This window comes from Idiomarina sp. Sol25 (assembly GCF_033052775.1).
Classification (GTDB): Bacteria; Pseudomonadota; Gammaproteobacteria; order Enterobacterales; family Alteromonadaceae; genus Idiomarina.
In genome coordinates this window covers 1-57,671 of the sequence record NZ_JAUPEW010000010.1, presented here as the reverse complement: position 1 = coordinate 57,671, position 57,671 = coordinate 1, and the positions used below count along the sequence as shown (strand labels likewise).

At 47.1% G+C, this 57,671-nt stretch carries 47 protein-coding genes and 1 other RNA gene (1 of these 48 running past the window's edge); 12 read left to right on the top strand and 36 right to left on the bottom strand.

Annotated elements, in window-relative coordinates; genetic code table 11:
* The 5 genes from Q5L94_RS12195 to Q5L94_RS12175 form a co-directional block, all read right to left on the bottom strand.
* A protein-coding gene (locus Q5L94_RS12195; RefSeq protein WP_317498662.1) for a tyrosine-type recombinase/integrase crosses the window boundary here: on the bottom strand, positions 1–1,082 show its 5' portion. The gene continues 16 nt to the left of window position 1, outside the view; only the first 1,082 of its 1,098 coding nucleotides appear in the window; the start codon lies at positions 1,080–1,082; the stop codon falls past the left edge of the window.
* 11 nt (positions 1,083–1,093) lie between these two features.
* Positions 1,094–1,276 carry an excisionase family protein gene (locus Q5L94_RS12190; protein WP_224797276.1) on the bottom strand — a complete coding sequence of 61 codons (183 nt, stop codon included), beginning with the start codon at positions 1,274–1,276 and terminating at the stop codon, positions 1,094–1,096.
* 3 nt (positions 1,277–1,279) lie between these two features.
* Positions 1,280–1,621, bottom strand: coding sequence for a hypothetical protein (locus Q5L94_RS12185; RefSeq protein ID WP_317498661.1), 342 nt, complete (start codon positions 1,619–1,621; stop codon positions 1,280–1,282).
* An 81-nt stretch (positions 1,622–1,702) separates the two neighbouring features.
* Positions 1,703–1,954 (bottom strand): hypothetical protein, encoded by a 252-nt coding sequence (locus tag Q5L94_RS12180; RefSeq protein WP_317498660.1) that lies wholly within the window; start codon positions 1,952–1,954, stop codon positions 1,703–1,705.
* A gap of 22 nt (positions 1,955–1,976) precedes the next feature.
* The gene (locus tag Q5L94_RS12175) at positions 1,977–3,374 is read right to left on the bottom strand and encodes a replication endonuclease (RefSeq protein WP_317498659.1); all 1,398 of its coding nucleotides are present in this window, start codon (positions 3,372–3,374) and stop codon (positions 1,977–1,979) included.
* Positions 3,375–4,051: 677 nt separating this feature from the next.
* On the opposite strand from Q5L94_RS12175, the gene Q5L94_RS12170 reads away from it, so the two are divergent.
* Positions 4,052–4,348 (top strand): hypothetical protein, encoded by a 297-nt coding sequence (locus Q5L94_RS12170; RefSeq protein WP_317498658.1) that lies wholly within the window; start codon positions 4,052–4,054, stop codon positions 4,346–4,348.
* A 309-nt stretch (positions 4,349–4,657) separates the two neighbouring features.
* On the opposite strand, the gene Q5L94_RS12165 is transcribed toward Q5L94_RS12170, so the two are convergent.
* The 10 genes from Q5L94_RS12165 to Q5L94_RS12120 all read right to left on the bottom strand — a co-directional run bounded on the left by Q5L94_RS12165 (position 4,658) and on the right by Q5L94_RS12120 (position 13,409).
* Positions 4,658–5,065 carry a hypothetical protein gene (locus Q5L94_RS12165; RefSeq protein WP_317498657.1) on the bottom strand — a complete coding sequence of 136 codons (408 nt, stop codon included), beginning with the start codon at positions 5,063–5,065 and terminating at the stop codon, positions 4,658–4,660.
* Entirely contained in the window at positions 5,052–6,563 is a 1,512-nt protein-coding gene (locus Q5L94_RS12160; protein WP_317498656.1) for a YfjI family protein, read from the bottom strand. Before Q5L94_RS12160 ends, Q5L94_RS12165 begins: the two co-directional genes overlap by 14 nt.
* Positions 6,560–7,465 carry a toprim domain-containing protein gene (locus Q5L94_RS12155; RefSeq protein WP_317498655.1) on the bottom strand — a complete coding sequence of 302 codons (906 nt, stop codon included), beginning with the start codon at positions 7,463–7,465 and terminating at the stop codon, positions 6,560–6,562. The genes Q5L94_RS12160 and Q5L94_RS12155 overlap by 4 nt, the downstream gene beginning before the upstream one ends.
* Positions 7,455–7,826, bottom strand: coding sequence for a hypothetical protein (locus Q5L94_RS12150; protein WP_317498654.1), 372 nt, complete (start codon positions 7,824–7,826; stop codon positions 7,455–7,457). Before Q5L94_RS12150 ends, Q5L94_RS12155 begins: the two co-directional genes overlap by 11 nt.
* A 96-nt stretch (positions 7,827–7,922) precedes the next feature.
* Positions 7,923–8,132: a helix-turn-helix transcriptional regulator gene (locus Q5L94_RS12145; RefSeq protein ID WP_317498653.1), complete on the bottom strand. Its 210-nt coding sequence runs from the start codon at positions 8,130–8,132 to the stop codon at positions 7,923–7,925.
* A 356-nt stretch (positions 8,133–8,488) separates the two neighbouring features.
* Positions 8,489–9,730, bottom strand: coding sequence for an integrase domain-containing protein (locus tag Q5L94_RS12140; protein ID WP_317498652.1), 1,242 nt, complete (start codon positions 9,728–9,730; stop codon positions 8,489–8,491).
* Positions 9,731–9,926: 196 nt separating this feature from the next.
* Positions 9,927–10,285, bottom strand: a transfer-messenger RNA (tmRNA) gene (ssrA, locus tag Q5L94_RS12135).
* A gap of 101 nt (positions 10,286–10,386) precedes the next feature.
* Positions 10,387–11,040, bottom strand: a complete 654-nt coding sequence (gene elbB, locus Q5L94_RS12130) for an isoprenoid biosynthesis glyoxalase ElbB (protein ID WP_317498651.1) — start codon at positions 11,038–11,040, stop codon at positions 10,387–10,389.
* 35 nt (positions 11,041–11,075) lie between these two features.
* Positions 11,076–12,194 carry an NADH:flavin oxidoreductase gene (locus tag Q5L94_RS12125; protein WP_317498650.1) on the bottom strand — a complete coding sequence of 373 codons (1,119 nt, stop codon included), beginning with the start codon at positions 12,192–12,194 and terminating at the stop codon, positions 11,076–11,078.
* A gap of 72 nt (positions 12,195–12,266) precedes the next feature.
* Positions 12,267–13,409: a peptidase C39 family protein gene (locus tag Q5L94_RS12120; RefSeq protein WP_317498649.1), complete on the bottom strand. Its 1,143-nt coding sequence runs from the start codon at positions 13,407–13,409 to the stop codon at positions 12,267–12,269.
* Positions 13,410–13,531: 122 nt separating this feature from the next.
* Between Q5L94_RS12120 and Q5L94_RS12115 the strand changes: the two genes are divergently transcribed.
* From Q5L94_RS12115 to purN, 5 genes are all read left to right on the top strand, one after another.
* Entirely contained in the window at positions 13,532–14,983 is a 1,452-nt protein-coding gene (locus Q5L94_RS12115) for a TrkH family potassium uptake protein (protein ID WP_317498648.1), read from the top strand.
* Between the two features lie 16 nt (positions 14,984–14,999).
* Positions 15,000–16,031: a DUF4118 domain-containing protein gene (locus tag Q5L94_RS12110; protein ID WP_317498647.1), complete on the top strand. Its 1,032-nt coding sequence runs from the start codon at positions 15,000–15,002 to the stop codon at positions 16,029–16,031.
* Positions 16,028–16,741 (top strand): response regulator transcription factor, encoded by a 714-nt coding sequence (locus Q5L94_RS12105; protein ID WP_317498646.1) that lies wholly within the window; start codon positions 16,028–16,030, stop codon positions 16,739–16,741. Before Q5L94_RS12110 ends, Q5L94_RS12105 begins: the two co-directional genes overlap by 4 nt.
* 84 nt (positions 16,742–16,825) lie before the next feature.
* Positions 16,826–17,881 carry a phosphoribosylformylglycinamidine cyclo-ligase gene (gene purM, locus Q5L94_RS12100; protein ID WP_317498645.1) on the top strand — a complete coding sequence of 352 codons (1,056 nt, stop codon included), beginning with the start codon at positions 16,826–16,828 and terminating at the stop codon, positions 17,879–17,881.
* Positions 17,881–18,519, top strand: coding sequence for a phosphoribosylglycinamide formyltransferase (gene purN / locus Q5L94_RS12095; RefSeq protein ID WP_317498644.1), 639 nt, complete (start codon positions 17,881–17,883; stop codon positions 18,517–18,519). Before purM ends, purN begins: the two co-directional genes overlap by 1 nt.
* 18 nt (positions 18,520–18,537) lie before the next feature.
* Here the strand turns inward: purN and Q5L94_RS12090 are convergent, their stop codons facing one another.
* Positions 18,538–19,305 (bottom strand): DUF3108 domain-containing protein, encoded by a 768-nt coding sequence (locus Q5L94_RS12090; RefSeq protein ID WP_317498643.1) that lies wholly within the window; start codon positions 19,303–19,305, stop codon positions 18,538–18,540.
* Positions 19,306–19,446: 141 nt separating this feature from the next.
* Here Q5L94_RS12090 and fadE point away from each other — a divergent pair, with 141 nt between their 5' ends.
* Positions 19,447–21,900: an acyl-CoA dehydrogenase FadE gene (gene fadE / locus Q5L94_RS12085; RefSeq protein WP_317498642.1), complete on the top strand. Its 2,454-nt coding sequence runs from the start codon at positions 19,447–19,449 to the stop codon at positions 21,898–21,900.
* Positions 21,901–22,003: 103 nt separating this feature from the next.
* Positions 22,004–23,572: an AbgT family transporter gene (locus Q5L94_RS12080; RefSeq protein WP_317498641.1), complete on the top strand. Its 1,569-nt coding sequence runs from the start codon at positions 22,004–22,006 to the stop codon at positions 23,570–23,572.
* A gap of 5 nt (positions 23,573–23,577) precedes the next feature.
* Here the strand turns inward: Q5L94_RS12080 and Q5L94_RS12075 are convergent, their stop codons facing one another.
* The 4 genes from Q5L94_RS12075 to rnhB form a co-directional block, all read right to left on the bottom strand.
* Positions 23,578–24,780, bottom strand: coding sequence for a multidrug effflux MFS transporter (locus tag Q5L94_RS12075; protein ID WP_317498640.1), 1,203 nt, complete (start codon positions 24,778–24,780; stop codon positions 23,578–23,580).
* Positions 24,780–26,585, bottom strand: a complete 1,806-nt coding sequence (locus tag Q5L94_RS12070) for a bifunctional metallophosphatase/5'-nucleotidase (protein WP_317498639.1) — start codon at positions 26,583–26,585, stop codon at positions 24,780–24,782. The genes Q5L94_RS12075 and Q5L94_RS12070 overlap by 1 nt, the downstream gene beginning before the upstream one ends.
* A gap of 12 nt (positions 26,586–26,597) precedes the next feature.
* Positions 26,598–27,533, bottom strand: coding sequence for an isopenicillin N synthase family dioxygenase (locus Q5L94_RS12065; RefSeq protein ID WP_317498638.1), 936 nt, complete (start codon positions 27,531–27,533; stop codon positions 26,598–26,600).
* A 66-nt stretch (positions 27,534–27,599) separates the two neighbouring features.
* Positions 27,600–28,199: a ribonuclease HII gene (gene rnhB / locus Q5L94_RS12060; RefSeq protein WP_317498686.1), complete on the bottom strand. Its 600-nt coding sequence runs from the start codon at positions 28,197–28,199 to the stop codon at positions 27,600–27,602.
* Positions 28,200–28,265: 66 nt separating this feature from the next.
* Here rnhB and Q5L94_RS12055 point away from each other — a divergent pair, with 66 nt between their 5' ends.
* Positions 28,266–29,837 (top strand): AbgT family transporter, encoded by a 1,572-nt coding sequence (locus Q5L94_RS12055; RefSeq protein ID WP_317498637.1) that lies wholly within the window; start codon positions 28,266–28,268, stop codon positions 29,835–29,837.
* A gap of 39 nt (positions 29,838–29,876) precedes the next feature.
* Here the strand turns inward: Q5L94_RS12055 and Q5L94_RS12050 are convergent, their stop codons facing one another.
* Both Q5L94_RS12050 and Q5L94_RS12045 read right to left on the bottom strand, forming a co-directional pair.
* Positions 29,877–31,172 carry a PAS domain-containing methyl-accepting chemotaxis protein gene (locus Q5L94_RS12050; protein WP_317498636.1) on the bottom strand — a complete coding sequence of 432 codons (1,296 nt, stop codon included), beginning with the start codon at positions 31,170–31,172 and terminating at the stop codon, positions 29,877–29,879.
* A gap of 149 nt (positions 31,173–31,321) precedes the next feature.
* Positions 31,322–31,735 (bottom strand): VOC family protein, encoded by a 414-nt coding sequence (locus tag Q5L94_RS12045; RefSeq protein ID WP_317498635.1) that lies wholly within the window; start codon positions 31,733–31,735, stop codon positions 31,322–31,324.
* Between the two features lie 70 nt (positions 31,736–31,805).
* On the opposite strand from Q5L94_RS12045, the gene Q5L94_RS12040 reads away from it, so the two are divergent.
* Together Q5L94_RS12040 and Q5L94_RS12035 are read left to right on the top strand one after the other, a co-directional pair.
* Positions 31,806–32,219 carry a DUF3293 domain-containing protein gene (locus Q5L94_RS12040; RefSeq protein WP_317498634.1) on the top strand — a complete coding sequence of 138 codons (414 nt, stop codon included), beginning with the start codon at positions 31,806–31,808 and terminating at the stop codon, positions 32,217–32,219.
* Between the two features lie 27 nt (positions 32,220–32,246).
* Positions 32,247–33,140 carry a DMT family transporter gene (locus Q5L94_RS12035; RefSeq protein WP_317498685.1) on the top strand — a complete coding sequence of 298 codons (894 nt, stop codon included), beginning with the start codon at positions 32,247–32,249 and terminating at the stop codon, positions 33,138–33,140.
* On the opposite strand, the gene Q5L94_RS12030 is transcribed toward Q5L94_RS12035, so the two are convergent.
* The 9 genes from Q5L94_RS12030 to Q5L94_RS11990 all read right to left on the bottom strand — a co-directional run bounded on the left by Q5L94_RS12030 (position 33,130) and on the right by Q5L94_RS11990 (position 46,898).
* Positions 33,130–34,185: an endonuclease/exonuclease/phosphatase family protein gene (locus Q5L94_RS12030; protein ID WP_317498633.1), complete on the bottom strand. Its 1,056-nt coding sequence runs from the start codon at positions 34,183–34,185 to the stop codon at positions 33,130–33,132. The two genes, Q5L94_RS12035 and Q5L94_RS12030, sit on opposite strands and share 11 nt — an antisense overlap.
* A 415-nt stretch (positions 34,186–34,600) precedes the next feature.
* Positions 34,601–36,178: a dihydrolipoyllysine-residue acetyltransferase gene (locus tag Q5L94_RS12025; RefSeq protein WP_317498632.1), complete on the bottom strand. Its 1,578-nt coding sequence runs from the start codon at positions 36,176–36,178 to the stop codon at positions 34,601–34,603.
* Between the two features lie 12 nt (positions 36,179–36,190).
* The gene (locus Q5L94_RS12020) at positions 36,191–37,168 is read right to left on the bottom strand and encodes an alpha-ketoacid dehydrogenase subunit beta (protein WP_317498631.1); all 978 of its coding nucleotides are present in this window, start codon (positions 37,166–37,168) and stop codon (positions 36,191–36,193) included.
* Positions 37,168–38,355: a thiamine pyrophosphate-dependent dehydrogenase E1 component subunit alpha gene (locus tag Q5L94_RS12015; RefSeq protein ID WP_317498630.1), complete on the bottom strand. Its 1,188-nt coding sequence runs from the start codon at positions 38,353–38,355 to the stop codon at positions 37,168–37,170. Before Q5L94_RS12015 ends, Q5L94_RS12020 begins: the two co-directional genes overlap by 1 nt.
* 157 nt (positions 38,356–38,512) lie before the next feature.
* A complete protein-coding gene (astE, locus tag Q5L94_RS12010) occupies positions 38,513–39,544 on the bottom strand; it encodes a succinylglutamate desuccinylase (RefSeq protein ID WP_317498629.1) in 1,032 nt (343 codons plus the stop codon).
* 12 nt (positions 39,545–39,556) lie between these two features.
* A complete protein-coding gene (locus Q5L94_RS12005) occupies positions 39,557–40,267 on the bottom strand; it encodes a DUF599 domain-containing protein (protein WP_317498628.1) in 711 nt (236 codons plus the stop codon).
* A gap of 131 nt (positions 40,268–40,398) precedes the next feature.
* On the bottom strand, positions 40,399–43,575 hold the full coding sequence (locus Q5L94_RS12000) for an efflux RND transporter permease subunit (protein WP_317498627.1): 3,177 nt from the start codon (positions 43,573–43,575) through the stop codon (positions 40,399–40,401).
* Positions 43,576–43,580: 5 nt separating this feature from the next.
* Positions 43,581–44,810 carry an efflux RND transporter periplasmic adaptor subunit gene (locus Q5L94_RS11995; RefSeq protein ID WP_317498626.1) on the bottom strand — a complete coding sequence of 410 codons (1,230 nt, stop codon included), beginning with the start codon at positions 44,808–44,810 and terminating at the stop codon, positions 43,581–43,583.
* A gap of 120 nt (positions 44,811–44,930) precedes the next feature.
* Positions 44,931–46,898, bottom strand: a complete 1,968-nt coding sequence (locus tag Q5L94_RS11990; RefSeq protein ID WP_317498625.1) for a cation:proton antiporter — start codon at positions 46,896–46,898, stop codon at positions 44,931–44,933.
* Between the two features lie 167 nt (positions 46,899–47,065).
* Between Q5L94_RS11990 and Q5L94_RS11985 the strand changes: the two genes are divergently transcribed.
* Positions 47,066–47,971 carry a GGDEF domain-containing protein gene (locus Q5L94_RS11985; RefSeq protein WP_317498624.1) on the top strand — a complete coding sequence of 302 codons (906 nt, stop codon included), beginning with the start codon at positions 47,066–47,068 and terminating at the stop codon, positions 47,969–47,971.
* Here Q5L94_RS11985 and tilS read toward each other — a convergent pair.
* The 5 genes from tilS to Q5L94_RS11960 form a co-directional block, all read right to left on the bottom strand.
* Positions 47,937–49,283 carry a tRNA lysidine(34) synthetase TilS gene (gene tilS, locus Q5L94_RS11980; protein WP_317498623.1) on the bottom strand — a complete coding sequence of 449 codons (1,347 nt, stop codon included), beginning with the start codon at positions 49,281–49,283 and terminating at the stop codon, positions 47,937–47,939. The genes Q5L94_RS11985 and tilS overlap by 35 nt on opposite strands.
* Positions 49,284–49,289: 6 nt before the next feature.
* Positions 49,290–50,246, bottom strand: coding sequence for an acetyl-CoA carboxylase carboxyl transferase subunit alpha (accA, locus tag Q5L94_RS11975; RefSeq protein ID WP_317498622.1), 957 nt, complete (start codon positions 50,244–50,246; stop codon positions 49,290–49,292).
* 15 nt (positions 50,247–50,261) lie between these two features.
* Complete coding sequence (gene dnaE / locus Q5L94_RS11970) at positions 50,262–53,738, bottom strand: DNA polymerase III subunit alpha (RefSeq protein WP_317498621.1); 3,477 nt, start codon at positions 53,736–53,738, stop codon at positions 50,262–50,264.
* Positions 53,739–53,816: 78 nt separating this feature from the next.
* Positions 53,817–55,112 (bottom strand): NAD(P)/FAD-dependent oxidoreductase, encoded by a 1,296-nt coding sequence (locus tag Q5L94_RS11965; RefSeq protein WP_317498620.1) that lies wholly within the window; start codon positions 55,110–55,112, stop codon positions 53,817–53,819.
* Between the two features lie 100 nt (positions 55,113–55,212).
* Positions 55,213–57,390, bottom strand: coding sequence for a M3 family metallopeptidase (locus Q5L94_RS11960; RefSeq protein ID WP_317498619.1), 2,178 nt, complete (start codon positions 57,388–57,390; stop codon positions 55,213–55,215).
* Positions 57,391–57,671: the final 281 nt, after the last annotated feature.

The window sequence follows — 57,671 nt, the reverse complement described above, 5'->3', positions numbered from 1 at the left end:
CCATAGTGCTTATTGAGCATTTCTAAATTTTTATGGCCTAGTTGTTTGGCAACCCAAATTGCTGGCCTCGACTCAAGTGACAGCATAGTGGAAGCATATGTATGCCTGCAAGAGTATGGCTTTAAATATCTCACGCCTGACATTCTAACAGCTTTAACCCAAAATCTTTCTCTAGGTACCCCTTCATCTTTCCAACGCTTTAAAGTTCTAGGATCAAGGAATACATATTCTTCATCACCATCAGGTAAACTACTCTTTTCGGCTTTAATCCTGATTAAGACTTCTAAAGCATTAGGGTGAAGTTCGTGAGTTCGTCTGCTACCAACGGTTTTCGTTCCTGTAACTTTACCTTTTACTATAGATTCGCAAATAAAAATGGTATTACGATTTAAGTCTACATTCTTCCACCTTAATCCAATTTGTTCACCAGTACGCAAACCCGTCCAAAATGCAAACTCATAAAAATCTCTAGCGTACCCCTCAGGTAAGCTAGCTAAGATTTTTTCCCGCTCATCTGACGTAAACGGTTCAACCTCCTTTGCTTCATGTTTTAGTCTTCTGACCCGCTTCATCGGGTTCTGGTCGATAATGTCATCGAAAACGAGGAAGTCGAATCCCTGACTCAACAGCGAATGAACCTCGTTAATAGTTTTAGCACTAACCGTTGCTGTTCGTTGCCACTCTCTAAAGCGTGATGGTGTGAAATCATCAACAATAATCTTTCCAAAGTTTGGAATAACATGGTTATCCATCCGGCCACGATTGGCTTTTTCGGTGCTGAATGCCCAGTTTTTGTAACTTTGCTCATACCAACGAGTCATCATCTCCTCTATAGTCATGTGAGCGGCTTTGTTATCACTAAAGTGAAACGCTTGTTTGGACTCTGGAAACTCTTTGAAATAGTCAAACTCACCAAATTGAATGAGCATTTTTACACGCTCTAACTTTTGATGAATTTTTTTAAGGTTCTCTATAGAAGGTGCCACACGCACCGTTTCGCGGCAGCGCTGATGCCGATAGAGAAACTCCATGCGCACCGCATTTTTGCCAGCATAAATCCCTGTATACTGTGTAGCTTTCATAATTCAACACCTTAACCGTTATTTTCTACCCAACGGTCATACGCTTCCAAATTGACGAAGTAGCGACCGTTCACCTTTTTATATTCACGAGAAAGCATCCAACGCCCCCGTTGAATAAGCGCATAGACTGATTTTTTCGTGAAGCCTGTTAATTCACAGAAATGACCCAATAAAATCCAGCGGGGCTGTGTCATGGTTTATTCCTCCCCGTTGTCGATTTCGGCTTTACGATCGACTTTCTGGCGACCCATAACGACATCCCAATATTTACCTATTGTCTGAGCAACCCGAAAACCAATGTTTCGTTTACTTAGTTCAGTGCTTTCAGGGCAAATATCTTCGTACTTCAGGCCAATGGCTTTTTCATACTTCTTCATGGTGTTCGCGCTATGCACCATACGCAAAACGCGCCAACCATATTTTTGACCAACGACAATGGCACCGATTGCAGTTTCAATGGTGCTGATATGACCCCGATAATTCTCGATAGAATCAGTCAGAACTTGGTTTTGTTCGTCAGTTAGAAACTTAAACGTCATATTTAACCTCACATTTTGTTTAACTTGAGATTAACTATATAACCTGAAGTTAAACTCTGTCAAACCTGAGATTAAACTTTTTTACTCTGGAATACGCTCCTCTACGTAATTCAAACCCAGTTCTGAACGTGTAAATTGACGTAACTCGTTGTGAAACTTAACAATAACCTCAACTTCGTCATTCATGCAGAGAACGCCGACAATCAAACCAATATCTTCAAATCGTGGCTTTTTTATTCCCGAGCGATGAATGGCCATGTTCAAAAGTGATACGGCTTCGTCTATCTCAAATTCTTTGGTTTTATCTTTATCTACTATCAATTTTTGTTTCATGTTTTATGTTCCGTACAGTTATTTACACAAGTCCAAGACCACCGGTTCCAATGCACCCCGCCCTTGCGGGCGGGGATACATCGGACTGCGGCGGTGACGCAACGATAGTCCAGAGCTGAGTTCGGGTTTTTCTCACTTTTCCCGCGACCTCTAAGCCCTTAACCACTTTGCTTTTGGCTTCACCATAACGATTTTGGTTTTCAGGTTGACCTGGCTGGATAATTTCACCCGTTGAGCGTTCAAAAGATTCTGATTGCTCGTAGTAAGGCTTTATTGTTTGAGTACGATTGGATACACCAACACCGCCAACAGCTTCACAATAGGTTGCCCAGTCGGAAGCATCCGCAGCTTGTCTGGCTGGCTCTATATCTGAATCGAACGTGTTATCACGTAATCGGCGTAGCTCTCGATAGACAGTGACACTAGCACCACCAAACTGTTGAAACTGTCTAATGTTGTGTGCGCTTGCCCAAGCTCGGGCGCAGTCGGCGGCAATTCTGCTCACACGCCTGCATCCCTCGCTCTTTCCTTCTATCCCTGTCATGTTCTTGGCTAAATACTTAGCCAGATAGGCTGCTGAAGAACCGCGGCTGCGATCAATATCAATAAAATCAACACGGCGCTCTTTTGCTCCCTTCTCATTTGGGGAGTCCTGCAATCCATAATGACGAATGATCCGCTTAATCTCAGAGGTATGCTGAGAGTTACAATGAAGCATTAAATGCCAATGAGGTGTTCCATCATGGTGCGGCTCGACAACTCGCATTCCATAAATCGCAATGTCATCACGTTTTAATTTAGCGCGTATTCTGCGCCAAACGGTGTTGAGGTATCTCTGACACTCTCGAACTGATTGACCACGGTAGTTTTTATTCAACTGACCAGAGCGAGAATGCGTAGCGTGCATATAAGCAGGACAAGTTAACGTCACCATCATGGAGGAATGTCCATGACGTTCAGCGAGTTCATCAAAACCTTTTACGCGCGTTATCCACTCATAGAACAGGATCTTCTTATTCGATATATTGTGCTCAGAAATCTCTTTTAAGGATATGCGCTCCCCGTCCAGACTCTGAATGAAATGACGTTCTAGAAACTCAGCGGTTTTTAACTCTGATTCCTTAAAACGCTTATGAGTGAGGTCACCGCAGTATTTAGCTCTGCGACTTGATACTAGACCGATACAACGCTCTAACTCCGCTAATAATTCTTTGCTGCGCTTTCTTATCTGGCCTTTCCAAAAACGAGGATCACGAATTCTTGGTAACAGTTCTGTTTCATTGTAGTGCACGAGATCGAAACCATATTGTTTCAATTTCGTATACGAGGTTGGAACGGTAGTGAAACGAAACTGTTGCGAAAGTGTATCCGCTAAACCGCTGTGGTCGTTCTCATCGAGTAAATCATAGCCTTCAATCATCGAGAGGTTTTTAACGGATTGAAGAAATTTTTCTGCGGCTAATGTATCGAAATACTCAAAATCTCGGAGTACTCGGTTCAGTAATTGGGTACCGTTAAAGGTTGCCTGATTGCCATTAGCTTTGAAAAAGTTGGCGCCCCGTTGGCAAAAGTTGGCTTCTGGTTGGCAAAATTGAGGGTATTTCTGAGTACTTGAGAGTAATTGACGAACAGAGTCGGTTAAGCTGGAGAGCTTGCCATACGTGGGAAAGAAAGAAACGGCGCGGTGTGCGCCGTTCTCGGAATTGGTGGAGCTGGCGGGAGCTGAACAAAAGATAATACTCTTTTAAAATCAAGCAATTGCGAACTCTACTTCTTATTAATTAACACTGTGTTACTTAGCGTGTTGCTTTTGGCAGGCGCGTAGCTCTTTCCTAACGTGCCGAATAACACCCTTAAAAAACCTGAAATTGAACCCTTAGTGTAATCTTAGGGTTCTTTTGCTCTAACCTCTTTTTACGGGGTCTGAAAAAACCCTTTTTTACAGTCGGGAAATTTTATTCTTGTACCTATCTTGTATTTTACCGCGCGCGTAAGGTGTCCGAAAACACCCTTTTAAAAGGCATTCAAACAAGGTGTGTTTAGATTTCGTGTGATTTGTGATTACATAATCTTTTCGTTAATTTTGGAAAAACTACTTTGAAGCAAATTTACAAAATAACTTACCCTACAGGCAAAATTTACATTGGCAAAGACAGTGTGGGAAGCCACCGCTATTTTGGCAGCCCAGACATGCATGTGGTAAATAAAGATTTTGAGCGCTTACCACCAAATGAGAGAAAAGATTACACGGTTCGTAAACAAATACTCTGGGAATCCGAGAACTGTTCTGAATCCGAGTTATCAGCGAAAGAAGTTGAGTACATAAAAGAGCACTGCTCTAACGACCCAAACATTGGTTACAACCGCTGGCCAAGGTTTAATGGCAAGAAATAAGGAGCTAACCAGCTACTGAATTTTTTTAGTTTTAATTTCGCAGTTTACCCCGTGCAGGCCTGAGTAGCCCATCCGTTGCAAAAACCTCAACAGCCGTTGCGGTGTCCAATCGTTACCCCATGTTGTTTTTATCTTCTGAGTATTGAGCACGGCGACTGCTCGCTTGTAGCTTGGCGGGCTATGTCGGCGTGAACTGCTAACGATTAATTTAACCGCTCTCAGAGCGTCATCACGGCGTTTTAATTGCTCATCCCTTGTCATGGATTCACCTCAGAATAAGGCGCTCAGCATCAGCCTTGCGCCATGTGCTTATTTGGTCGCTTTCAGTAGCCAGCTATTAGCAGTGAAGCGAGCTTTTCCGTCTTTTCTTTGCTCTAACGATTCAGCATCATGAGTAGCTTTGAAGCGCTCGGCATATTCAGCGGCCAGCCTAAACCTTTCAGCTTTGCTTTGGATACGTCGGAGCTTTCCTTTTATCCATTCACGATCACCAAAACGCCAGCAGTTTGAGCCTCCATCATAGAAATAGGCTGGCATCCCTTCGCTGGTAACTAAGCCGTTCGCTAGGTCATCATTAGCGGCACGCTCAGGCTGTCGGATGCGTCGATTTGTCGGAGATGCTGATTCATTGCCTGCTGATAATGTCGGAACGGTGTCGGAAATTGTCGGACAACCTTTCTCTTGCTTGATTTTCCGAGCGATCTTAAGCCCCATCATTTGCGGCCTCCAGTGCGCGGCGATTTAACCGCCATGCTTCGCGCGTCTTTTCACCATTCAAAAGCGTGTCACTCGGCAACGGTACAAGCCAACCGTTTTCCTCTAGCAATCGCAAGGTCTCCCGCGCGTGTTGTGCGCTCTTAACCTTGCGTGTTCCCTTATTTACTTGGTTTACCGTGATCACGCCTAAGTCCTTGGCAATAATCCACTGAATAACCTCCTGAGCGGTTACATATTCAGCGCCAGCGTTACCTTGTTTGGTTAGTCGGATTGCCTCGGTTAAATACCAGTCACCCAAAAGAATAGCGCGGCTCATGGTCTCCCCAGTAACCCGTTCGGCGTGGTGGTCGTCGATAATCGTAAGCACCCCAGCAATACGTGCTATTTGCTCGGCTACCTTCGCGGCAGTTGCTTTAATTTCTGAGTAGTCGCCCGACGGAGCAAGCGCCAGCTCAATCTCGTTGTAAGCATCCACCCAGAGCGCTTTAGCTTCGCCCGTAACTTGCAGATCGTGCGGCTCTAATGTTCCGTCTGTGTCTTTGGGCTGTTCAGCCTCCAGTAATCGCGTCATAAGCTGCTGGTAGCGTTTAACTGCTTTGTTGGTGGTTAGGTCGATCTCTTGGTACTTGCGCCGCCCTGCGAGGCTTTCAGGGGCAGCCATGAGAAAGCGAGCTAAAAAACCTTGACCAGATAACAAGCCATCAGAGAGAACCCGCTGAGCAATGACAGGCTGAACCATTAAGTGAATGCTCAGGCGCGGGTTTTTGATGCTCATGCTTTCACCTTCGCCAGCACGTAATCGGTGAATGTCTTTTCCATCCCAAAACGTTGAAAGCCCAGCAATGCTTTTCTGCGCGTTGTCTTTATTCATGGCATGACCGCCGAAAAACGTACCTCCTTCATCACTGAATAGACCTTGCGAGCTTTGGCCGCCTGAAAAGCTCTTTTGCAGTCCCTCTAGTGTTGGTTCTTGGCATATCAAAGTTGGTGCAAGCGGCGGCTCAGGTGGCGCGCCCAGCTCCATGAGTGCTTTTGCGATTTCTTCTCGCCCTTCCTTCCGTTTGGTTTTCAAAACCTCTTGGCGCGCTGTGTTGAAAGCCTCCCGCTCATTCAAATAGTAATCGTAACTTTCCTTGTAACTCTCGAATAATTCGCGCTGGCGTCTGGCGTGGGGTTGAGTTGCGACGCTATCCGTTCCGCTCTTTCGGTCGCCGCTCTCACTAATTGTCAGACAAAACAAATTCAGCGGATAGGTACGTCCGTCGATGATGACGTTTGCGAATGGTTGCGCTACCAATGCAGCGGCAGCCAATACGCTTTGACCAGCCATTGCTGGCGCTACCTGAACCCCATCCGCGATAGCATGAGCAGCATCACCCAAAACAGAACCCAGAGCTTGCAACGGGTAAGGCTCAGGATTCAATTTCTCAGGCATTAATGGTTGTGGCATTGGATCGTTAAATTCGCTTGGTGATTTAATAACGGCTGGCTGATTCATGCGGCCACCTCCATAAAAATTTTAGAAATAACCTGAAATCCTTTTTGCTGAGCCAGATCGTTAAAATCCGTTCCCTCGTTGGTGTCAAATTGCGGAATGACAACAAAAGCACCAGCATCACGCGCGGCGGCCTCGGCTTTTTGAATACCCACGTTACCAATGCTGGTAAAGCGGTCATTGTCGGCAGCTATGATGATTTGAGCGGCTGGCGCTCTCATCCGTAGCGACGTTGTAACCGCCTTTAGGTTGTTAGCGTTAAACGCTACCAGAACAGGTAAACCCGTTGCCTCATGAATGCTTGCGCCAGTAGCAAAACCCTCGCATACAATCCAAGTTTTTGAACCTGCCAACCCAGAGCCTCCTAACGGGCAGAATGAGCCGCTTATTTTTCCACCCTTGCGGAATATCTTACCGCCGTTCGGGTTGATGAATTGAAGGCTGGTAATGGTCATATTGAAGTCAACCAAAGGGATCACTAATGAATCATCCCAGCAACGGGCAATATGTGGCTGAATGCGTTTAACCGTTAAATAGGGATGCAGGTCGGCGTTTGGTAGTGCTCCCCATATTTGCGCGCATTTTTCGGCCACCTCGCGCTGTTCCCGCTCTTTTCTCAAGCGGGCTTGGCGTTGGGCTTGCTCGATAAGCTGTCGCGTTTCAGGGGCAATCTGAGAGCCTCCACCTTCGACAACGGTATGACTTGCGCCCGCCTTCCAAGATCCAAAAACGTGAACCGTCGGCGCTCCCGTATTGTAATAACTCACCAGCCAACCGTTTTTCGTTCCGCGCTTGTCGCTTGCTACTTGATAGCGTTGCAGATCACCACTATTGAGGACTTCCAAAGGCTCAGCGGGAACTAATCCCGCCGCCTCCATTTCTTGCAGTAATTGGTTATTCATCATTGGCCGATTCCATGTGTTTATGAATAGTGCGGCGTAAGTCTTTGCGGATCGGCTTTTGCAATGCGACGTGAACAGGCTCTAAGTACCAGCGCCAGCTCTCACTTGGTTGGCCTGCTCGGTATTTGCTTATCACCCATCCCATCCGAATAAGACGCGGGTTAAGCCCCTGCGTTACATTGTGGTGATTGTTCGATTTACAACCGAATTTATCGCCTATTTCATGCGTCAAAATGCCTTGATGCTCCCATAACAGCATTAAAATTCGGCACTCTTTCGGTGTTCGGGCTACTCTCATGAGCTGAGAAAGCGGGTAGTCAATCGAAACTTTACAAGTATCTAGGTTTGGTTTAATGTTACTCATGATCTTGCTCCTCGATGTGGGTCAGGATTAAAAGGAGAGCTTGAAAAGCCAGTATTAGTGTTCCCGCACTAGCTGGCTTTTTTCTTGTCTGAATGTTCATGCGGCTTCCTCCTTCGCCTTGTCGATTTGCTCCCGAATGAAAGCCTGAATCTGTGTGCGTACCCAGAACACGGAACGCCCACCCATCGTAATAGATTTGGGAAACTTGTTTTCTTTCATAAGCCGATAGATTGAAGCTCGGCTGTAAGGTACAGCCTCCATCACCTCATTTAATCGCATCAGCTCATTTTCAGGTTGGTTTTGCATAATTTTCACCTTCTTGTAAGTAATTCAGGACACCGAAAATCTCGATGTATGGATAGCCTACCTAACTGGTCAGACCAGATCAAACTTAAAACATGATAAAATTAGCGGTTATGATACCGAGAGATAGTGTAAAAGATTTTATAAAACAGAGGCTTTAACCTTGAATCCCCGTACGCTCTGGTTTACAAGCTAAACGGGCGTTTGAATTATCTAGTAAAGATTATTTTTTAGATTGCTTATTTGTTTTTAATCTATTTTTGCGATTGAAAATCTTTTCCGACCCTCGTCCGACAAATTCCCGACACAAAAAAGCCCGCAAAAATGCAGGCTTCCGACGTTCCCACACTTCCGACAAGTTAGACCGCTTTTAAATTGCGCTTACCTTTGCCGATAACAAGCGTTCCCTGAGCAGCCTGTTCAATAAAATCACTCCACCATTGCATCATCGGGCGGCGGCGTTTTAAGTATTTGGCATGATTGTAGGCGGCTCTCACTGAATCTTTATCTCGGTGCGCCAGTGCTACCTCGATAACGTCAGGATCAAAGCCTTGTTCATTTAAAGTCGTGCTGGCGATAGAGCGCAATCCATGAGCAACAAGGCGGTTTTTGTAGCCCATGCGTTTCAACGCCATGTTTGCGGTCTGCTCATTGGTTGGCTTCAGCCGATTTCTGTCACCTGTAAAAATGAACTCTCCCGCGCCGCTGATTGGCTTCATTTCATCCAACAAAGAAAGCGCCTGCTCAGTGAGCGGTATGCTGTGATCATTTCGCATTTTCATGCGACTAGCTGGTATTACCCAGAGATGGTTTTCAAAGTCGATTTCATCCCAGCGAGCGCCCGCCGCTTCGCTTGGTCGTGTCATGGTGTGAAGTTGGAACTCAATTAAACAGCGAGTAGTGAATTTAATGCTGGCGCGTTGAAGCGTTTGCATCAGCTCAGGCAATTCATCAGGCTTTAAGGCGGGTTGGTTTTTAACGGTAGGCGCGTCGAATGCTTTGGCGATACCTTGTAGCGGGTTATGGTGAATAACGCCTGTATTTGTTGCCCAGATCATAATTTCGTTAATGCGTTGGCAGAGTCGGCGCAATGTTTCCAATGAACCTTTCGCTTCGATAGGTCGTAAAGCGTCGATTACTTGCGGCGCGGTCAGGTTGGCAATCGGGAACTTACCCAGCTTAGGGAAAACGTGATTCCTTAGTGAGCGCTCTATGTCGTCGGCATAGTCGTCCGTTACCTTTTTGCGCTTCTTAGTCATCCAATCCAAAGTAATGGTTTCAAAGGTCGCTTCATGCAGCTTCTTGTTTGCTTCCTGCTGCTGGCGCCCATGCTCTTGTGGATCGATGTTATTACCTAGCAGGCTGGCAAACTCGCGGCGACGCTCTCTCGCTTGACTCAATCCAGTTGCAGGATAATCACCAATCTTTAAGTTAGCTCGCTTTTTGGTGTATGGCCGATAGTAATTAAACAGCCAGATTTTAGCCCCTGACGGCTTAACCCTTAAATAAAGACCGCCACCATCAGCAAGGTTAAACTCCTTTTCTTTTGGCTTGGCGTGTTCAACCTGCTTTGCATTGAGTAGCTCTTTTCCTCGCGCCATTTCTATTGCTCCTTACCTGATTTAGTAACACGGAACTTAGTAACACGGTTACTGTGTTACCAGTTATGTTACTAAAAAAATAAGAAATAGCGAGCCTGAATAAGACCTTAAAGTAAGGTGTTAGAACATAAGTTGTTGATTTAACTGATTAATAGACACAAAAAAAGACGCCCTGAGGCGTCTTGATTTAATAATGTGGTGGAGCTGGCGGGAGTTGAACCCGCGTCCGCAATACCTACATCCTCGGTCCTACATGCTTAGTCAGTCATTTAGTTAATCAGTGTGACGCCGACTGACAGGCTTCACAACTGACGAGTCCGATTGGTTTTAACGCTTCAGCTCCGGACAAAGCATCCACGCGAGTCTACATTAGGTTGAGCCATCCTGGTCCGGTCTCGCAGACAAAGCGCCGGGGGATGGGCTTAGCGGGTTATTAAGCCGCTAGAGCGTAGTTGTCGTCGTTTGCAACTATTAGGTTGAGGCTTTTTACGAGGCCTGCCTCACCTCGGCATGCACCTTGGGTTTCGTGTATCCCGTCGAATCCAGATCAGCCCCAAAGCTATTACTTACGTAACTTGTGTACTATAACTCAGACACCGCTTAAGTGCTATAAGTTCCGCACCTAAGCGGTTATTTATTAGGCTTTCAGTCAGGTATCAGGCTGCCATATACAAAACTTTTTCAACCAGCTTGCTAATGCCCTCTTCGGCATCCGGCAGGTTTTCAGCCAGCATATAGGCGGGTGTGGTCACTAACTGGTGCTTATCATCAACAACAATGTCGCGAACACCACAGTTCACGTGCTCGCCACCCATTTTATTAATGGCGCTGGCAACTTCGCCGTCATTACCAATAGTCACTTTTACACCCTTGCCGTATATGTGCGGCAACAAGACAGGTGAAATACACATATAGCCCGCAGGTTTCTTCGCTTCAATAAAGGCTTTACCAACCTTCAACACTTGGTCATTTACCGTCATATCAGCACCTTTAACGGCAAAGTCGCAGAAGTTTTTGGCAACACCAAAGCCGCCTGGCAATATCAACGCGTCAAATTCTGCTGAATCTAAATCAGTTAAAGGTTTGACCTCACCGCGGGTAATACGTGCTGCTTCTTCCAGAACATTGCGCTTATCACCGCTTTCCTCACCCTTAAGATGGTTAATGGTGTGCATTTGCTCAATGTCCGGCGCAAAGCACTCGTAGCTGGCACCCTGCTTTGCTATGTGCAATAGGGTTAATACAGCTTCGTTCACTTCCGCTCCGTCAAAAACACCGGAGCCGGATAAAATAACTGCTACTTTTTTCATAGTCGAAACCTCCTGTCCGCTACTTAAAATTCGCTTTAATCCAGTTTAATGTGCGCGTCGTTTTCATCGCGCCACTTCCACTCATTCTCAAGTGTAGCGGTTGGTTGTAGCATGGCAAAATCTAACTGACGTATTGGCTCGGAAGACTTAATACGAATTGGAAAGTCCGGATTCGCTAATGACGTTTTAGCCATAGCAAGCAAAGCGTTAGGATAATGCCCCGCTACATGCTCATAGTTTTTCTCACTAATACCACCGTTTACAATTAACGGTATATCCGAAAACTCCTGCACAATGTCGCCCAATGACTTATTACTTCCACCTTTAAATGGCTTACGCATTACGTCCGTATCTGTTGTGTGAATGTAATCCACACCGGCTTTATCCATCGCCTTCACCACTTTTATCATGGCATCTTCGCCTTCCGGCCACTGATAATCAGAGTCCGTTACGGTAATTTGGCTTAAACGTACACCTACAATGAAATCATCGCCAGCGGCGGATTTCGCGGCCTTAACCACTAACTCCAGAAAGTGCATGCGTTTTGCCATGTCTCCGCCCCACTGGTCAGGACGCTGGTTAAAATAATCGCTCAAGAATTCATTCAGCAAGTACCCGTTAGCCGCGTGCAGCTCAATCCCGTCAAAACCAGCCTCTTTAGCCCGGTTCACGGCACCAACAAAACCATTCATAACGGCATCAAAATCCGTTTCATCCATGGCTTTCACTTCAGGCCAGCCGTCGGTTTTGCCATACAAGTCCAACGGTTCACCTTTAGGCTTTACTTCGCTGGGGGCGATTGGCGTGTCAGTGTATTCATTGTGTTGACACTGAGCGCCAGCATGCATCAACTGCATAATGAACTTGCAGTCATGTTTGTGTACTCGTTCGACAATTTCTTTCCAGGCATCGGTTTGTGGTGCGTCAGTAATACCCGGTTGATTTTCATACCCCTGGCTTGCCTGCTGATCTGTGTATACGCCTTCGCTGATGATCATGCTCCAGCCACCTTTCGCGAAACGCTCGTAATACTCGCCCATTAACTCCGTTGGCTTGCCTTTCTTGTCGGCACTGGTTCGTGTCATGGGAGCCACAACAAAACGGTTTTCAAGCTTGTGGCCTTTTAATTCAAAATCATCAAATGCTGAACTCATACGGAATTCCTTTTTCATCCAATACTGTTATATGACTTTGAGCATAATTACGCAGAATTCAAGGGGAATTGATCACTTTGTTGTTAAATCAGCTGAAAGTACGACCGCTGCTTTTTGCTTACGACCGCCGTAGCCAAAGGCTTTGCTGAAGGTACTTATAGGCACGGGTAAATATTGACGTTCCGTAGGAGATTCCCAGGGCAAGGTGTCGTAATCGGGGTCGTTTATATAAATGAAGTCGTCGTCTGCTGCGCAAATTAAGACCCAATGCGGTGCCCGAATACCATCAAACTGATAAGTAGAAATAAGCACCATAACCAGACAGCCCTGGCTTAAATCTTCTTTTATTAAGGTTACGTCGTAGTCGCGCACAACAATGGGAACACCATGTTTTTCCAGGTAAGTCATATCGGCCTGCTGTATGCGTTGCATTACTGTCTTTTTCTGCTCCTGACGAACCGAATCCACAAATAATGGCTGGTCGGTATTTACTTCCACCCGAACTTTCAGGCCACGCTGAAACGCCGCCCGCGCCAGCCCATGAGGGCCACAGCCGCCGTGCCCGGAGGTCATATAAATAGTCGTCGCCTGACGCCAAATTTCCAGCTCTTCGGCTTGCGGGTCGCTACTGGGCCGGCCGAAATAGTCCATAGCCATCAGCAGGCTAGCCGGACCGCAGGTAAATTCCGTCGACTGGGTCAACATAGGAACGTATTCTTCGGTTGCTCCCACGCCCGCATCTTCGCCCATTTCGTAACGAGGCAACAGTTTTTGCAGAACCAGAGCATCTGTCGATTGCGATGCAGAAGGCGGGAAATAGGCTTCACGGAGCTCTATTGCACGGAAGCCTTCGCTGTTCATCAGCTGTTGCCCTACGGTATTAGAGGTTGCTACCTCGGTACGTAAAAACAAAGAATGCCGCTCATCGGCAAGGTCTTCTGCAGCTTGCAACAAACGGCGACCATAGCCATTACTACGATGCTCTTTTTCGACAACCAACGCATAGAGCCGAGCCAGGTTCGTATTATTTCGGTAAAGAACAACGGTATACCCAATGACCTTTTCGTTCAGCAGTAACACCTGAAAATCGGCGCTAGGCGACTCAATAAACCGCCGAAAGCTACGCTTACTGATAGCATCTTCGGGGAAAGTGGCAGCTTCTAGCGCCGCTGCCGCGTCTAAATGCTCATTACGTGCCGGTTGAATACTGGCCATAAAATAAAACCCCTTAATTTTACGCAGATTTTACGCCTAAAGACGCTTTCGGTATAGAGATTTTACGCCCCGCGGAATTAACCTTAGCGATAGAAAAAGTCGGTTCTTCGGACGAGGTAACAGTGAATTTAAAAGCAACGTTGCGCCTATTAACCTGGCCTATGATCTGGATTGCCTCAATTCAGTGTTTTTTTGGTTTGCTCTCTGTTTTTGTCTTTAGGGACAAGACTTTTACCGATTTTATTTACCCCTCTTTATTGTGCCTTATTTTGGCGTTTTTTCTTTTTATCCGCACTAATCGCGGTGAGCAAAAGAAAATCTTTTTCCGCGAAGCCCTGGCATTCGCTTCTTTTACCTGGATTTTAATGGGCGTTCTGGGGGCATTACCTATTATGTCCGTTACCGGGGTCAGCTTCACCGACGCGGTATTTGAATCGGTCAGTGCTATGACCACCACCGGTGCAACCATTCTCACCGGCCTCGATGAAATGCCCAAGAGCTTTTTACTGTATCGACAGTTTCTGCAATGGATGGGCGGCCTCGGTATCGTTATTTTTGTGGTTGCCATTCTTCCCATGCTGAACGTGGGTGGAATGCGCCTGCTTAAAGCGGAAACTCCGGGCCCTATTAAAAACGAAAAGCTAGCGCCACGGGTTGCCAGCACCAGCCGTTACCTTTGGTTAGTTTATCTTTGCCTGACAGTAGGCTGTGCCAGCAGTTACTGGTTGGCAGGAATGTCTCCTTTCGACGCCATAGCTCATAGTCTGACGACCGTATCAACCGGCGGTTTTTCGCCCTACGACGCCAGTATGGGGCACTTTCAGCAACCCATTATTTTGGTGGTGGCCGATGTGTTTATGATTCTGGGGGCTATCAGTTTTGCCCTGCACCATAAACTGTTTACAGCCAGAGCCATAAGTGGCTATTGGCAGGACGAAGAGACTCGCTGGTTCTTAATTGCGCTGGCGGTTTTCAGCGTTATTCTTACTGTTCTGGCATTTAACGCTCAAACTCATCATTCTTTCTGGGAGTCGCTGAATCAGGCAATTTTTCATGTCGTTTCCTTTATGACCAGTACCGGTTACGGTGCCGATGATCTTTCCGCGTGGCCTGCGGCCACCGCTGGCTTTTTAGTGGCAGCCAGTTACCTGGGCGGCTGTGCCGGCTCTACGGCCGGAGGCAATAAATTTATTCGTAATGTCATTACCTTACGCATTCTGAAACATCAAATGCTGCAGGCAATACATCCGCGTGCCATTATGAAAGTGGTGTATCAGGGAAAAGCAGTGACTAACGACGTCATCCAGGCGGTAATGAGCTTTATGCTAATGGTCGCTATTAGCTCAATGGTGCTTACTCTCGTGCTGATGCTGACTGGGCTGGACTTTTTCTCTGCATTTACCGCCGTTTCGGCGTGTTTGAACGTACTTGGCCCCGGCTTTGGCGAAGTTTCCAGTAACTTTATTCCGGTATCGGATACCGGAACCTGGGTACTGACATTAGCAATGATTTTAGGACGCCTTGAATACTTTACTTTGCTAACATTGTTACTTCCTCAATTCTGGCGGGACTAGCACATGAGATTAGAACATGAGTAAACAGCCCTGGTTAGGTTACTTGACCTCCGTCGTCATCACCGGCACGGCGGCCGGTCTTGCTTACCTGCTCGATCACTGGTTACTGCCAACCTCGGGTACGGTACTCATTCTTCAACTGGCGGTGTTGCTTATTGCGTTTTTAACCAATTTTCGCGCGGCACTACTTGCCGTTGTTCTGGCCCTGCTGTTGTTTAATTTTTTATTCACAGAGCCCCGCTATTCACTGCACATGACCGACATAGACGAAATGGTTACTGCGGTCGTATTTATTGCTGTGGCTGTTATTACCAGCCACTTAGCTACCTCGTTCAGAAACCAGAAAGAAAGCTTACGCCAGGCTCAGCTGCGCTCAAATATTTTACTGTCTGTCTCACACGACCTGAGAACCCCGCTTGCCAGCGTCATTGGTAATTTAAGCACCTTGCAGGCGTATCAGGAGCGCTTGCCAGAACAGGAGCGCGCTGAGCTTCTGCAGGGCGCTCTGGATGAGAGTGACCGCCTGCATCGTTATATCGAAAATCTGTTACAGGCCACCCGGCTTCAGCACGGCGAAATTCGTCTGACCCATGCAGTACAGGATATTCGCCCGGTTATCAGTAAAACTCTTTCGCGCTTTGCTTCACAAGAACGGTTACTGGTTAACGATTATTTACAACACGCTATGGTTGAGGTTCAGTCCTCGTTACTGGAACAGGCGTTATTTAATGTCATTGATAACGCCTTGCGCTTCTCCGGCGACACAGCTCCCGTCACTTTAACTCTGTCAGAGACCGACAAGTTCGTTATCATCGACATACAAGACCAGGGTCCGGGCATAGAAACCGGTAAGCGTTCGCTTGTATTTAATGTTTTTTATTCGTCGCGCGAGAAAGACTCTGGCACTGGCGGAACCGGTCTGGGGCTGTCCGTTGCTAAAGGAATAATCGACATTCATAACGGCCACATTGGTATTGAAGAAAGCTCTGATGGCTGCCTTGTCCGGATTCAACTACCACACGCCAACATCACAGAGGAAGTCTCATGAATGCACAAGCCCGCGCCGGCGGTCCTCGCATTTTAGTCATTGATGACGAACCACAGATACGACGCTTTATGCGCGCCTCGCTTACCGCCGAAGGTTACACCTACCTGGAAGCAGCGACAGCCGAGCAAGGAATAAAGCAGATTACCAGCCAGAACCCGCATTTGGTTATTCTTGATTTAGGCCTGCCTGACGCTGACGGCTATCAGGTAATGCGCCAATTACGCGAATGGAGCCAGGTGCCGGTACTGGTACTGACCGCACGTGACGACGAGCTACAGAAAGTGAAACTACTGGAAGGCGGTGCCAACGACTATCTGACCAAACCCTTTGGTATTCGTGAGCTTATGGCGCGTATTCATGTTTTATTGCGCGACCTCTCCAATCAACACCCCACAGCCGAAGCTCAGCTTCGTTTTGGTGAGTTACTCATTGACCGCGAGCAACACAAAGTGTTTCTGCAAAACGAGATCGTTAACTTGTCCCGTAAAGAATACGCTTTACTGGATTTCTTAGTCAGCCACCCGCAAAAACTCGTGACCCAGCAACAGTTGCTGGAGAAAATTTGGGGCCGAACGCACCAGGAAGACACCCACTATTTGCGTATTTTTGTCAGCCAGGTGCGTAAGAAGCTCAAAGATGACCCAGCACAGCCAAAGTATATAGAAACAGAACCCGGTGTTGGTTACCGGTTTATCGCAGAGAAATCCTGACACAATAAGGAGGCGCTTAAGCTACCTTTTATGGCTTAAATCGTGTTAAACTTGCGCGCAAATTTTGCCAGTCGGGATTATTCTGTGAGCGATAAAAAACCTTCTTTAAGTTATAAAGACGCGGGCGTCGACATTGACGCTGGTAATGCATTGGTTGAGCGTATTAAAGGCGTTACTAAGCGCACGCACCGGCCTGAAGTCATGGGTAACATTGGTGGGTTTGGTGCTCTGTGTGAAATTCCGGCGGGTTATAAGCAACCGGTTTTGGTATCAGGCACCGACGGTGTGGGGACCAAGCTGCGTTTAGCCATAGATCTGAAACGCCACCGCGGCGTCGGTATCGACTTGGTTGCTATGTGTGTCAACGACCTTATTGTGCAGGGTGCTGAGCCGCTGTTTTTCCTCGACTATTATGCAACCGGCAAGCTGGACGTTGACGTAGCAGCCGATGTAGTTGCCGGTATCGGCGACGGCTGTGAACAGTCGGGTTGTGCGCTTATTGGTGGCGAAACGGCAGAAATGCCGGGCATGTACGAAGGCGGCGATTATGACTTAGCCGGTTTCTGTACCGGTGTGGTGGAAAAATCTGAAATTATAGACGGCACCAAGGTTGCCGACGGCGACGCGTTAATAGCGCTGGCCTCCAGCGGCCCTCATTCAAATGGTTACTCGCTTATTCGCAAAATTATTGAAGTGAGCGGTGCTGATCTAGAATCTCATTTACAAGGCAAAACACTGGCTGATCACCTATTAGAGCCTACCCGCATTTACGTTAAGTCGGTTCTTGAGCTGATTAAACACGTACCGGTACACGCGTTGTCACACATTACCGGCGGCGGCTTCTGGGAAAATATTCCACGAGTTTTACCGAAAGGCAGCAAAGCCGTTATTGACGGCAACAGCTGGGACTGGCCGGTTATTTTTGACTGGTTAAAAGAAAACGGCAATGTCAGCATGAAAGAAATGTACCGCACCTTTAACTGTGGTGTGGGTATGGTTATTGCGGTACCCAACGAGAAAGCAGATAAAGCCATTCAAATTCTGACAGACGCCGGTGAAGACGCCTGGAAAATTGGCCGTATTGCCAACGCGGCTGAAGGTGAAGAGCAAGTCGACATTCTGGCCGACGAGACTCACTAATGAAGCGTATTGTTGTACTAATTTCAGGCACCGGTAGTAATATGCAGGCCATTCAACAGGCCTGCGAAGATGAAAAACTAGCCGGTGAAGTGGTTGCGGTTATTTCCAATAAAGCCTCGGCTAAAGGCTTAGAGAAAGCCGCGGCTAAAGGCATTGATACCGAGGTATTGAGTCATAAAGAGTTTGACTCTCGCGAGGCTTATGACGCCGAACTGAAGTCGCTGATTGACAGTTACCAGCCCGATTTAGTTGTTCTGGCCGGCTTTATGCGCATTCTGACAGGTGGTTTTACACGCCATTATGAAGGCCGCATGTTCAATATTCACCCTTCCCTTCTGCCTAAATATAAAGGTGTGAATACGCACCAGCGGGCTTTGGACGCAGGCGATACCGAACACGGCGTGAGTGTGCATTTTGTGACAGAAGAACTCGACGGTGGCCCGGTGGTATTGCAGGCCAAAGTACCTATTTTTGACGGCGACACAGTGGAAGAAGTTCAGGCTCGCGTGCACGAGCAGGAACACCGCATTTATCCGCTGGTGGTTAACTGGTTTTGCCAGGATAGACTTAAACTGGAAGGCGGCCGCGTTACACTAGACGGCGAAGTCCTGGGCGCTCAAGGCTACGCCGCCGAGTAATCTGCCATTAATGCCGGTTTACATAGACAAGCTTTTCAGTGACATGGTGGCCTGCTCGTCACCTTCTTTGAATTGCTGCATTTTAGCCATGACGTAGTTTAGCTCCGGCGCGAACCAGAAAAAGGTCTGGCGCCGGTTATTATCCCTTATACGCCCTACTTTTATTGCTTCAACCTCACCATAAGGCAACGACAATTTTTCTGTTGTCAGCACCTCAAAACGATATTCGTCTTGGTGACCTTTTTCATCAACCACCCGGTACTTAAAGGTTTCAGCGCCACTGGCCAAATCTACACGCAATTGTTCGGTCACATTGGCTTCATCAAATAACGCGTCTTCCCAGTTCACATCCAGCATACGCCCGGTATCCACATTACGAACCTTTTTCTCATTCGCTTTGAATTCACCATGAAAGGACTTATCCGATCCGGTGCCGGTTCTCATGTAAATAAACTCACGAGGCTCCAGCCGGCTATTCTCTTCATCCACAATAAATACCGAACGAGCTTCACGGGTATCCGACAAAATAAACCAGGAAATGTCCGACTTTGTACGCAATTGCCATTCGTCCTCAGGCGACACTTCAAGGTAACGATAACCTTCACCATATTCGCTGTCCCCACGCGTTATCACATAGTCAGCCTGATACGGCTTCATTGACTGTTCGATGGGTTGCTCGATGGATTGTTCGGCGTTCTGCTGACTATCTGCAACAGCAGTACTCATTGCCAAACCACTTAATAATGCGCTGGATATCAGCCAACTGACAGTCCTTTTCACTTTCACTTCTCCCCTTCTGTTTACTACTGGACGTTTATATTGACAACAAAATTCAAACGCCCGTTCAATTTTTCCTTGAAAATATACTCCGGTTGATCTAACTTGCACAGTATCACTGGTCAGACCTCCAAATCGGAGTATTACATTATGAGTATTGCACTTTGGATTGTCGCTACTGTTATAGTCGCGGCTGCATTAATCTACAAACGAGCCAGCCTGGCTATGTTCAGCGCCGGTCTTGTCATTATGTTCGCTATTGGTAGCGCAATCGACATTGTCGGTCCGGTACTTTGGGCTATTCTGGCAATTGTTCTGGTTCCGCTTAATATAGCACCAATTCGTTTAAACCTGCTGACTAAGCCTATTCTTAGCGCATATCGCAAAGTAATGCCAGAAATGTCTGACACCGAGCGCGATGCACTGGAAGCCGGTACGGTCTGGTGGGACGGCGATTTATTCAGTGGTGACCCTGACTGGTCAAAACTTCATAAGGTACCAAAAGCCGAGTTAACGGCTGAAGAAAAAGCCTTTTTAGAAGGCCCATGTGAAGAAGTCTGCAAAATGCTGGACGACTGGGAAGTAACCCACGAACTAACAGACATGCCTGAGCACGTCTGGCAGTATCTGAAAGACGAAAAATTCTTCGCCATGATCATTAAGAAAGAATACGGTGGTCTGGAGTTTTCTGCCTACGCCCAGTCTCGTGTTCTGCAGAAACTTGCCGGTGTCAGTACCGTGCTGGCCTCAACCGTCGGTGTACCTAACTCATTAGGCCCGGGCGAATTATTGCAGCATTATGGTACGAAAGATCAGCAGGATCATTACCTGCCACGCTTAGCCAGCGGTGACGAAATTCCCTGCTTTGCTTTGACCAGCCCTGAAGCCGGTTCCGACGCAGGTGCCATTCCTGACTCAGGTGTGGTGTGTAAAGGTGAATGGAACGGCGAAGAAATTGTCGGTATCAAACTGAATTTCAATAAGCGCTACATTACCTTAGCGCCAGTAGCTACCGTATTAGGTCTGGCATTTAAAATGTACGACCCTGACAACCTTATTGGTGAAGAAGAAGAGCTGGGAATTACCTGTGCCCTTATTCCTCGCGATACCAAAGGTGTTGAAATTGGTCGCCGTCACTTTCCGCTGAACGTTCCGTTCCAAAACGGCCCTATCCGCGGTAACGACGTATTCGTTCCATTAGACTTCATTATTGGTGGTCAGAAAAATGCCGGTAAAGGCTGGCGTATGCTGGTTGAATGCCTGTCAGTTGGCCGTTCAATCACTCTGCCGTCAAACAGTGCTGGTGGCATTAAGCAAATGGCCCTGGCAACTGGTGCTTACTCACGTATCCGCCGCCAGTTCAAATTGCCTATAGGTAAAATGGAAGGTGTTGAAGAGCCAATGGCTCGCATAGCCGGTAACGCTTACCTGATGGACGCGGTGACGATGTTATCGACCAAAGGTATTGATTTAGGCGAGAAACCTGGTGTTATTGGTGCTATTGCGAAATACCACATGACTGAAAAGCTACGTGCTTGCATGGACGACGCTATGGACGTCCACGGTGGTAAAGGTATCTGTTTAGGTCCGAATAACTACCTTGGCCGTGGTTACCAGGGGGTTCCGGTTGCCATTACAGTAGAGGGTGCCAACATTCTTACCCGCACTATGATGATTTACGGCCAGGGCGCTATTCGTTGCCACCCATTTGTTCTGAAAGAAATGGAAGCCTCGGCTGAAAAAGGCCCGGATGCATTGAAGAAATTTGATAAAGCCGTGTTTGGCCATATTGGCTTTGCCATCAGTAACTTTGTTCGTTCACTGTTCTATGGTTTTGGTGGTCACCGCCTGAGCTCTGTTCCGGCTAGCGACGAAACTCGTAAATACTACCAGCAGATGAACCGCTTTAGTGCCAACATGGCGTTATTGTCAGACATTGCGATGGGTAAACTGGGTGGTAGCCTTAAACGTAAAGAGCGCGTTTCTGCACGCTTAGGTGATATGCTCAGCTACCTATACATCGGTTCTTGTGTGTTGAAACGTTATCATGACCAGGGTCGCATTAAAGAAGACTTGCCGTTAGTTCACTGGGCTATGCAGGACACTCTGCATAAGTTACAGGAAGCACAGCTGGAAATGCTGGCGAACTTTGGCGGTGTTGGTAGCTTCATGCGCGCCGTTATGTATCCGTTAGGCCGTATCGCTAAACGTCCTACAGATAAAAACGACCATGAAATTGCCCGTATGCTTATGTCACCAAACGACGTTCGTACGCGTTTAGGCGAAGGCCAGTTCCTGAGCCCTGAAGGTCACTTTGGTTTCCTTGAAGAAACCCTGAAGAATGTGATTGCCGCAGAGCCACTGTACGACAAAGTTTGTAAAGCAGCCGGTAAACGCTTCAGCTTTACTCAATTAGACCAGCTAGCCGCTAAAGGTAAAGAGCTGGGCGTATTGAGTGACGACGAAGTGGCTCTGCTTGAGCGCACGGAAGTCGGTCGTCTGCGTACCATTAACGTCGATGACTTTGCACCGGAAGATTTATTAGCCGGTCAGGCAGCATTCGATTATGCCCTGAAAAATCTCAAGAAAGATGAAGCTGCATAACCGCTGAAGGTTAATCGAAAAACGGCGCCCCTGATTTCAGCGGCGCCGTTTTTTTATGCTAGAATCCTGCGCTGGTCTAAAACTTATACTAAAGGCGCGAGTTATGCAGTCTCCTAATAATGACTATAACGCGACCAGCAAAAGAGGCTGGTTCACCCGTTTTCTTGATGGCGTTGAGTGGCTTGGTAATCTGTTACCCCACCCCATTACCCTATTCGCAGTCTTCTGCTTATTCATTATTTTCATTAGTGGCATAGCTGCTTATTTTGGCGTCAGTGCGGTAGACCCCAGAGACGGCGAAACCGTTATAAAAGCAGTCAGCTTGCTTAATGCTGAGGGAATACAGCGCATTGTTACTAATCTGGTCACCAACTTTACCGGCTTCACACCGTTAGGGACGGTATTGGTTGCTCTTTTAGGTGTCGGTGTTGCTGAACGCTCAGGCTTAATTTCAGCGGCTATGCGCGGGCTGGTCATGAAAGCTCCACCACGCTTGGTAACTGTGACCATTGTTTTTGCTGGTATCATTTCTAACACCGCAGCAGAACTAGGCTATGTTGTACTGGTACCACTTTCGGCCATGATTTTTTACGGGCTGGGTCGTCACCCGCTGGCGGGTCTGTCTGCAGCCTTTGCCGGGGTATCGGCTGGCTACAGTGCTAACTTATTAATTGGCACTGTTGATCCTTTACTGTCAGGCATCACCGAAGAAGCCGCTAAAATTATTGACCCTGCCTACACCGTTGGTGCAGAAGCTAACTGGTTCTTTATGATGGCTAGCACCTTTCTCATTGCCATTATGGGCGCGTTGATAACCGACAAAATTGTCGAGCCTAAACTGGGAAAATACAACAAAGACGAAGCCTCTATTGATTTGTCCGATCAATCGTCAATGGACCCTCTGACCAAACAGGAAAAACGCGGGTTAATTTACGCGGGGTTAAGCGTTCTGGTTCTGGCTGGTATTCTCGCGTTAACCGTTGTACCTGAGTGGGGAATATTGCGTCACCCGGAAACCGGTGAAGTTAAAGGCTCGCCGTTTCTAAAAGGCGTTGTTGTTTATATTTTCTTCTTCTTCGCTATTCCCGGTTACGTTTATGGCCGAACTGTCGAGACCATGCGCACGGACCGTGATGTTATTGATGCGATGTCGCACAGCATGAGCACTATGGGGATGTATATTGTGCTGGTGTTTTTTGCGGCGCAATTCGTTAACTTCTTTAAATGGACGAATTTCGGGACTATTTTTGCCATTAATGGTGCGGAGTTCCTGACCAATATTGGTATGACCGGTCCTATCATTTTCCTGTTCTTCATTATGGTCTGCGGTTTCGTAAACCTAATGCTGGGCTCAGCTTCTGCTCAGTGGGCTATTACCGCCCCTATTTTTGTCCCTATGCTGATGCTGATTGGCTACTCGCCGGAAGTTATTCAGGCGGCGTACCGCATTGGTGACTCAGTCACTAACGTTATTACCCCAATGATGAGTTACTTTGGCTTAATATTGGCCGTTGCGGCTCGTTATAAGAAGGATTTAGGTATTGGCACTCTGGTTGCCATGATGCTGCCTTATTCTATGTTCTTCTTTGTAGGCTGGTCGCTGCTTTTCTTCCTTTGGGTCTTTGTTTTTGGATTCCCTGTAGGACCAGCCGCACCGACCTATTATAACTAAAAAGCTTATTCTGGCCGGCGCATTACGCGGTATGCAATTACCGCGAGTAAGCCGGCCACACCTATGACCCAGGCCATGGCATAATCAGTATATGAACCGGCCTGACTCACGCCAGCAGAAACCAAGCCAGCAATTAAGAACTGTAAGCTACCAGTTACGGCAGACGCCGAACCTGCGCGTTCTTTCTGTTCAGCCAAAGCCCCGGCCATAGCGTTCGGGAATACCATGCCTAAAGTCGATATATAGGCAAATAGCGGCAGTAATATTCCCCAGAATCCGGCATTAAAATACGCCATAACGCACATAACAATGGACACCACGGCCAATACCGGTAAGGAAACATTAAGGATCTTGCGTGAGGAGTGGTACTTCAGTAACCAGCCATTAAGCTGTGAAAAACCAATAATGCCAATAGCGTTTAATCCAAACAGCCAACTGTAGTGCATAGGCTCAAGTCCAAAAACCTCAATAAACATTTTTGGCGAGCCTGTGATATAGGCAAATAATCCTGACTGAGCAATAGCGCCCGTTAACGAATAACGCAGAAATGAAGGGTCTCGCAGAACCGCCCAATAAGTGCTGCCGGTATTTCGCATACGCACGTCGTAGCGACGCCCGCGGGTTTCTGGCAACACAAAGTGAATAGTCACGGCGGAGGCCACACCTAAACCGGCGACAATTAAGAACAGAGCACGCCATCCCATCCACTCGGTCACATAAGCCCCAAACAGAGGTGCCAGAATAGGGGCAACGCCCATGACCAGTATCAGAAATGAAAACACACGGGCAGACGCTTGTGGTGTATATAAGTCACGCACCACAGCCCTTGCAATAACAATACCGGCACAAGCCCCTATAGCCTGCAGGAAACGTAAAGCAATCAGCCACTGGATATCCGGTGCAAAAGCACAGCCAACAGACGTCACCACGTATATAGCCAAACCGATATACAAGGGATTCTTACGCCCGAATTTATCAGTCGCCGTGCCATAAAGCAGTTGCCCAATAAAAAGGCCGAAGAAAAAAGCCGTCAGCGACAGTTCAACGTGGTGTGTATCGGTCGCATAGTCCGATGCAATAGCGCTGAAAGCCGGAAGGTACATATCAATGGAAAGAGGCGCAAAGGCCGTCAACAGCGCCAGAATAACAACGATGAAATCGAATCTGGCGTTATCGGAGACAGGGGCCGGCTCGAATGAACGAGCCATTATTTATCTCCCACAGGAACGTACGATTGTGTGGCAAATTCTTGCGGACGCTTCAGAACCTTCTGCTCTCTGGCATAATCCGCCAGTGACTGAGCGTAATCTATTCCCGTATTACGGGCTCTCCCACGCTCACTGACACGGTAAAAGGTGTTATAGCCGTCCTGACCACCTGCAATAAAGCTGTTTGTCACCATCACGTAGGTAGCTCTGGCGGTCATTGGTTGCCAACTGTTGCTGCCTTTATCCCACACTTGCAGGTTAGACACACGACTGCCTTTTTCTTTGGTTAAGTCAACCGAATAACGAATACCTGCACCATAGGGGTAAGCTCGGGTTGAGCCACCGTCAGAAATGGAATAGGCCAGCGCCTCTTCTATTGCCTGTTTGAACTCAGAGCCGCTCAGTTCCAGCTTAACCAGAGTATTTGCGAAAGGCAGTACAGTAAAAGCGTCACCTACGGTGAAGTCTCCCTGGCTAATACCAGAGCGGACACCACCACCATTTTGAATAGCGAAGTCAGCTTCCGGCACTGAGCTCAGGAATGCTTCAGCAACCAGGCGGTGAGCGCCAGAACTTATTATGTCAGCACAACCATCGCGTCTCGGCAGATCAATTTCCTGACTGCAAATTTGCTGTGGCACTTGCGCCAGCACTTCGGCAGAAAACTCTTCAACTTTGCCTTGATACTCCTGCAACATGCTTTGCAGCTCAGCGTCAGGTTCAACAAAGCTGAAGACTTCACTTTCTTCCAGTGCGGTTTTAATTGGCTCGTAAGTGGTCACAATACCGTCGCTAACCTGAATGTCGTCACTCAGAAGATAATGCGGACGTCCGCCGCACTCCGCAATTTTGTCACCTTTAAATACGGCTTTCATCTCGCCAACTACCAATGAATATTGATAAGCATGACCAATACAAACTTTGTCGCCGTCAGCATTGGTCAGTTCGGTTGGATAAGGCCCGTCAGACTGCATACCAAAATCACTGAAGTCGCCTAACAGCGTATGCGAATCACCCCCAATAACAATATCCACACCCGGCAACTGCTGCACCAGCTCTTTGTCCCGCTCATACTGAATGTGCGTTAGCAGAACTATTTTTTCGATACCCTGCTGTTGAACTTCCGCGATATACTTGCGCGCCGTTTCCAGTTCGTCTAAAAACTCAGTGGACTCATCGGGCTGCGATGACTTCTTCGTTTTACTGGCAATATCCAGACCAATAATGGCTATTTCTTCACCGCCACGCTCGACTATTGTGTACGGCTGAAACATTTGCCATTCGCGGTCGGTGGTCAGTGGAGACTGCCCGACTTTTGGCTTAATGTTCGCTCCGAGCTTCACGGTGGGACAGCTTTCAGTCCCCAGTTCCTGCAGGAACTCGGCCAGTCCGGCATCGCCGGTATCAAACTCATGGTTACCAATAGTGAAAGCATCGAAACAGATGTTGTTCATCATACGGGCGTCGGGTTCACTACCAAACAAGGTGAAATACAAGCTGCCTGTCAGGGCATCACCAGCATGCAACGTCAGTACATTTTCGTTAGCCGCGCGTAGCTCTTTGATTTGCGCGCCAACACGAGGGAAGCCACCGGCATCAACTTGCCATTCCTGTTCTCCCCACACTAAGGTTTGCCGCTTAGCGTCCAAATTAGAATGATGGTCGCCAATGTGCAATAACGTTAATCGAAACTCGTTGCTTTCAGGCTCCTGCGGAGCTGATGCGCAACTGATGAGTAATGCAGAAACAGTGACAGCAGCCACACCCTGAACTATGCGTTTTAGATTAAACTCGCCTGTTTTCACCAGCGGCTCCTTTTAGTCTTTTATCAAACCAATTTCACGTAAGCGCTGCATTAGATAGTCATCTGCTGTAATAGGGTCATCTCGCTGCGGATTCTCATTCGAAATACAGCTTTCCAGCGGTGTGATCATCACATCTGGATTAAAATGTAAAAAGAAGGGTATTGAATAACGCGACTTTTCATTAAATGGTGCTGGCGGATTAACCACCCGGTGTGTTGTCGATGGCAGCACATGATTCGTTAAGCGCTGCAACATGTCACCCACATTGCAAATAATGGCACCTTCAATAATCGTTACCGGCACCCAGGTGCCGTCTTTGGCCAACACTTCTAAGCCCGGTTCTCGCGACCCCACCAGGAGCGTCAGAACGTTGATGTCTTCATGCGCACCAGCACGAACAGATGGCGTATCTTCATCAACAATAGGTGGATAGTGTAAAGGCCGCAGAATTGAATTGCCGTTATTCACTTTGTTTCGGAAAAAGTCTTTCGGTTGACCCAGATAAACAGAAAGAGCTTCCAGCACCTGGTTCCCTAAGTTATCCAAAGCCGCGTAAATAGCCAGCATATCGTCTTTAAATTTAGGCAGTTCTTGTGGCCAGACGTTTGGCAATAGTTGCGGGTACGGCGGCTCGCCTTCAATTTCACGACCCACATGCCAGAACTCTTTTAAGTCGACATGTTTGGCGTCTTTAGCCACTTCAGTACCAAAGGGCGTATAACCTCTGGCACCGCCCTGACCCGGACGGTGATATTGCTTTTTTACATCTTCAGGTAACGCAAACAATTCACGACAGGTATCCAGTGCTCGTTCAATAAGCGCGGTATCAACGCCGTGCTGGGTTAAGGCAATAAAGCCGTATTTTTCGTAACCATTACCAACATCTTGGGTAAAAGCATTAAAGTCATTCTGATAACGGCGCATATCAACGTGCGGGATAGACTGCATGGTGAATTCCAACTTCCTGAAAGAGCTTTATGAATAACCGTATAGTGTATGAATTTTCGGGTTAAATCACAAGTTAGCCAAAAGCCGCTTAACCGGGTTAAAGCCTTTACGATGTATAGGGCAAGGCCCGTATTTTTCTAATAATTCCAGGTGCTTTTTTGTGCCATAAGCTTTGTGCTTATCAAATTCATACTGTGGGTATAGTTCGTGCCACTTGAGCATTTGTCGGTCCCGCTCCACTTTCGCTAAAATTGAGGCGGCAGCAATGCACTGTTCGCTGGCATCGCCACCTACAATGGCCTTGGCAGGTACATTCAACTCCGGAACCCGGTTACCGTCTACCAGCACCATATCGGGCTTTAGCGGAAGCGCTTCCACGGCTCGCTGCATAGCTTTCATCGACGCCCATAGAATATTAATGGCTTCTATTTCGTCAGGATCAGACTGAGCAATAGACCAATAGAGTGCCTTTTCTTTTATTTCCAGACTCAGCTTTTCACGCTTCTTTTCGCTCAGTTTTTTTGAGTCGTTAAGCCCTTCAATTGGGTTATCCGGGTCTAAAATGACGGCCGCTGCCACAACCGGCCCGGCAATAGGTCCGCGACCCGCTTCATCTGTACCACAAATCATCGACACTTTTTCACCCTGTTTGCTTTGTTCCACCATAGAATAATGGTTATGATACCTGCGCATAATAATTAGACCAATAAAATAACAATCAGGGGTTTCACCATGGCTCAATCTCCACAACCAGACCGTTCGCAAAAGGACAAGCCGGACGGTCTGTTAAATCGCCTCTTGGATGGCGTTGAAAAGGTCGGTAATAAATTGCCTGACCCGGCTGTCATGTTTTTTGGCTTATTAATCATTGTCTGGGTAATGTCTTGGCTGTTATCCGGCGTCAGCTTTGACGAAAAGCACCCTCTAACCGGTGACACAATAGGCGTTACCAACCTATTAAGTGGTACCGAAATGGCCGCATTTCTTGCCAACATGGTCGACACCTTCATGGGGTTTGCGCCTCTAGGTGTTGTGCTGGTTGCCATGCTAGGTGTCGGTGTAGCCGAGCGCTCGGGGTTTATTAATGTCGCCATAAAGTTGATGCTTAACGTCACGCCCAAAATGTTACTGACACCAGTACTGATTCTGGTTGCTATTGTCAGTCATACTGCCGTTGATGCAGGCTATGTACTGGTTATTCCTTTAGGTGGTGTGATTTTCTACGCTGCCGGCAGACACCCGTTGGCCGGTATCGCGGCGGCCTTTGCTGGTGTTTCCGGCGGCTTCAGTGCCAACTTTGTTCCTTCAGCTGTAGACCCTTTGTTACAAGGCTTTACTGAAAGTGCCGCACAAATTATTGATGCGGACATGCAATTGAACCCACTGAACAACTATTACTTTACCGCCGCTTCGTCAATTGTCGTCGTTGCCATTGGCTGGTTCCTGACGGACAAAGTGGTTGAGCCTCGTTTGCGCGGTGCCGAAATTGATGGTGATACCGATGACATGCCGGCACTAGACGATGTCTCCCCACGTGACCGCAAAGCATTTTATGCTGGCGTAATCACCATGGCGGTAGGGTTGGCTTTGTTGTACTTCTCAGCAACGGCTGAAAATACTCCTTTGGCTGACCCGGCAACCGGTGAATTGGCATCTTACTCAGCCCCTCTTATGGGCATGATTGTTCCGCTCATCTTCCTGCTGTTTATTATTCCGGGCATTGTTCACGGTTATATTTCCGGTAATTTCGGTAACTCACAGGATGTTATCAGTGCAATGACTAAGTCGATGGAAGGCATGGCCTACTATATGGTTATGGCGTTCTTCTGTGCCTTATTCATAAAAGCCTTCGGCGACTCACAGCTCGGCACATTAATTTCCGTTAAAGGGGCTAACTTCCTGGCGAGCTTAGAGCTGTCCGGTGGGGTCACTATGGTAGGTATTGTTTTCTTAGTGGCTTTTATTAACTTATTTGTCGGTTCAGCATCGGCTAAATGGGCCCTGATATCGCCTATTTTTGTGCCTATGCTTATGCAGCTGGGCTATTCACCCGACTTAACTCAGGCTGCTTACCGTGTCGGTGATTCATCCAGTAACATTATTACGCCGTTACTGCCTTACTTCCCACTGGTCGTTCTTTATTGTCAGCGCTATGTTAAAGGCACAGGCATAGGTACTTTAGTAGCAATGATGCTGCCCTATACTGTAGCGCTCTTAATACTCTGGTCTGCCTTCCTTATTCTCTACTGGACTCTTGGCTTTCCTCTGGGTATTCAGGCAAACTACGTTTATCCTGCTGGCTAACTACTGGTATCTGAGCTCGTATAAAAACAGTGAGTCACCTTACGAAAGGTGGCTCACTGCATTGACGACATTCGTTGCGCCTTCATCTACCTTTTCTATCAAGTCTTTCACTTTTCCAATTTGCTCTTTGCTCAGTTCAGCCATTTTTTGAATATCATCTATCGATGTCGATATAGCCTGAGAAACCTCAGAGCTGCGTTCCATAACGCCGGAAATTTGACTGGTTGCCTGTGTCGTCCGCGACGCTAAATTTCTCACTTCATCTGCAACAACAGCGAATCCTCGTCCGTGCTCTCCGGCTCTGGCCGCCTCAATAGCTGCGTTCAACGCCAATAAGTTCGTTTGATCTGCCAGTCCGTTAATTGTTTTAACAATATCCTCGATACTGCGAGCCTGCTCGTGAAGTTGCTCAATCACTTCATCTGTTTTGTTACTTTTCGAAAGAATCTCATTCGAGGTTTCTACTGATACTTCAATCGAGGCTTTACCCTCTCTGACAATAGAAGCGGTTTGCTGCGAAGTAGAATAAGCCACAGCAGCAGCCTCCGCTGTTTGCTGAGCTTTAACCACGCTGGCCGTTACGTCACTGGCGAATTTAATGATCTTTGTCACCTGCCCATTCTCATCAAAAATGGGGTTGTAGCTGGCCTCAAGCCAAATGGCCTCTCCGTGTTTACTCAGGCGTTTAAATTGGCCTGTTTTAAACTGACCGTCACTCAGTTCTTTCCAGAAGCTGGGGTTTTCATCATAAAACGCCTGCTCACAAAACAGGCGGTGATGACGTCCTTCAATTTCATCAGCCCGGTAACCTACTGTGTCTAAAAAGTTCTTATTGGCACGAAGGATCTCGCCCGATGGAGAGAATTCTATGGTTGCCATGGACTTATCAATTGCAGTGCTAACAGCGACCTGGTGTTCTAACTCCAGAACTTCGCGAGTCACATCTTTCGCTATTTTAGTTATATATTCGACCTGCCCCTCTGAATTTTTAATCGGGAAATAAGAAGCCTCAAGCCACATGACATTCCCATTGTTACGGAACCTCTTAAAGCGTCCATGGTGAGACTGCCCCTGCGCCAATTGCTTCCAAAAGTTCTGATACTCTGTGCTTGTCGCATAGTCGTTATCACAAAAGATCTTGTGGTGCTTTGATACTATCTCGTCAAGCCGATAACCCATGGCTTCTAAAAACAGATTATTAGCATTTATGATGTAACCTTGCGGGGTAAAATCAATTCGAGCGATATTATCGTCAATGGCATTTATCAGCTGTTCGTACTCACCCAATTCTTTATTAGCTTGCGCAAGTTGATACTTCGTTTTTGAGCCAAACATGGGCTTTCCTATTCATCATAAATAAAAAATAATATAAGAAGATACGCTCAGTAAAATAGTTCAGGATCATTTTTACGCGTTTTATCGAGAAAAAATTCAGATAAATCTAAATATTTCAAGGATTCGCTGATGGGATTCTTTTACTTCTGCTAAGCACTCCAGGCCGGGTTCCAGGTTACTTCCCAAATATGTCCGTCTGGATCTTTGAAAAAACCACCGTAGCCACCCCAGAACAAGTCCTTTGCAGGTTTAAGAATATCGGCCCCTGCCCGTTCCGCTTCCACCATAACCTCATCAACCGCACTGCGGGAATTGACGTTATGACTTAACAACACTTCATTCGCTGCACGGGCAACTTCAACGCCCATTTCATTAGCAATGCTTGTACGCGGCCATAAAGCCAGTCTGAGCCCACTGGGTAATTTAAAGAAAACCACGGCGCCATGTTCAAACTCTTCACCAATAATGCCATCGGTTTCCCAACCCAGACCGTCCTGATAAAACGCCAATGAACGTTTCAGATCATCAACACCTAAAGTGATCACACTAATACTGGGGTTCATAGAACATCTTCACGGTTAACGCTAAAATCTTGCTATGTACTCTAATCAACATCGATACTCGGGTCAAAGCATGGATAAAGAACTGCTAGACAACTATAAAAATACGGATTATTGGTTCGCCGTTGGAGAAAAGACAATCACTTTGACGATAGGCCAAAAGAATAATGCCTTTGACCGGTTATGTGAACGTACTGGTCACACTACAGGCACCTTTATCACGGCTTTTAACCCACAAAGCCAATTGCTTACAAAATCCGAAAATGAAAGCAGAAATAAGCAATTAGCGACTCATTTAGAACAAATAGCTGACGTTTGCTGTTTTTCAGGAGAAGGTCAGGACCGCGAAAAGCAATGGCCGCCGGAAGCCAGTTTTATGGTTTTAGGCCTTAGCCAGAAAACAGCCATTGACCTGGCGCAAGAGTATCAGCAAAATGCGCTGGTCTGGATTGAATACCAACAAGCTGCAGTACTCATCGACGTATGAGTTAAGGGGTCACTATGCCATCACACCATAGCCGCTGATAAACAAGCCTTTGTTTATGCGATCATCGCCGTACTTTTATGGTCAACGGTGGCTACCGCATTCAAAATAACCCTGCAGTACATGACCCCATTGCAGATGGTTACTGCAGCCAGTAGTGTTTCTTTTGTCATTCTAGCGCTGGTCTGCCTTATTCAGAAGAAAACCAGCGAATTAATACTCGAGCTACGTAAAATGCCCTTGTATTACCTGCTCATGGGGCTTATTAATCCACTCATTTATTATTTGGTGCTTTTCCAGGCTTATAAACTGCTGCCGGCTTCCGAAGCTCAACCACTCAATTACACCTGGGCCATTGCCCTTAGCATTATGGCCGCTCTGTTTTTAAAACAAAGCATACGGCGTCGCGACTGGGTTGCCTGCGCCTTAGGTTATTTTGGAGTACTGGTTATTGCCACACGCGGTAATGTGCTTGAGCTTAGCTTCAGTGATCCCTGGGGCGTTACGCTGGCGTTAATTTCCACTTTCTTGTGGGCTGGCTACTGGATCCTGAATACGCGCCGTAACGCCGATTCTGTTGTTAGCTTAGTACTTTCTTTCGGCTTAGCCTTACCCATACTTATTGCCGCCAGTTTTATCTGGAGTGACTGGTCTGAAATACCCTGGCAAGGCTGGGCGGCGGTAAGCTACGTAGGCCTATTTGAAATGGGAATAACCTTTCTATTCTGGTTAAAAGCCATGAAAACAGCCACTAATACGGCGCTTATCAGCAACTTAATTTTTATTTCGCCCTTTATCTCGCTGTTGCTGCTCTCGGTCGTAATTGGCGAAACCATTTATCCAAGTACGCTGGCTGGGCTTATGCTCATTATTTTCGGGCTGTTAGTTCAACGTATTCACTTTCGGCGTAAGCTTAAGCCATAGCCTTATCCACAATTTCATCAGCCGCTTCTTTGTCATCTTCATCTGGCGAAGGTCCATCATTTGCACCATTCTCATGAGCAGCCAAAGCAAGCTCTGTGAGTAAAGGAAAATGGTCAGAACCAAAGCCTGGCAAGCGCGTCATCGAAACCAAAGCAAAATGATGGCTATGGAAAATATGATCAAGAGGCCAGCGGGCAAACCAGTGTTCGGCATGAAATGTATTAAACATGCCACGCCCAATACGAGGGTCTAACAAGCCACTAAGTTTGCGGAAAAGAAGCGTCGTGCGGGACCAGGCAACGTCATTTAAATCCCCCGTGACTATCGTCGGATATTTCTCCGGCTCAACCCGGCGTGCAACCAACACCAGTTCAGCATCGCGTTCTTCTGACTCTTCATTCTCGGAAGGACTTGGCGGTGCCGGATGCACGAAGTGCGTTTTTACTTTCTGCCCGCAAGGCAGTTCGATAAAACAATGCACCGACGGTTTATCGTCTTCAACCAGATATTCAACACTGACATCAGACAACGACAGGCGAGAATAAACGTGCATACCGTAGAGGTTATCTAAAGGGACTTTGACCGTATGTGGATAATCCTTTTCAATTGCATCCAACCGTTCCTGCCACCAGTCATCAGACTCAAGCGTAACCAATACATCTGGCGTAAAGTCATGAACGAGCTTTAGCAAGCCATCACTATTATGATTAGGGGTAAGAACATTCGCTGTCATGATGCGCAAACGCTCATCAGCGTTACCCGCCTGGACGGCTTCAACCTCCTTAGGAAAGAAAAAAGTGTAAGGGACAACCCACCACAGCTGACAGACTAAACAACCAATGAGAGCCCCCGCAGCAATAGCGGTAACAGACGTCCAGTCACGAATAACAACCAAGCCGACAACCAGCAGAGCCGCTAATAACACCGACAGCTGCAAGCGGGGGAAATCCAGACCACGTATCCACCAAACTTGCAACCGGGACAATGGCACCAGGGTAAGCACCAACAGTAATACCGCTAAAGAAAGGTAAGTAATTTCAAACATGCTGGCTCTCGATACTTCTAAGATAAGAAAACAATAGCACAGCTGCGAAGGATAAGGTGAAAGGAAGTGTTAACGCTCCTACGGATAGAGCGCTCCGCTTGGAGTCAAGACCCTCTGATACAGGAGACGCAGCGAGCTCATCCATGAGGGCTTGACGAAGGCCATCCCTGGCCTTCGACACTCCTGTATCAGAGGGTTTTAACTTCAGGCGCTACGCCCACTATCCGTAGGATCTGCTAGCTTTATTTAACTTACTGAACGCAGATGTAGATAGCCAGAAACAAAAAAAAGAGTTAGGTGTAAGTTAAGAAACTGTGTGACGCCAAGGATGGCGTCACCCAAGCCCCCAAGGAGGGGGTCACGGCGTGTTTCTTAACTTAGCCTAACTCTCTTTGTTTCTGGCTCAGCCTCTATCTCAGACCATATTTACCAGCATGCTGGTTGGGTCTTCGAGGTATTCCTGCCAGAGTTTGTTGAAACGGGCAATGGTACCGCCGTCGATAATACGATGATCACCTGACCAGCTTACCGTCATTATCTTGCGGGCAACCACGTTACCGTTGGCATCAAAGCGCGGCAGTTCCTGCACCTTACCTAAAGCGACAATCGCCGCTTCCGGCTTATTGATAATAGGTGTTGCCACCGTACCGCCAATAACGCCAATATTTGAAATGCTGATAGTACCGCCTTTCATATCGGCTTGCGGCAACTTGCCCTCGCGCGATGCCTGAGTCAGACGAGTCACTTCATTGGCTACATCGATGATGCTCTTGTTTTGCACCTGCTTGACGTTAGGTACTAACAGGCCAATTTTGGTATCAACGGCCATGCCAATGTTGTGATCATCAAAGTAAGTGATCTCAGTACAGTCTTCATTCACCTGTGCATTCATCACCGGGAATTCTTTCATCGCCAGCGACAAAGCTTTTATAAAGAATGGCATGACAGTTAACCGAATGCCTTTCTCTTTGTATTGCTCTTTTAGCTTTTCACGCAATGCGATTAAGTCAGTAACATCAAATTCATCGGCGTAGGTGAAATGCGGGATCGTACTGACCGAGCTCATCATCTGCTTGGCCATAGCCGCTTTCACACCGCGGATAGCTTCGGTACGAGTACCACCGCTGGTCGCAGCTGCTTTCTGCGGTTGCTGACTATCGCTTGATGCCGCTGACTTCTGTTCACCCGATTTAAAGGCTTCAATATCTTTCTTCAGAACCCGCCCTTTTTTACCTGAACCGGGCACTTCAGCAATGTTAATATCACTTTCGCGGGCCAGACGACGCACTGCCGGGCTGGCAATGGCTTTGCCTTGACGCGCTTTCGCTGGCGGCTCCGCTTCTGCTTTGGAGCCAGATGGCGAAGTCTTAGCCTCAGGGTCAACATGACTCTGTGGGGCATTTGAAGTAGATTCCTGAACGCCGCCCGCTGGCTTCAACGCAAACAGTGGCTTGTGTACTTCCGCAATATCACCTTTTTTATGATACAGCTTGACCACGGTACCGTCGTCTTTAGCCGGAATTTCAACCGTTGCTTTGTCCGTCATAACTTCAACAACCGGTTGGTCTTCTTTCACTTCGTCGCCTTCAGACACCAGCCATTCAACGATTTCGCACTCAACAATACCTTCGCCAATATCAGGCAAAATAAAGTCAGTTGTGTCGCCGCCGCTTGAAGTTTGTTTTTCCTCTGTTTTCGGTTCTTCTTTTTTAGTCGGCTCGCTTTCTTTAGCCGGCGCTTCATCAGAAGTTCCGTCAGCTGGCTTAATTGCAAATAACGGTTCGTGAACCTTAGCAATATCGCCTTTCTGGTAATACAGTTTTTCTACAACGCCGTCGTCTTTGGCCGGGATCTCAACCATAGCTTTGTCAGTCATGACCTCAACTACGGGTTGATCTTCTTTAACCTCGTCACCTTCGGCAACCAGCCACTCAACGATTTCGCACTCTACGATCCCTTCGCCGATATCGGGCAGAATAAAGTCTTTACTCATGTCGATGGGTCCTTAGTAGTTCATTGAGCGTTTGATCGCTTCATAAATCTTCAAGTGATCAGCCATGTACTCTTTTTCGTGACACAGCGGATACGGTACGTCGATACCGCACACTCGGCCAATTGGTGATTCCAGATACAAGAAGCATTTGTCCTGAACCGTTGCCGCAATTTCGCTGGCGAAGCCACCGGTAATAGGAGCCTCCTGAGTGATCACCAAACGACCGGTTTTTAAAACCGATTGTGTAACGGTTTCAACATCCCATGGAGAAATGGTCCGCAAGTCAATGACTTCGCACGACACGCCGTCTTCTTCTGATTTTTCCACCGCTTTTTCAATCATTTCCATCTGCGCGCCCCAGCCAAGAACGGTAATATCCTTACCTTCTTTGACTACGTCGGCTTTGCCTAACGGAATGGTGTATTCTTCTTCCGGAACCTCGCCCGTTGAAGCACGGTACAAACGCTTCGGCTCCATGAATAACACCGGGTTTTTATCAAAAATAGCGCTCAGCAATAACCCTTTAGCTTCGTACGGGTTACGCGGGGTCACTATCTTTATGCCCGGCGTATGCGCAAAGTAAGCTTCCGGAGATTGCGAGTGGTAATGACCACCGGCGATACCACCACCGTACGGGGTACGAATGGTTAAACCACCCACGTTGAACTCATTACCTGAACGATAACGGAACTTGGCCGTCTCGTTCACGATTTGGTCAAACGCAGGGAAAATGTAGTCTCCGAACTGAATTTCGGCAATGGCATAACTGCCTTGTGACGCCAGGCCATTAGCAAAACCAATAATACCCTGCTCAACCAGCGGGGTATTAAAGTTACGATGCTTGCCGTATTTTTCAGTCAAGCCTGAAGTGGCGCGGAATACACCGCCAAAACCACCGGTATCTTCACCAAAACTGTATACATTGTCATGCTTAGCCATCGCCAGGTCTAGCGCGCTGTTGATGGCCTGTAATAAATTCATTTTAGCCATTAGTCCAGTCTCCCCGACGTTTTACTGTAGGCATCCGGGTATTTACGGATGTGCTCTTTTAACTCGTCTAACTGCTCTTTCAGCATGTCAGTCGGTTCGTCGTAAACATCATTGATCAGCTCATCAATGTGCGGGACCGGTACTTTTTCTGACTCTTTTAACGCCGCCAGAACTTTCGCCTTCACTTCAGCGTGATGCTCTTCAACGTGGTCTTTATCCAACCAGCCTTCGTTCATCATCCACTTCTGTAAACGCTCAAGCGGATCTTTCGCCTGCCAGTCTGCTTCTTCATCACGCGTACGGTAGCCTGTTGGGTCATCCGACGTCGAGTGACCAGACATGCGATAAGACATGGCTTCAATGAGAACTGGTTCGTTTTCTTCTACCGCCAGACGACGAGCTTCTTGTGTCGCTTTTAGTACGGCGAAAGCATCGTTACCGTCAATACGTATGGTTTTCATGCCATAGCCAATACCACGCGGGGCAATACCGTCACCGGCGTACTGTTCGCCTTGCGCCGGTGTAGAAATAGCGTAACCGTTATTACGGCAAAAGAAGATGACAGGCACTTTGTAAACCGACGCCATGTTCAAGGCTGCATGGAAGTCACCTTCTGACGCGGCGCCTTCACCAAAGTAACAGATAGTGCATTTATCGGTTTTGTCCATCTTCTGGCCAAATGCATAACCTGTTGCCTGTGGAATTTGCGTTCCTAAAGGCGACGAAATGGTCATAAAGTTTAAGTCAGCGCAACCGTAGTGAACTGGCATCTGACGACCTTTACCTAAGTCTTTCTCGTTAGAAAACAGCTGATTCATAAACTGTTCAACGGTAAAGCCTCTGTATGCTAAAGCGCCCTGCTCGCGGTATTGCCCCATGATCATATCACCAGCGTCTAGTGCGGCGGCAGACGCCACACTCTCGGCTTCCTCACCACGAGAGGCCAGATAGAAGCTAATACGGCCCTGACGTTGAGCGGCAATCATGCGTTCATCAAGAATACGGATAAATTGCATGGTGTCGTGAATTTTCACGATCAGCTCTTTATCGTACTCCGGCATGTCGGCATCTTTATGAAAACTGCCATCTTCTTTTAAGATTTGCAGCATTGGAATTGTGACTGAATCTTTATCAAACCATTTCGGTTTCGTCACAATTTCTGTGTCGTGTTTTTTATCCTTGACCATAACCTTCTCTTTCGGTTTTAAGCTGGGTTGGAAACTGCCGTTACTTTACCTTTACGTAAAGTGACATGCAAACCACCCCCCAATGAAAACTGAGTGCGCTAAGTGTAAATAGAAACGAACAGTCTTAACAAATTTCGGCAGCCTAGACTCATTAGTTTCAGACTAAATCGAGCGACTCCGTGGGTACTCGCACCACGGTTAATAGCGCCCGGTGCCCCAGCGCCACTTTGGCATTAGGGAAAATAATATGTTCACCGTCATGCTGCGCGTAACAGGCCTTGTCACCATCCCGGGCCAATAGCTCCCCTTTATTAAAAGAGGTGAAGTTAGCGACATCATCCGCAAAGTTTAGCTCAAAGTCCTGCTGAGTGCGGTTAATGGTTTGCGCTTCTTTAAATACATAGTGTTGTCCAGGTTCAAAGGAACCAAAATCCAGCTCAGTTTGCGAAATTAAGTTGCGTAAAGACGTTTCAGCTGCGGCAAATTTAGTCCTGTCATTTTCGCCAAATGGACGAACTTTACCCAGCTCAACAGTAAACGCATGGGCATTAAACTGACGTGCGCTAAAATATGAAAATGTCGTTGTCGGTGCCTGATTTAATAATATCGTATCAACGCCACAAGCCAGCAAAAACTGCAGCTGTTGGCGGCTGTAAGGCGCACCGTGCGTAAACGGATAAACCGCAAATTTTTCACGTTTTGAGTCGCGAATAGCGGTATGTAAATCATAATGGAAACGTTCGCGGGAACCTTCCGGAGCCGATTGGTAGAAACGCTCTACATAATTTTCTATCTTTTCTGCTCGCTCGCGTTCTTTGTTTTGCGTACTGCCTTTACTATGTGCTCCACTAAACAGCCGGTTCATGTTTTCTTCAACAAACCGTTCACCTTTATTTATTGAGGCCGGGTTGGCAATCAAAAACAGCGTACGGTGCGTGACTGTCTGCTTTTCATCAATAATGTCATTAATGATATCCCGACATATTTCGATAGGAGCGGTTTCATTGCCATGCACCGCACAGGATAACACAATATCCTTGTGTCCCGGGCTAGCCGGCGAAACTTCTAACACCCCACTATCCCAGACCGAAAGTTTCGTGCCATTGCTCAGTGTTAAGTCATGGCTCTCGCTACAACCCCACTCATGTTCACGAGTCCAGGCCAGAAAATCAGAAAATACCTTATTCACAACCTTCTCCTATTATTTTTTTCCCGGCACATAGCCTTTCGTTGCCAACAATTCACGTAATACTCGTGAGCGATATTCACGACGATAAAGCACTGCGACCACCACAGCGCTTGAAGCAATTAAGATGACGGGATGCAGAAACCAGGATAAATAGGCCAAAGCAAAATAATATGTGCGCAGGCCTTTATTGTACTCATGCCCGGACTGATCCAGTACTTTTGCCGCATGCATAGCAAAACGCCGACGCTCTTCTTCTGGTTTATTGCTCTGATGATACTCAACCGAAGCTCCCAACAGGACAGACACAAAGCCGAACTGACGAATAGACCAGGTAAACTTAAAAAAGGCGTAGATAAAGATAATGGCTAACACCGACAGTTTAAACTGCACCAAAATAGAACTGGTATCGGGACTCATCGGAATTTCATTTAGCACCAATACAACTTCATCTGCATGCGCTAAGACCGTAATAACACCAGCCAGAACTAAAATGGTAGAAGAGGCGAAAAAGGTTACAGTTCTCTCGACATTCCCAATAAGCGACGCGTCAGCAACTTGATTCTCCTTGTGCATGACAGTGGTAAACCAGTCAATTCTTAACGAGCACAAAATGCTCGACAGACAATGCGTAGTTCGGGCTCGTTTGCGGGCGAACAATGAATAGCCTATCCAGCAGAAAAAGAAAAATAGCAATGCGGCAAGATCAAGAAGCGACAGCAACATGTCAGCGTTTCCTCTGGAGTGTTCGGTTATTAATAATTTAACAGTTTAGAGTAGTTAGTTTACCAGTTTATGACGAACCATACGATAAAGCCGGAGACTTAGCTCCGGCTTTCTTTTATTTGCTCAGGCACTTAGTAGTGTTCCAGTGCCTCTTTGGTGCTCATGTCTTTAGGTTCAGGCGGTGTTGCCAGCCCATACCAGGACAACATGGTACGCACTCCTCGCTTGGTATCAGCCAAAATCAAGTACAGACAAGGGATTAACAACAAGGTAATGACCGTTGCGAAAATAATACCAAAGGCCAGTGATATTGCCATTGGTATTACTATTTTAGCCTGCAGACTCTTCTCCAGAACTATTGGAAGCAAGCCGAAGAAAGTCGTTAACGAGGTTAGGGTTATTGCACGGAAGCGGCGACAACCGGCATCCAGCACCGCCTTACGTAAATCCGTTCCCATATCCCGGGCTCGGTTAACATAGTCGACCATGACCAGACTGTCATTCACCACCACCCCGGCTAATGCAATAATGCCAAACAGACTTAAAATGCTGACCGGCATACCAATAACCCAGTGCCCAATAACTGCGCCAATCATACCGAAAGGTATTACCGACATAATAATTAATGGCTGACTATAAGACTTCAGTGGGATGGCCATTAACGCATAGACAGCAAACATTGCAAGCAGTCCGCCAATAGCCAGCGAGCTGGTTGCTTCGGCTTCATCCTGAGTCGCTCCCTGCAGTTGGAAACCAACACTCGGGTACTTATCCAGAATGGGCTGAATTTTATCTTCACGTACTTCGTTGACAATGCGGAAAGGCTCTACTCTGTCTTTATCGACTCGCGCACGAACGTTTACAGAGCGCTGGCGGTCAATACGAGTAATAGTGCTATAACCTTCCGCGAACTCGATATCAGCCAGTTCGGTAAATGGAATTTCAGAACCATCAGGGCCACGCAGCTTCATATCCTGCAAGTTGCCAACGGACTCCCGCTGATCACGAGGGTAACGAACCATGACTTTAACTTCTTCGTCGCCACGCTGTATGCGCTGAGCTTCAGCACCATAAAAGGCGTAGCGAACCTGTGTAGCCAGTTCAGCCAGATTAATCCCCATAGCGGTTGCTAGCGGCTTGGTTTGCAGAAGAATTTCTTCTTTCCCGTCACCAAAGGTATCTTCAATATCAAATACCCCGTCGTAGTCGGCAAGTTTCAGTTTAAGCTCGTCAGCTGCTGCTTTCAGCTCGTCCAGATTCTCACCTATTAACTGAAACTCAACATCAAAGCCACTGCCACCGCTCATACTTCCCTGGAAGTTTAAGGCTTTGACTCCAGCCAATTCAGGAACAGACTCACGCCACTGATTCACAATTTCAAACCCGTCTATCTGACGGTCTTCGCCTTTTTGCAGCTCAACAAAAACGGTGCCGGAAGTATTGCCGTTCATCCAGATATTGGTATGACGAACAACGGCTTCACCGTCACTTTCTTTAATACGGCTATTTACCGCGTTAAGGGATTTTTCCACACTGTTCAAAACTTCAATGGTACGAGTTTCTGAAGTACCGGGCTGCATTTCAACATTCGCCTGGACAAAATCGCTGGGAATATCCGGGAAGAAAACCCAGCGCACAATACCTCCACTCATAAGGCCTGCCATCAGAATCAGCATACCGACAAAGGTTGCTAACGTTGTATAGCGGTAGTGCAGGCATTTTTTAAGAAATGGACGATAATGCTTCTCTACGAAAGACTTAATCGCACTCGCAAATTTATTGCGAAAACGTTGAAATGCATTATTTTTTTCACCCTTTTGTTTGGAGTATTTCATATTGGCGATGTGTGCCGGCAATATCAGTTTTGATTCTACCAACGAAAACGCCAGACAAAGAATAACGACCCAGGCAATAGACTCCCAAATAGCGCCCATCCCCCCTTCAACCGTCAACATGGGGACAAAGGCAACCATCGTTGTTAATACACCGAAGGTAGCGGGCATAGCCACACGCTTAGCCCCTGCAATAACGTTATCAATACTTTTTCCGTTTTCTTCTATTTCGGTATAGACACTCTCTCCTATGACTATCGCATCATCCACCACTATCCCTAACACGAGTATGAAGCCAAACAGCGAGATCATATTTATTGAGATATCAAACATCGGTAGAGGCATTAACGCAATGGTGCCTAAAAAACACACCGGAATGCCTATCATGACCCAGAACGCCAAACGCAGTTGTAAGAACAGGGACAACATGAGGAAAACCAACAGTCCGCCCATCCACATATTATCCAGCATCAGATCCAGGCGGCCTTGCAGGTAATACGAAGAGTCTCCCCATTGTGCTACCTGAACGCCATCAGGTAGCTCCTCATTTTTTCTCTTCGTATAGTCGCGGACGTATTCTGCTATTTTAAGATCGTTCTGATCACCCACTGACTGCACCCGGACAAAAGTTGCCGGTTTACCGTCAAAGCGGGTATAAGACTCTTCTTCAATAAAACCGTCTTCTACTTTGGCTATATCACCCAGAGTTAAACGCGTGCCGTCAGCACGGCTTAATAAGACAATTTCCTCAAACTCACCACCTACATAAGCCTGGTTATTAGCACGCAATAAAATGTCACCGTTGGGGGTTTTTATTGACCCACCCGCAACATCAATTGAGGTACCACGAACCGCGTCGACGATTTGCGAAAAGGTCAGTCCATAGCGTTCAAGATCCTGCTGAGAAATCTCAACCGAAATTTCATAATCACGGTCACCAACCACATCAACTTTGGTTATGCCGCCGACCGTCTTGAGCTCATCCCGAACTTCCTTTGCCAGCTCTTTACGGGAGCGCTCATCCAGGTCGCCATAAACCGACATCCAGATAACTTGCCGCTGTGGTCTTACCCGGTAAATATTGGGTTTTTCAATTTGCTGGGGAAAGTTAGGAATTGCATCCACCAGCATTTTTACCTCGTCCATGACAACTTGTACGTCATAGTCGGGTTCAACTTCCAGAGTGACACTACCGCCGCCTTCCCGTGACTGAGAAGTCATCTCTTCAACGCCATCAACATCTTCAATCGCATCTTCTATCAGCATAATGACGCCCTGCTCCACCTCCTGTGGCGCAGCACCGGGGAAAGGCACCTGAATGCTGATAATATTCAGTTCAATTTCCGGGAACATCTGCTTGCGCACAGTGAACACTGACAGCGCGCCTGCAACCAGAATAATGATCATCAATAAATTTGCGGCTACCGAGTTGCGTGCAAACCACGCAATCAGACCGGTTTGTTTTTCAGTCGTCATGATGTTTACCCGCCTACATTTTCAGAATCTTCGGCTTTTTTCTCACCGCTTTCATCTGCTTTAGCCGTTGTTTCCATTTGCTCTGGCAGTGGGTCGCCGGGCAAACGCACCTTCATACCCGGTAACGCATTCTTCAACTGCGTCAGCACCACTTTATCTCCACTTTCCAGCCCGGAACTGATAAGGCTCGTATTTCCCTGAGTTCGCACAACGTCAACATCACGTTTTTCCAGCTCTCGATTCTCAGGAACAACCCAGACAGACCCATCAGGGTTCAGTGCATACGTCGGCACTTCCATCACCCCTTTAGCTGCAGTCCCCTCTATTTTCGCTTGCACAAAACGTCCATAGCGCAAAGGTATTGGATGTGTCTCTTCACCCAAATTGTAAGGGTCGGAGACTTCTACGACACCATAAATAACACGGCTATTTTCATCTAAGACACCCTCTGTCCGAACCAGACGTCCCTGCCAGGTTGCAGACTCCCCGGAAACCATTGATTCTAACTGCACTCGGGGCGCTTCTTCCGCAAGAGCCGGATCAAGAATATACGTCATATCAAGGTCACTTAATGGCAACCGAACTTCTGCCGTACGGGTATCAAAAACCAGGGCGATTTGGCTACCCGTTGAAACAAACTGCCCCAGGTTGGCTTCTTTACTACGGAGTACGCTATCGTAAGGTGCTTTTATGGTGGTTCGCTCTAAATCACGCTCTGCTCTGGCAAGATTAGCTTCAGCCGACTCGACTGCGGCAATAGCGCTGGCCAGTTGCGGTTTACGCAAACCAAGTTCGGGAGCATCTCCTTCTTTAAATGCAGACCATTCTTCTTCAGCAACGCGAGCCCGCGCCTTCTCTTGCTCTAACTCGGACTGAGCCTGTAACAAGTTAGCTCGGGCCTGCTGGACTGCAACTTCATAATCAGATGGATCGACCTGAACCAGTGTATCGCCTTTTTTGAAAAAACCACCGGCATGGTAATTCTCAGCAACATCGACAATTTGTCCGGTCACTTCTGCCACCAGTGTGGTTGAATGCTTTGGTTTTACCGTTCCCTGCGAGTCTACAATAAAAGTCATGTCACGAGGGCTCACTTCCAGAACTTCAACCATCGCAGCGGGTTTACTTCTATCTTTCTGTTTTGGCGGCTCAGCAGACATACTTGCAAGTATCGCTAAAACGATAGCTCCAACAATAATTAACGGCGGAATAAAGGCTCGTTTTTTTAATTTCATTTTTTATTGTTCTCGTAATTGGTTAACTCACAGCATCATTATTGCTGTTAATAATGTAAAATGTTAGCCGTTAACTGTTGCTAGTTGTGTGAATTCGGCACTAAGTTGTAACGGACTGTTTCAGCCTTCCAGTAGCCAACGTTCCGCAGCCTCAACATAACGCGGTTTACCCACCAGCAAGACCACGTCTTGCGGTTGTAATTCGGTATCATTATCAGGCTCTGGAATTTCCTCATCGTCACGGCGTAAAGCCTTCAGTTGCACCTGATGCTTATCCCAGTCTAATTCATCGATACGTTTGCCCGTCGCCCAGGCACCTTCCGGCAAGGTTAAAGCACGTAAAAACTCAAGTTTGTCAGCCAGTTCCGGCGTAATTTCAGTTTCGTCCCCCTGGAAGAAACCATGCATTTCACCGTAATGGTTGCGTCTTTCTTTATCCAGCCGCGCAAGAATACGGCGTATTGGAATACCACTGCGGCTGAGCACGTGAGAAATCAGCATTAAACTCGCCTCCAGTGTATCCGGCACTACCTGGGATGCCCCAGCTTCCTGTAACTGAGTTAACCTTATATCGTCACGACTGCGCACAATAATGTAGGCATCGGGGTTTAACTGGCGAAGTTCTTTCAGCACTTCGAGTGCGCGCAGGTCGTCGGCGAAACTGATAATAATAAGATCGACACTCTCGGCTCCTACCGCTCGTAAGATGTCTTTTCGGGCGCTATCCCCGAAATAGACACGAGCGCCACCGGCAACGGCTTCCTGAACTCGCATTGGGTCATTATCTACGGCTATATGAGTAATCCCCTCGGCGTCCAGAAATCGACTCATGGTTTGCCCAACCCGACCAAAGCCGCAAATCAATACCTGATTTTCCAGCCCTTCACTGCCTGAGGTTCGTTGCTGCTCAATATCGACCAGAGGATCGGGCTGGCGGACAACCAGATTCACCAAAGATTTCAAGCGGTGAATAACAATAGGTGTTATCGCCATACTCAACACACCAATGCCTATCATACTGGTGACAATCTCTTTACTCAGCAGGCCATGACTGCTTGCCAAGGCGACAATGACAAAGCCAAACTCACCCATTTGAAATAGCGAAATACCACTGCCCCAGGCATCTTCGTCACGCTCACCCATAAAGCGCGCTACCGAGCTAATTAACGCAATTTTAATAACGGCCATTACAATTAAAGCGAGTAGTATCCAGTGAAAATTCTGGACGAACCCATAGAGCTGAAGCTGCATGCCTATGGTCGTAAAGAACAAGCCCATTAAAATATCGCGAAACGGGCGAATGTCGGCTTCCAGCTGGTGTTTATACTGGCTTTCGCCCAGCATCATTCCGGCTAAAAAAGCACCTAACGCCATAGAAAGACCAAAAACATGAGTCATACCACCGGCAACCATTGCAACCAGAAGCGTCGCTAAAACAAACAGCTCATCGGTTCTTTGCTTGGCTATTTCTTTGAATAAATACGGTAAGACCCATTTTCCTATCGTCATGAGCACAGCAATAACGGCGGCACCTTTCGCCAAAGCCAGTAATAAAGTGTAGCCAATGTTGCCATTATCGGAGGCCAGTAAAGGAATAATAATAAGCAGTGGTACTACCGCTATATCCTGAAATAGCAAAATAGCGACACTCATCTGCCCGCGACGGGTTGACGTCTGTGCACTTTCTTTTAATTGCTTGATAACAACCGCAGTAGAGGACAACGCCAGCGCTCCGGCAATAGCCAGAGATGCAGCCCATTCATCCAGCCAGATAAACCCAATAAGCAAAAAGATTAACAAGGAACCAAGAACCTGGGCCGCACCTAAGCCGAACACCCATCGCCGCATCGCGATCATCTTCGGTAAGGAAAATTCCAGCCCCAACGAAAACAGGAGCAAAACAATACCCAGCTCAGCAACCAGATGATAATCATCCGGGTCAGCTATCCAGCCCATAACATCGGGGCCGGCAATAATACCGGCAACTAAGTAGGCCAAAATTGCCGGCAATTTCACCCTTCTGAATAGCCAGACAAGAATAACGGCAACTGCTAATAAGAGCAGAAGGCTGGAAAATGTACCGTTCATTCATAAACTCCTGGATGTCTTTGTTTTTATGAGTGTCAAAATAGTAACACTCTTTTGTTTCAGAAAAACTAGCTCTTATAACGTTTTGTAAAATATAGATTTTCTATTATTGGCCTAATATTTGCTAGTAAATTTTAAATTATCAAATTCAGGCAAAAAGGTTTGTCATGCTAAACAGAGCTGTAGCAAAAACTGAGAGTAAGGCAACTGAGAACAAAACTCAGGCAATTATCAGTCAATTAACCTCATCGGCCGATTTGCAAAGCAAATCAACTCCGTTAATTGAACGACTGCAGACATCTCTCGATTTGCATCAGGTATTATCTATTTACGCAGAATACATGGTTCAGCGTCTACCCGTAAGTGCCCTGCAATTTATCTTTGATGACCAAATTATTAATTTAATTGGTGACTACGAGAGCGTTGAGAGCGAATACTCAGTAATGCTTTATGCCGATAAAGAATACCTGGGACAAATGGTTTACCAATTCAAACGTCAACCTTCCTATGTGAATAAAGTCCGCCTGGAACAAATGCACCGGCAGCTGACTTTTCCTCTGCGTAATGCTATAGAGTTTTCACGCTTAAGAAAAGTTGCCATACGCGACCATTTAACCGGCCTTGGCAATCGAGCCTTACTGGACGAAACGCTTGAGCACATTAGTGCACGTTTAAAGCGCGACAAAGAACAGTCTCATATTGTCATGTTACTGGATATGGATGGCTTTAAAAACGTCAACGACCGTCATGGACACCAGCAAGGCGATCAAGTACTGAAACTGTTTGGTAGGTTACTGCAACAGCAACTGCGCGATACGGACAGGGTCTTTCGCTATGGCGGTGATGAGTTTGTATTAATACTCGAGAATACGCAACCAGAGCAAGCTGACGACGTTTTTCTCCGTATTCGGGATGCGCTCAGTAACGACGTCAACCTTGCCACTTTTAATATTGGCGTTAGCGCCGGCAGCCTGGTTATGGAGAGTTTTCATAGCCCACAGGATATCATTGACGAAGCCGACAGGCGCCTTTATGCCGCTAAAGTTGCCGGTAAGAATCGGCACCTGAGCTAACCCAGTCTGGCTCGGGCAACTGAAGGCTCTCAAATTCTGTTTTTTCAATAACCTGGTAGCTGAACCAGCCAAGTTCGGCTACCCACACGTACTGAGCATTCAATTCAAGTATTGGTCGTCTGGCTCTTAACCACGGCGGAATTCCCGCCTGTTTTAGCCAGTCTTTCAATTTTTTTCGCCCATGACGGCCTGGTTTTGCCAGTTTTTCTGAGCTTAACAAAAAGGTTAACCTCAACTCATTGCTATTCGTCAGCAGTGCGTCAGGCACGCTTAACTTACCCCATTCACCCAAATCGACATTCGCCTCAGCTAACCAACAATCCTCAGGTAATTGCCCTACATTATTATCGCACCATAGGGCGTATTGAAAGTAGCGCACACTGTAGCCATCACACTGAACCTGCATTTGGCTGTCGTCTGTTGCGCTTTGAGCTTGTAACCGAATTTGCTCCAGTTGCTCGTAACTGGGCAGCGAATATTTCAGCTTTTGCAGCCAGGCTCGCAGTAACGCTCGCTGCATAGCAGCAGAATGATCACTGAGTAAACTTAAAGGAAAGTGGCTCTTGTGCTTCTGCGCTTTATGCAGCTTTTCCAGCAACAGCTCATCCATTACCTGCTGTTGCTCGGCGCAAAGCTTTGCCGACCTCAGCACGCTATGCCCAAACTGTGGCCAGCGCTGCTCTAATAGCGGCACTACTTTATGACGCAAAAAGTTCCGCTCAATACGGGTATCGTAGTTGGTGTCATCTTCAATCCAGGTTAGCTTGTGTTGCCGCGCATAGCTTAAAATATCTTCTTTACTCACACTAAGCAAAGGCCGGCAGAGACGACGGTTTATCCTCAATGGCTGAACAACGGCCATTGAGGATAAACCCTTTGGCCCGCTGCCGCGTTTTAATTGCAGAAAAAAGGTTTCGATCTGATCATTGCGGTGTTGTCCAAGCAGTAATACCGCATCATCGTCGGTCAGCTCGGCCATTCTCCGGTAACGACTTTCACGTCCGGCGGCCTCTTTGCTTTGCCGGTTTTCTACAGGCACATTAAGCGGCTCAAAAACCGTTTTTACACCATAAGCCTTAGCAGCATGCTCAATGGTCGACGACCAGTCAGCTGAACTGGGGTGAAAACTATGATCTAAATGAATGGCTAAGTACTGATACTGAGGGTTATGCTGACGAAAGCGCATCAGCAAGTCGAGGATAGTTTGCGAGTCAGCCCCGCCACCAAGAGCAGCAACTAATTGCTGCCCCGGCTTTAATGCAAGAGACTCTAAGCTTTCACAAAACAGGTCATAAAGACCATCTTTCATCATTGGTAATTAGCAGTAACCAAAAGACATAAGTTTACGATAGCGCTGATCCAGCAACTCCTCGTGGCTTAAGCCCTGTAAGCTTCCCAAATCAGCAATAAGCTGACGTTTAAGCCTTACCGCCATTTCTTCCTGATGGCGGTGTGAGCCGCCTAGAGGCTCAGGTATCACAGAATCAACCAGCCCCAACTCTTTACTTCGCTCTGCGGTTACGCCCATAGCTTCTGCTGCTAATGGTGCTTTGCTGGCACTTTTCCACAAAATAGAAGCACAACCTTCCGGAGAAATAACCGAGTACGTACTGTATTGCAGCATGTTAACGCGGTCACCGACACCAATAGCCAGAGCACCACCAGAACCACCCTCTCCAATAACAGTACAAACAATAGGCACGGTTAAGCGAGCCATAACTTTCAAGTTGCGCGCAATGGCTTCACTCTGACCGCGTTCTTCCGCACCAATTCCAGGATAAGCGCCCGGTGTATCAATGAAGGTAACAATTGGCATTTTAAACCGTTCGGCGGTTTGCATCAGGCGTAGCGCCTTACGATAACCTTCCGGTTTTGGCATACCAAAGTTTCGGCGGATCTTCTCTTTGGTTTCACGACCTTTTTGCTGGCCTATAACCATAACCGGAGTGCCGTCTAAACGCGCAATACCGCCAACAATCGCCTCGTCATTAGCAAAAGAGCGATCACCCGCCATTTCGTCAAACTCGGTGAAAATCATGCGAATATAGTCAAGCGTGTAAGGACGTAACGGATGGCGCGCCAGCTGTGCTACCTGCCACGCACCCAAATCAGAAAAGATTTTCTCTGTCAGTTCCTGACTCTTTGTAGTCAGTCGCTGCACTTCTTCTTCTAGATTAAGATCCAGTTGTCCGCGGTTGCCAACAGACTTCAGTTCTTCGATTTGCGCTTCAAGTTCCGCAATAGGTTGTTCAAAGTCCAGAAAATTAAGGCTCATTCGCTGTCATTTCCTTTAAAATTCGAGTGAAACTTGCTGAGTTCCCAGCAAATTCTGTAATTCGTATATTAATTCATCAGACGGATTCACATACCATTGTGCGCCAACATTTAAAGTGGCTTCAACACGTTCCGACTGATACCTCATTTTTATCGGGCAAGTCCCTTCAGCAAAGGGCTGTAATAGCTTTTCCAGTTTTCCGGCAAGACCTTTAGCAAGCTGCTCATCCGTTACTGTAATTGCTAAATGCCGGAGATATGTTTCCCGAGCCTGCTCGATTGCCATCACTTCTCTGGCGGTCATTGTATTGCTATTACTGAAGTTATCAAATCTGACCTCACCTTTTATCCACAAAATTCGGTCTTTTTCGAGCAATTCCTGATAACTTTCGTATTCATTACTAAATAAGCGTACATCCATGCGCGCTGTTTTGTCATCTAAAGTCACTATAGCAAAACGCTGACCTCTTTTATTGGTCAGTACTCTCACATCAATCACTAGCCCGGCAATAGCAATACTCTCATCTTTGCGGGTGGGAGTAACATTGGACAATGTACTATTAATGTAATGTTTGAGCTCTGCACGAAAACGGTTAATAGGGTGACCAGTCAAATAAAGACCCAGGGTGTCCCGCTCACCTTCTAACCAGACCGCTTCCGACCATTTACGTACGCTGACAAATTCTTGTTCAACCGCTTCAGGTTCGGTGGTCAGTACCCCAAACATATCCGACTGCCCAATTTTTTCTGCGTTCAAGTGCTGTTCGGCCTGACGAATGGCTTTTTCCAGCGTTGCCATTAATGAAGCGCGGTGAGGTCCTAAGTTGTCCATTGCACCAGCACGAATTAAGCGCTGCAGAATGCGCTTATTCGTTCGCTTTAGGTCAACCCGGCAACAGAAGTCGAATAAATCGCGGAACGACCCGCCCTCTTCACGGGCTTTAATAATAGACTCAATTGGGCCCTCGCCCACGCCTTTTATTGCGCCTATACCGTAAACCACTCGTTGCTGTTCATCGACGGTAAATTTATATTCGCCTTTGTTTACATCCGGTGGCAACAAGTCCAGCCCCATGCGTTCGCATTCATCCGCCAGAGTGACAATTTTATCGGTGTTATCCATATCGGCGGACATCACCGCGGCCATAAACTCTGCCGGAAAGTGAGTTTTCATCCATAAGGTCTGATATGACACTAAAGCGTAAGCAGCCGAGTGTGACTTGTTAAATCCATAACCGGCAAACTTCTCTACCAAGTCGAAGATTTTCGTCGCCAGTTCAGGGTCGATATTATTTTGCGCCGCACCCTTAGCAAAAATTTCTCGCTGCTTAGCCATTTCTTCGAGCTTTTTCTTTCCCATGGCTCGGCGTAATAAATCTGCGCCACCCAAAGTGTAGCCCGCCAGAACCTGGGCAATTTGCATCACCTGTTCCTGGTAAAGGATAACGCCGTAAGTCGGCTCCAGTATGGGTTGCAAACTCTCATGCTGATACTCGGCATCGGGGTAAGAAATTTCTTCCCTGCCGTGCTTCCGGTCAATAAAGTTATCAACCATGCCGGACTGCAGAGGCCCCGGCCGGAATAGTGCCACCAAGGCGATAATGTCCTCGAAAGAGTCTGGCAAAAGCTTTTTAATCAGCTCTTTCATACCACGTGACTCTAACTGAAACACCGCTGTTGTCTCGGCCTTTTTCAACAGTTTAAAACACGCCGGATCAGTTAAATCAATCGACGTAATATCAATCGGGTCTTTACCACTCTGAGCATGCCGGCGATTCACCATATCGACCGCCCACTGAATAATGGTCAGTGTTCTCAGACCCAAAAAGTCAAACTTAACCAAGCCAGCGGACTCAACATCGTCTTTATCAAACTGAGTGACCGGATTATTTCCTTCGTCATCACAATACAGTGGCGAGAAGTCGGTTATTTTGGTTGGGGAAATAACCACGCCGCCGGCGTGTTTGCCGGCATTACGAGTCACGCCTTCAAGAATACGGGCCATATCAATAATGGCCTTAACTTCTTCATCCTGGTCGTACGCTGCGCCAAGCTGAGGCTCAATTTCAAAAGCTTTGGCCAGAGTCATTCCAGGGTCACCCGGTATTAACTTGGAAATTCGGTCGACAAAACCATAAGGATGAGCCAATACCCGCCCGACATCGCGTATTGCAGCCTTAGCCGCCATGGTACCGAAGGTAATAATTTGCGAAACCGCTTCACGACCATACAGATCAGCAACGTGATCGATAACTTCATCCCGACGGTCCATACAGAAGTCGACATCAAAATCCGGCATGGAAACCCGTTCAGGGTTAAGGAATCGCTCGAAAAGTAAGTCAAACTCAAGCGGATCCAAATCCGTTATTTTAAGTGCGTAAGCCACCAGAGAGCCGGCACCTGAACCCCGCCCCGGACCTACGGGTATGCCGTTATCTTTACTCCACTGAATGAACTCCATAACGATAAGGAAATACCCGGGAAAGCCCATATCGTTAATAACGCCAAGTTCGCGCTTGAGTCGCTCGTCGTACTCTGGGCGCTTTTGCTGTCGCTCTTCCGCGTCAGGGAACAAAAACTCTAAACGTTCTTCCAGCCCTTCTTCTGAAACTTTGATTAAGAACTCTTCTGTTGTCAGGTCGCCTGTGGGAAACTTAGGCAGGAAGTATTCGCCCAAACGCACAGTGACATTACAACGCTTAGCTATTTCAACAGTATTTTCTATTGCTTCAGGAATGTCAGAAAATAACTCCGTCATTTCTTCGCTGGAGCGCAAATATTGTTGTGGCGAATATTTCTTTGGCCGGCGTTTGTCTTCTAATTGATACCCATCGTGAATAGCGACACGAATTTCGTGAGCATCAAAGTCTTCTTCTTTCAGGAAAACCACTTCATTAGTAGCGACAACGGGTAGACCGGTTTCTCCGGCTAAAGCCACCGCTTTATGTAAATAGGTTTCTTCCTGAGGTCGGCCGGTGCGCACCAGCTCCAGATAATAGCGATCAGGAAAATATTGCTGATAGAAATCAAGGGCGGCATCCAGCTGACTGTCGTGGCCTTTAATGAGAGCATGCCCTACATCGCCCTGACGGCTTCCGGACAATAAGATAATGCCCTCGTTATGTTCCTTCAGCCAGTCTTTGTCGATAACCGGCTTGCCTTTAATATTACCGCGCAAATAAGCTTTTGAAATAAGCTGAGTTATCTGCTGATAACCTTCGTTATCCATTGCCAGTGCAGTCAGGCGGAAAATTTCAGACTCAGGATAGTCAGCCTGCACCCAGAAATCGCACCCTATTAAAGGCTTTAAGCCCAATTGATGCGCCTTTCCATAGTAGCGAACCAGACCACAAAAGTTCATTTGGTCGGTAATAGCTAAAGCAGGCATACCCGCTTCAGCAACAGCCTCACAAATTGGACCAACTTTCGCCAGCCCATCTATCATGGAAAAGTCGCTATGAACTCTTAAGTGAACAAAATTTGGTGCAGTCATTTTACGGATACAGTCTGGCTTTTTCGTTATCGTTTTTAGGGTCGTTATTGTGCCTTAAGCAGGCTCTGAAGTATATCGTCAGTGTAATTTCAGTCGCGGTTTTACAACATGATTAAGTTTGTCCACCATTAACAACAAAAACATCTTCCACCAGCCGTGTAGGGCTCTTTGGTGCATGCGATATAGGCTGGCATAAGCCCAACGCGCTAAAGTGCCTTCGAGCGACATTGACAGACTTTTACTTTGCATTAAATTACCGACCGCCGAAAAACGGCTCAGTGAGACTAGCGAGCCCCTGTCTTTATATTTAAAGGCTTTTGCTGGTTTGTTGCGGTACTCACGCACAATATTCTGATACAAACATTCAGCCATCTGATGTGCTGACTGAGCTCTTGGTGGTACCCAACGTTCATCGTCTATACGACAACCAGCACAATCACCTATGGCATAAATGCTTTCGTCAGAGACCGACTGGAGATACTCATTTACCTCAATTTGGTTGTTTTTGCGGACTTTCAGGCCCCATTCACTGACGAAGTCAGGAGCCCGGACACCCGCTGCCCAAACCATTAAATTGGCGCTGATATTTTCTCCTTCGGACAACACCAGGGTATTTTCTTTTACTTCAGTAACCGGGTTACCCAATATGACTTCAACACCCAGCGATTTCAGTTTCTTCTCTACCGATGCTGACAAACGCTCAGGCAACGCGGGCAATAATCGTTTACCGGCTTCAACCAAGCGAACTTCAAAATGTTTTTGATCAAGGAAAGAAAGACCATAAATAGACAACAATGACACCGAATGAATGAGTTCAGCAGCCAGTTCTACTCCGGTTGCCCCACCGCCCACAATAGCCAGTGACAATTTCGTATTTTCGCCGTCTTCAATCGACTGATTTACCCGTAAAAACTCATTTAGTAAATGCTCATGGAACTCATCCGCCTGACGCAGTGAGTCCAGAAAATAACAATGATCGCTAACGCCGGGGGTTCCAAAATCTGCGGTAACACTGCCAATGGCAAGAATTAATCTATCGTATTCAATACTGCGCGGCGCCAACACTTCATGGCCCTGCTCATCTTTTATAGCTGCTAATTGAATCGACTTTTCGTCTTTATTCACAGACTCTAAGGTGCCGACCAGAAACTGAAAACCTTCGCGGGCACTTTGTCCGCGGTAATCCAGTTCAGCCAGCCGCGAGTCCAGAGCACCTGAGGCAACTTCGTGCAACAACGGCTTCCACAAGTGGGTACTATTTCTGTCTATTAGCGTTATTTTTGCTTTCTTTTTGCGACCCAGCTTTCTTCCCAGCATAGTCGCCAATTCTAATCCGCCTGCACCGCCACCAACTATGACAATCCGTTCTTGCATTTGTGCCTCACTTATCTGCAGATAATAAAAAAGCCACTGACGATGATAACGCCAGTGGCTTTAGATAACGACTGTTCAGTCGTATTTATTTCAATATAGCTTAGTCAATACTTGGATCCGTTAATCCACGGCGTTCAAGTAAAGCTTCAACTGTCGGTTCCTGACCGCGCCAGTCGATATACTGCTGCATAGGATCTTTACTGCTGCCTTTAGACAGAATTTCCTTACGGAAAGCCTGACCATTTTCAAGGCTCAATCCACCGTTGTTACCCATATGCTTAAACGCATCGGCTGCCAGCACTTCACTCCACATATAAGCGTAGTAACCTGCTGAGTAGCCGCCCGCAAATACGTGAGCAAAGTAAGTTGAACGGTAGCGTGGTGGTACGGCTTCAATCGCCACACCGTTTTTCTCCAGCGCGTCCTGCTCAAAACCAGCAACATCATCAATCTCGGTTCCCGGCTCTATCGTGTGATACTCAAGATCCAACAACGCAGCAGAGAGATACTCTAGCGTATCGAAACCCTGGTTAAAATTACGCGCTGCTAATACTTTTTCCAGCAACTCGTCCGGAATTTGCTCTCCGGTTTCGTAGTGTTTGGCGTATTTGGCTATCACTTTTTCGTTCAGAGTCCAGTCTTCCTGGAAAGTTGAAGGGAACTCAACATAGTCACGCGGTACAGAAGTACCTGCCTGCGACGGGTATTTCACGTCAGAGAACATACCGTGCAGCGCATGGCCCATTTCATGGAACATGGTTGATACTTCATCAAAGCTGATCAAGGTTGGTTTACCTTCAGGCGCTTTAGTGATGTTCATGTTGTTCAAAATGACCGGCTTCTGATTCATCAGCTCAGACTGAGTACGGAACGAGCTCATCCAGGCTCCACCGCGTTTGCTGTCACGAGTGAAGTAGTCGGCATAGAACAAGCCAATGCTTGAACCGTCAACGTCTTTTACTTCATACACAACGACATCATCGTGGTAAACCGGAATATCATTACGCTCTTCAAACGTAATACCGAACAATTGGTTCATTGCATAGAAAACACCGTCTTCTAATACGCGATTAAACTCGAAGTACTGTTTTACTTCGTCAGCATCAATTGCGTATTTTTCTTCGCGTACTTTCTCAGCATAGTAGAACCAGTCCCAGGGCTTAAGCTCAAAGTCTTCACCTTCAGCTTCAATCATTGCCTGAACTTCTTCAGCTTCTTTTTCTACGTTGCTGACCACAGCGGGTACTAAGTCACGTAACATAGACTGCGCGGCTTCAGGCGTACCAGCCATGTTGTCTGCCAGCACATAGTCACCCCAGCTATCGAAGCCCAGAAGTTTTGCTTTGTCAGCGCGCAACTTAGTTAAACGCTGAACCATAGGACGTGTGTCAGTTTCCGTATTACCAGACCCACGGTTGGCTGAGGTTTCCCAAATTTTCTGACGCAGTTCTCGGTTCTCTAAATCGGTCAAAATAGACTGACGAGTTGTGTTAGTCAGAGTAATAGCGTACTTACCTTCCATATCACGGCTCTCTGCCGCTTTGGCTAACGACGCAATTTTACTGTCACTAAGTCCAGCCAGTTGTTCTTTATCATCAACAACAATGACGTTTTCGTTAGTCAGCGCCATTAAGCTTTTCTGGAATTCAGTTGTTAAACTGGATAACTCTTCGTTGATATCACGAATTTGTTGTTTCTGCTCGTCGTTCAGCTCTGCGCCGGCGCGAACAAACCCTTTGTAAGTATCTTCCAGTAAACGCTCAGACTCAGAGTCCAGATCTAAAGAGTCGCGGTTATCAAATAAGTTCTTAACTCGCGCAAACAAATCTGGGTTCAGCATGATGTTGTCACGGTGAGAGGCCATCTCAGGCGCTAGCTTGCCCTGTAACTGACGAATTTCATCGCTGCTGTTAGAAGAAGACAGGTTATAGAACACTGAGCTTACACGCCCCAGAATTTTGCCCGCTTTTTCCATTTCAACAATGGTATTTTCAAAAGTAGGTTCTGCTGAGTTCGTTGCAATAGCTTCAATTTCAGCCATGTGCTCTTCCATTCCGCGCTCAAATGCAGGTTCAAAATGTTTGAACTCAATAGCATCAAAGTCCGGTGCCTGGTATTGCAGAGAGCTGGCCTCGAAGAATGGGTTAGTCATAGTTTCTTGCTGACTGCTGTCAGCAGAAGCAGCCTGATTCTCAGTTGTTGATGAGTTATTTGCATCACTGCAAGCTCCCAACGATACTGCCGCGCCCACTGCTACAGCCAGTAAAGTTTTACGCATGGGTATCTCCCGTTGTCTACGTTTTGTCATTGTGATTTTGGTGACAATACTCTAGCCCTGTGGAGCCTCAGGCTCAAGAGCTAAACGGCAAAAAGCATGATCTTCGGGGTAAAACTTAAGATGAATGAAAAATACAACAAACGGAAGAAAGTAAAAAAGATAATTAATTTAGATTTTACAGGGGGAATTACTAAGAGAGAGAATAATGGCGGAGTGGACGGGACTCGAACCCGCGACCTCCGGCGTGACAGGCCGGCATTCTAACCAACTGAACTACCACT

Coding starts and splice junctions, on each gene's coding strand:
- Q5L94_RS11990 (WP_317498625.1), bottom strand. CDS start 46,898: ATGAACGGTACATTTTCCAGCCTTCTGCTCTTATTAGCAGTTGCCGTT.
- Q5L94_RS12045 (WP_317498635.1), bottom strand. CDS start 31,735: ATGAACCCCAGTATTAGTGTGATCACTTTAGGTGTTGATGATCTGAAA.
- Q5L94_RS12155 (WP_317498655.1), bottom strand. CDS start 7,465: ATGATGAATAACCAATTACTGCAAGAAATGGAGGCGGCGGGATTAGTT.
- Q5L94_RS12050 (WP_317498636.1), bottom strand. CDS start 31,172: ATGTTTGGCTCAAAAACGAAGTATCAACTTGCGCAAGCTAATAAAGAA.
- Q5L94_RS12080 (WP_317498641.1), top strand. CDS start 22,004: ATGCAGTCTCCTAATAATGACTATAACGCGACCAGCAAAAGAGGCTGG.
- tilS (WP_317498623.1), bottom strand. CDS start 49,283: ATGATGAAAGATGGTCTTTATGACCTGTTTTGTGAAAGCTTAGAGTCT.
- elbB (WP_317498651.1), bottom strand. CDS start 11,040: ATGAAAAAAGTAGCAGTTATTTTATCCGGCTCCGGTGTTTTTGACGGA.
- Q5L94_RS12140 (WP_317498652.1), bottom strand. CDS start 9,730: ATGGCGCGAGGAAAAGAGCTACTCAATGCAAAGCAGGTTGAACACGCC.
- Q5L94_RS12160 (WP_317498656.1), bottom strand. CDS start 6,563: ATGAATCAGCCAGCCGTTATTAAATCACCAAGCGAATTTAACGATCCA.
- Q5L94_RS12025 (WP_317498632.1), bottom strand. CDS start 36,178: ATGAGTAAAGACTTTATTCTGCCCGATATCGGCGAAGGGATCGTAGAG.
- Q5L94_RS12005 (WP_317498628.1), bottom strand. CDS start 40,267: ATGTTGCTGTCGCTTCTTGATCTTGCCGCATTGCTATTTTTCTTTTTC.
- Q5L94_RS12015 (WP_317498630.1), bottom strand. CDS start 38,355: ATGGTCAAGGATAAAAAACACGACACAGAAATTGTGACGAAACCGAAA.
- Q5L94_RS12180 (WP_317498660.1), bottom strand. CDS start 1,954: ATGAAACAAAAATTGATAGTAGATAAAGATAAAACCAAAGAATTTGAG.
- Q5L94_RS11965 (WP_317498620.1), bottom strand. CDS start 55,112: ATGCAAGAACGGATTGTCATAGTTGGTGGCGGTGCAGGCGGATTAGAA.
- Q5L94_RS12020 (WP_317498631.1), bottom strand. CDS start 37,168: ATGGCTAAAATGAATTTATTACAGGCCATCAACAGCGCGCTAGACCTG.
- Q5L94_RS12185 (WP_317498661.1), bottom strand. CDS start 1,621: ATGACGTTTAAGTTTCTAACTGACGAACAAAACCAAGTTCTGACTGAT.
- Q5L94_RS11960 (WP_317498619.1), bottom strand. CDS start 57,390: ATGCGTAAAACTTTACTGGCTGTAGCAGTGGGCGCGGCAGTATCGTTG.
- Q5L94_RS12175 (WP_317498659.1), bottom strand. CDS start 3,374: ATGATTGAAGGCTATGATTTACTCGATGAGAACGACCACAGCGGTTTA.
- Q5L94_RS12040 (WP_317498634.1), top strand. CDS start 31,806: ATGGATAAAGAACTGCTAGACAACTATAAAAATACGGATTATTGGTTC.
- Q5L94_RS12030 (WP_317498633.1), bottom strand. CDS start 34,185: ATGTTTGAAATTACTTACCTTTCTTTAGCGGTATTACTGTTGGTGCTT.
- Q5L94_RS12190 (WP_224797276.1), bottom strand. CDS start 1,276: ATGACACAGCCCCGCTGGATTTTATTGGGTCATTTCTGTGAATTAACA.
- Q5L94_RS12120 (WP_317498649.1), bottom strand. CDS start 13,409: ATGGCCAGTATTCAACCGGCACGTAATGAGCATTTAGACGCGGCAGCG.
- Q5L94_RS12125 (WP_317498650.1), bottom strand. CDS start 12,194: ATGAGTTCAGCATTTGATGATTTTGAATTAAAAGGCCACAAGCTTGAA.
- Q5L94_RS12150 (WP_317498654.1), bottom strand. CDS start 7,826: ATGAGTAACATTAAACCAAACCTAGATACTTGTAAAGTTTCGATTGAC.
- Q5L94_RS12110 (WP_317498647.1), top strand. CDS start 15,000: ATGAGTAAACAGCCCTGGTTAGGTTACTTGACCTCCGTCGTCATCACC.
- Q5L94_RS12000 (WP_317498627.1), bottom strand. CDS start 43,575: ATGACGACTGAAAAACAAACCGGTCTGATTGCGTGGTTTGCACGCAAC.
- Q5L94_RS12055 (WP_317498637.1), top strand. CDS start 28,266: ATGGCTCAATCTCCACAACCAGACCGTTCGCAAAAGGACAAGCCGGAC.
- Q5L94_RS12065 (WP_317498638.1), bottom strand. CDS start 27,533: ATGCAGTCTATCCCGCACGTTGATATGCGCCGTTATCAGAATGACTTT.
- Q5L94_RS12105 (WP_317498646.1), top strand. CDS start 16,028: ATGAATGCACAAGCCCGCGCCGGCGGTCCTCGCATTTTAGTCATTGAT.
- Q5L94_RS11985 (WP_317498624.1), top strand. CDS start 47,066: ATGCTAAACAGAGCTGTAGCAAAAACTGAGAGTAAGGCAACTGAGAAC.
- Q5L94_RS12145 (WP_317498653.1), bottom strand. CDS start 8,132: ATGCAAAACCAACCTGAAAATGAGCTGATGCGATTAAATGAGGTGATG.
- fadE (WP_317498642.1), top strand. CDS start 19,447: ATGAGTATTGCACTTTGGATTGTCGCTACTGTTATAGTCGCGGCTGCA.
- Q5L94_RS11995 (WP_317498626.1), bottom strand. CDS start 44,810: ATGAAATTAAAAAAACGAGCCTTTATTCCGCCGTTAATTATTGTTGGA.
- purN (WP_317498644.1), top strand. CDS start 17,881: ATGAAGCGTATTGTTGTACTAATTTCAGGCACCGGTAGTAATATGCAG.
- accA (WP_317498622.1), bottom strand. CDS start 50,246: ATGAGCCTTAATTTTCTGGACTTTGAACAACCTATTGCGGAACTTGAA.
- Q5L94_RS12165 (WP_317498657.1), bottom strand. CDS start 5,065: ATGATGGGGCTTAAGATCGCTCGGAAAATCAAGCAAGAGAAAGGTTGT.
- Q5L94_RS12075 (WP_317498640.1), bottom strand. CDS start 24,780: ATGGCTCGTTCATTCGAGCCGGCCCCTGTCTCCGATAACGCCAGATTC.
- dnaE (WP_317498621.1), bottom strand. CDS start 53,738: ATGACTGCACCAAATTTTGTTCACTTAAGAGTTCATAGCGACTTTTCC.
- rnhB (WP_317498686.1), bottom strand. CDS start 28,199: ATGGTGGAACAAAGCAAACAGGGTGAAAAAGTGTCGATGATTTGTGGT.